The 57,671-nt window shown below is 66.9% G+C and carries 39 protein-coding genes and 1 pseudogene (1 of these 40 running past the window's edge); 11 read left to right on the forward strand and 29 right to left on the reverse strand.

All coding sequences use genetic code 11. The annotated features are described in order from the left end of the window. The 10 genes and pseudogenes from HW466_RS19055 to HW466_RS19100 all read right to left on the reverse strand — a co-directional run. Nucleotides 1-333 (reverse strand): annotated as a pseudogene (locus HW466_RS19055) (c-type cytochrome biogenesis protein CcsB); the annotation flags it as partial. Between the two features lie 246 nt (nt 334-579). Then, nucleotides 580-1,251, reverse strand: coding sequence for a c-type cytochrome (locus tag HW466_RS19060; RefSeq protein ID WP_060347132.1), 672 nt, complete (start codon nt 1,249-1,251; stop codon nt 580-582). A 52-nt stretch (nt 1,252-1,303) separates the two neighbouring features. Next, nucleotides 1,304-2,689, reverse strand: coding sequence for a cytochrome C (locus HW466_RS19065; protein WP_170296734.1), 1,386 nt, complete (start codon nt 2,687-2,689; stop codon nt 1,304-1,306). 153 nt (nt 2,690-2,842) lie between these two features. Continuing rightward, nucleotides 2,843-4,564: a c-type cytochrome gene (locus HW466_RS19070; protein ID WP_174905845.1), complete on the reverse strand. Its 1,722-nt coding sequence runs from the start codon at nt 4,562-4,564 to the stop codon at nt 2,843-2,845. Beyond that, entirely contained in the window at nt 4,561-5,373 is an 813-nt protein-coding gene (locus HW466_RS19075) for a LolA-like protein (protein WP_151006910.1), read from the reverse strand. The genes HW466_RS19070 and HW466_RS19075 overlap by 4 nt, the downstream gene beginning before the upstream one ends. A gap of 27 nt (nt 5,374-5,400) precedes the next feature. Then, nucleotides 5,401-6,225, reverse strand: a complete 825-nt coding sequence (locus tag HW466_RS19080; protein WP_174905846.1) for a LolA-like protein — start codon at nt 6,223-6,225, stop codon at nt 5,401-5,403. Nucleotides 6,226-6,267: 42 nt separating this feature from the next. Beyond that, entirely contained in the window at nt 6,268-6,594 is a 327-nt protein-coding gene (locus HW466_RS32305) for a hypothetical protein (RefSeq protein ID WP_414125472.1), read from the reverse strand. A gap of 187 nt (nt 6,595-6,781) precedes the next feature. Continuing rightward, on the reverse strand, nt 6,782-15,016 hold the full coding sequence (locus HW466_RS19090; protein WP_170296671.1) for an Ig-like domain-containing protein: 8,235 nt from the start codon (nt 15,014-15,016) through the stop codon (nt 6,782-6,784). A 17-nt stretch (nt 15,017-15,033) separates the two neighbouring features. Further along, complete coding sequence (locus HW466_RS19095) at nt 15,034-16,566, reverse strand: multicopper oxidase family protein (protein ID WP_230944435.1); 1,533 nt, start codon at nt 16,564-16,566, stop codon at nt 15,034-15,036. A gap of 85 nt (nt 16,567-16,651) precedes the next feature. After that, the gene (locus HW466_RS19100; protein WP_151004827.1) at nt 16,652-18,220 is read right to left on the reverse strand and encodes a multicopper oxidase domain-containing protein; all 1,569 of its coding nucleotides are present in this window, start codon (nt 18,218-18,220) and stop codon (nt 16,652-16,654) included. Nucleotides 18,221-18,974: 754 nt separating this feature from the next. On the opposite strand from HW466_RS19100, the gene HW466_RS19105 reads away from it, so the two are divergent. The 5 genes from HW466_RS19105 (at nt 18,975) to HW466_RS19125 (ending at nt 28,397) form a co-directional block, all read left to right on the forward strand. Then, nucleotides 18,975-19,799 carry an IclR family transcriptional regulator gene (locus HW466_RS19105; protein WP_059451645.1) on the forward strand — a complete coding sequence of 275 codons (825 nt, stop codon included), beginning with the start codon at nt 18,975-18,977 and terminating at the stop codon, nt 19,797-19,799. Between the two features lie 251 nt (nt 19,800-20,050). After that, on the forward strand, nt 20,051-21,427 hold the full coding sequence (locus HW466_RS19110; protein WP_174905847.1) for an MdtA/MuxA family multidrug efflux RND transporter periplasmic adaptor subunit: 1,377 nt from the start codon (nt 20,051-20,053) through the stop codon (nt 21,425-21,427). 15 nt (nt 21,428-21,442) lie between these two features. After that, complete coding sequence (locus HW466_RS19115) at nt 21,443-24,562, forward strand: MdtB/MuxB family multidrug efflux RND transporter permease subunit (RefSeq protein ID WP_059451643.1); 3,120 nt, start codon at nt 21,443-21,445, stop codon at nt 24,560-24,562. A gap of 3 nt (nt 24,563-24,565) precedes the next feature. After that, on the forward strand, nt 24,566-27,874 hold the full coding sequence (locus HW466_RS19120) for an efflux RND transporter permease subunit (RefSeq protein ID WP_059794290.1): 3,309 nt from the start codon (nt 24,566-24,568) through the stop codon (nt 27,872-27,874). A gap of 139 nt (nt 27,875-28,013) precedes the next feature. After that, nucleotides 28,014-28,397, forward strand: coding sequence for a VOC family protein (locus HW466_RS19125; RefSeq protein ID WP_060347126.1), 384 nt, complete (start codon nt 28,014-28,016; stop codon nt 28,395-28,397). 92 nt (nt 28,398-28,489) lie between these two features. On the opposite strand, the gene HW466_RS19130 is transcribed toward HW466_RS19125, so the two are convergent. Continuing rightward, nucleotides 28,490-29,962 carry an NYN domain-containing protein gene (locus HW466_RS19130; protein WP_174905848.1) on the reverse strand — a complete coding sequence of 491 codons (1,473 nt, stop codon included), beginning with the start codon at nt 29,960-29,962 and terminating at the stop codon, nt 28,490-28,492. 253 nt (nt 29,963-30,215) lie between these two features. Between HW466_RS19130 and HW466_RS19135 the strand changes: the two genes are divergently transcribed. After that, nucleotides 30,216-30,845, forward strand: coding sequence for an NAD(P)H-binding protein (locus HW466_RS19135; RefSeq protein WP_059451635.1), 630 nt, complete (start codon nt 30,216-30,218; stop codon nt 30,843-30,845). A 98-nt stretch (nt 30,846-30,943) separates the two neighbouring features. Here HW466_RS19135 and HW466_RS19140 read toward each other — a convergent pair whose 3' ends face one another. Next, entirely contained in the window at nt 30,944-31,495 is a 552-nt protein-coding gene (locus HW466_RS19140) for a peroxiredoxin (RefSeq protein ID WP_059502800.1), read from the reverse strand. Nucleotides 31,496-31,774: 279 nt separating this feature from the next. Between HW466_RS19140 and cdpA the strand changes: the two genes are divergently transcribed. Together cdpA and HW466_RS19150 are read left to right on the forward strand one after the other, a co-directional pair. Continuing rightward, complete coding sequence (gene cdpA / locus HW466_RS19145) at nt 31,775-33,514, forward strand: cyclic di-GMP phosphodiesterase CdpA (RefSeq protein WP_196483266.1); 1,740 nt, start codon at nt 31,775-31,777, stop codon at nt 33,512-33,514. A 27-nt stretch (nt 33,515-33,541) separates the two neighbouring features. Beyond that, nucleotides 33,542-35,053 carry an HDOD domain-containing protein gene (locus tag HW466_RS19150; protein WP_174905849.1) on the forward strand — a complete coding sequence of 504 codons (1,512 nt, stop codon included), beginning with the start codon at nt 33,542-33,544 and terminating at the stop codon, nt 35,051-35,053. A 70-nt stretch (nt 35,054-35,123) separates the two neighbouring features. Here the strand turns inward: HW466_RS19150 and HW466_RS19155 are convergent, their stop codons facing one another. From HW466_RS19155 to hpnI, 16 genes are all read right to left on the reverse strand, one after another. Next, on the reverse strand, nt 35,124-35,918 hold the full coding sequence (locus HW466_RS19155) for an ABC transporter substrate-binding protein (RefSeq protein WP_059771462.1): 795 nt from the start codon (nt 35,916-35,918) through the stop codon (nt 35,124-35,126). Nucleotides 35,919-36,270: 352 nt separating this feature from the next. Beyond that, complete coding sequence (gene astE, locus HW466_RS19160) at nt 36,271-37,302, reverse strand: succinylglutamate desuccinylase (protein WP_174905856.1); 1,032 nt, start codon at nt 37,300-37,302, stop codon at nt 36,271-36,273. A 7-nt stretch (nt 37,303-37,309) separates the two neighbouring features. Then, nucleotides 37,310-38,650, reverse strand: a complete 1,341-nt coding sequence (gene astB / locus HW466_RS19165; RefSeq protein WP_059451629.1) for an N-succinylarginine dihydrolase — start codon at nt 38,648-38,650, stop codon at nt 37,310-37,312. A 14-nt stretch (nt 38,651-38,664) separates the two neighbouring features. Further along, nucleotides 38,665-40,128 (reverse strand): succinylglutamate-semialdehyde dehydrogenase, encoded by a 1,464-nt coding sequence (astD, locus tag HW466_RS19170; RefSeq protein WP_151004744.1) that lies wholly within the window; start codon nt 40,126-40,128, stop codon nt 38,665-38,667. A 7-nt stretch (nt 40,129-40,135) separates the two neighbouring features. Next, nucleotides 40,136-41,167, reverse strand: coding sequence for an arginine N-succinyltransferase (gene astA, locus HW466_RS19175; protein WP_059502810.1), 1,032 nt, complete (start codon nt 41,165-41,167; stop codon nt 40,136-40,138). Then, nucleotides 41,164-42,231, reverse strand: a complete 1,068-nt coding sequence (aruF, locus tag HW466_RS19180; RefSeq protein ID WP_151004746.1) for an arginine/ornithine succinyltransferase subunit alpha — start codon at nt 42,229-42,231, stop codon at nt 41,164-41,166. The genes astA and aruF overlap by 4 nt, the downstream gene beginning before the upstream one ends. A 30-nt stretch (nt 42,232-42,261) precedes the next feature. Continuing rightward, entirely contained in the window at nt 42,262-43,494 is a 1,233-nt protein-coding gene (locus HW466_RS19185) for an aspartate aminotransferase family protein (protein WP_059451625.1), read from the reverse strand. 950 nt (nt 43,495-44,444) lie between these two features. Then, a complete protein-coding gene (locus HW466_RS19190) occupies nt 44,445-45,485 on the reverse strand; it encodes a GlxA family transcriptional regulator (protein ID WP_059447649.1) in 1,041 nt (346 codons plus the stop codon). 21 nt (nt 45,486-45,506) lie between these two features. Beyond that, nucleotides 45,507-46,307, reverse strand: coding sequence for an ABC transporter ATP-binding protein (locus tag HW466_RS19195; protein ID WP_006488736.1), 801 nt, complete (start codon nt 46,305-46,307; stop codon nt 45,507-45,509). Between the two features lie 21 nt (nt 46,308-46,328). Further along, entirely contained in the window at nt 46,329-47,042 is a 714-nt protein-coding gene (locus tag HW466_RS19200; RefSeq protein ID WP_059447650.1) for an ABC transporter permease, read from the reverse strand. Continuing rightward, nucleotides 47,039-47,728: an ABC transporter permease gene (locus tag HW466_RS19205; protein ID WP_009690868.1), complete on the reverse strand. Its 690-nt coding sequence runs from the start codon at nt 47,726-47,728 to the stop codon at nt 47,039-47,041. Before HW466_RS19205 ends, HW466_RS19200 begins: the two co-directional genes overlap by 4 nt. Before the next feature lie 265 nt (nt 47,729-47,993). Then, nucleotides 47,994-48,551 (reverse strand): hypothetical protein, encoded by a 558-nt coding sequence (locus HW466_RS19210; RefSeq protein ID WP_059545250.1) that lies wholly within the window; start codon nt 48,549-48,551, stop codon nt 47,994-47,996. An 87-nt stretch (nt 48,552-48,638) separates the two neighbouring features. Beyond that, nucleotides 48,639-49,682 (reverse strand): lysylphosphatidylglycerol synthase domain-containing protein, encoded by a 1,044-nt coding sequence (locus HW466_RS19215; protein WP_059502818.1) that lies wholly within the window; start codon nt 49,680-49,682, stop codon nt 48,639-48,641. Then, nucleotides 49,679-50,563, reverse strand: a complete 885-nt coding sequence (hpnK, locus tag HW466_RS19220; RefSeq protein ID WP_174905850.1) for a hopanoid biosynthesis-associated protein HpnK — start codon at nt 50,561-50,563, stop codon at nt 49,679-49,681. Before hpnK ends, HW466_RS19215 begins: the two co-directional genes overlap by 4 nt. A gap of 3 nt (nt 50,564-50,566) precedes the next feature. Next, nucleotides 50,567-52,009, reverse strand: a complete 1,443-nt coding sequence (hpnJ, locus tag HW466_RS19225; protein ID WP_315970400.1) for a hopanoid biosynthesis associated radical SAM protein HpnJ — start codon at nt 52,007-52,009, stop codon at nt 50,567-50,569. A gap of 165 nt (nt 52,010-52,174) precedes the next feature. Then, on the reverse strand, nt 52,175-53,350 hold the full coding sequence (gene hpnI / locus HW466_RS19230; protein WP_174905851.1) for a bacteriohopanetetrol glucosamine biosynthesis glycosyltransferase HpnI: 1,176 nt from the start codon (nt 53,348-53,350) through the stop codon (nt 52,175-52,177). A gap of 641 nt (nt 53,351-53,991) precedes the next feature. Here hpnI and HW466_RS19235 point away from each other — a divergent pair. Then, complete coding sequence (locus tag HW466_RS19235; protein WP_059447678.1) at nt 53,992-54,990, forward strand: LLM class flavin-dependent oxidoreductase; 999 nt, start codon at nt 53,992-53,994, stop codon at nt 54,988-54,990. 25 nt (nt 54,991-55,015) lie between these two features. On the opposite strand, the gene HW466_RS19240 is transcribed toward HW466_RS19235, so the two are convergent. Then, nucleotides 55,016-56,077 (reverse strand): alpha/beta fold hydrolase, encoded by a 1,062-nt coding sequence (locus HW466_RS19240; protein ID WP_059447656.1) that lies wholly within the window; start codon nt 56,075-56,077, stop codon nt 55,016-55,018. Nucleotides 56,078-56,251: 174 nt separating this feature from the next. On the opposite strand from HW466_RS19240, the gene pdxY reads away from it, so the two are divergent. Then, nucleotides 56,252-57,112, forward strand: a complete 861-nt coding sequence (pdxY, locus tag HW466_RS19245) for a pyridoxal kinase PdxY (protein ID WP_059447657.1) — start codon at nt 56,252-56,254, stop codon at nt 57,110-57,112. A gap of 274 nt (nt 57,113-57,386) precedes the next feature. Beyond that, a protein-coding gene (locus tag HW466_RS19250; RefSeq protein WP_059771660.1) for a phosphocholine-specific phospholipase C crosses the window boundary here: on the forward strand, nt 57,387-57,671 show its 5' end (the start). The gene runs 1,860 nt beyond the window's last position; only the first 285 of its 2,145 coding nucleotides appear in the window; its start codon is at nt 57,387-57,389; the stop codon falls past the right edge of the window.

A 57,671-nucleotide genomic window follows, 5' to 3' on the forward strand; every position in this document is an offset into this window, starting at 1 on the left:
CGCGAGCACGAACAGCGCGCTCATCCACAGGATCGCGGACTGGCTCGACAGGAAATACTTGAGGAAGAACGCCGAATCGGCGCGCGCGAGATCGCCCTGGTAGATCTGGATCGACAGCAGCGACAGCACCGCGATCGACGCCATCATCAGCCGCGCGGGCTTCCAGCGCCAGCCCAGTGCGACAAGCGCCGGCACGGTGCCGATCATCACCGCCTTGTCGTAGTCATTCATGTGTTCGTTGTCATGCACGAACGCATAGCCCGCGCCGACCACGAGTGCCAGGGCGAAGATCCAGTCGATGATCGACAGGCCGGCCGCGAATGCAACGCGCATGCGTCGCACGTTGACGCGCGACCCGCGTCGATGCAGGTCCGGCCGGCTTGCAATCGGCACCGTGCCGTTGCGCGTGAATCGGATGGCTTTCATGGTGCTCGGGCACGAACCCGCCTCTCGAATAAAAAGCGGCGCCCCGCCACGAGGGAGACGGTGCACCGAAACGATGCCGGCCGGTCCATCGCGCACGGCTGCGGCCAGTGCGGCTCGGCTGTCCGCACGCGCGGCAACTCGACCGGCGTCAGCTCATTCACGCGCCGACGTATTCGCCGGTGCGTCATGCGCGTCCGGAAACGCTTCGACGAAAGCCGCGACCGCGCGCATGTCCTGCTCGGTCATGTTCGCGCACACCGCCTTCATGACGGCTCCGCGCGGCCGCGTATCGGTCTCGCGGAACACCCGCAGTTGCTTGATCACGTAGTCCGCGTGCTGGCCGGCAAGACGCGGAAACCGGTCCAGCCCCTCGCCATGCTGCCCATGGCATCCGATGCACGCGGCGACGCCCTTGTCCGGCAGTCCCGACATGAAGATCGCCCGGCCCGCGTCGACGAGCGCAGGATCGCCGGCCGCGCCCAGCGTCGGCGGCTGGCTCGAGAAATAAGCCGCCAGCTCGTCGATCTGCGCGTCGGTCAAATGCGTGAAGCCCCACATGAACCGCTTCGCGTTCGGATCGGCGCGCGCGTGATGCTTGAAATCCGTCAGCTGGTCGACGAGGTATTCCTTGCCCTGTCCGGCAAGCTTGGGAAACATCGGAGAAACCGACACGCCGGTCGCGCCGTGACAGTTCGAGCACACCTGCAGCGCAATGGTCTTGCCCGACACGGCCGGATTGTCGACTTCCCTCGACCGCTCGAGGTCGTGACAACCCGATGCCGCGAGCACCAGCGCAAGCAAAGCGAAATGGGTCACCTTGATCATTTCAATGCTCTCCCTGCCGCGACGTCCGCAACGCCAGTCGCCCCGCCGGACGTCAGAACGACGCGATCCATAGATAGATGAACAGCGTGTCGTTGTCCCTCGCATTGCGTCCGTTGCCGTCGTAATTGGTCGTCGCGCCGAGGTATTTGGTGAAGTGCGTGTACTGGATGCCGACGCGAACATGTTGATCCGGTATCCAGAATATTTCCGGCGTCCAGCCCTGCGTATTCGGATGGAAGTTCGCGCTCGCCGCATAGGCCGAGCTGTCGGCGGTGCCGGTCGTATTGAAGAACGACAGGCTGATGCCGTACTTGGCCTGGTAGACGTACGACGCCTTGAGCCGCAGCGAATTCAGGTTCGCGGCCGTGTTGTCGCTCACGACGAAGTTGTTCGGGTCGTGAATGTTTTCGCGCACGTAGCGCGCCTGGGCGGTGATCGTATGCGGCTCGAGCAGGTACTGATACTGCGTGTCGAAACCGTAATCCCGATAGCGCGTCACACCCGTGCCGAAGATCGGGAAGCTGTTCGGGTCGTTCGGATAGATGTCGACGCTCAACCCGAATGCGCCGACCATCAGGCTGTGCGGCCCCCAGTCGCGCGTCAACGCGATGCGCGCATACGGGTTGTAGCCGCGCAGGTATACCTGCGGGTGATCCGGGTTGCCGGCGTGGTTGCCCTTGCTCAGGAACGACCAGATACCGTCGGCCGTGCTGTAGGCGGTCAACTCCGCATAGACCGTCTTGTTCCAGTACAGATACCCGCCCATGCCGACGACCTGCATCGCGAGCCCGCCCTCGATCATCGGCGTGACCGGCACGCCGCCGACCGGGCTGATCGCCGAGCCGATGTAGGGATAGCTCCACGCCGGCGCCGTATTGAAGACGTCCTGCACGGTCGGGTTGTTGTGCAAGGTCAGCCCGAGAATCAGGTCGTTGGTGGGCGACATGATCCGGTCGACGAAGCGGAAGTCGGTGTTGTCCGATGCCCACCACCCTTTCCATTTCGCGTTGGCATCCTGATGATCGTAGTTCGCGTAGGTGAACTGCGCGAAGCCGCCGAGATGGTCGGTGATCTTCCCGGCGAGGAACACGCTCGCGAAGTCGAAGATCGGCAGGCCGTCCTTCGGACTGACCGGATTGCCGCTTGCGTCGCTGTTGAAGCGCGTCTTGGTCAGGTCGCCTACGGCCATCGCGGCAAGCGGAATCGTGCGCTCGCCGAACGTATAACCGTTCAGCTTGAACATGCGTCCGTACGGCGTCAGTTCGGGAAACTGACCGCCGGCATGGCATGCGACGCAGCTCTGCCCGGTCTGCCGGGCAAAGATCGGCAACGCGCGCGCGACGGACGCCTGAAACAGGACGAGCGCCGCGCACAGGGCCATCCAGGTGAAGCGCACCCGGCGATGATGTGCGTCATGGCCGGCCAGAGAGGTGCTCATGGCTATTTCCCCCACACCGAGTGTCGTCGCGCGCCGATGCAAACGCCGAACGGCGGGTGACGACTTCATTGTGCGATCCCGCGCTGCAAGCCGACATGGGGCACCCTCCTCCTTGCACGGTCAGACATCTACTCAATTCGTGCGCGGCCCGGCTCAGGGAACGATCCAGCCGCCGTCCGCGCGAACCGTCGTCCGATCCGCGCCGGCGAACCGCACGATATACCCGCCCTTCGACGCGAAGCGCTGCCCGGGCGCCAGTGTCAGGCGCGGGTAGTAGCCGGTCAGGATGCGGCGTTCGAGCATGTCCTCGATGCGCTCGACGAGATACTCGCGCACGAACGCATCCACCAGATGGCTCAGCGTCTCGGCGAGCAGCCCGCACGCGAGATACGTATCGGCCTGCACCTGCGGTGCGACGATCGGAATCTGCCGGATGGTGAACCAGCCGAACGCGTAGTCGACGCGCACGCGGCGCCCTTCGGGCAAGTCGAACGGATAGGCGACGCGCGTCACGCCGCGCCAGCGGGTCGGCAGCGGCGTGCTGTCGAGCCCGCCGAGCAGCCCCGACATGAAGACCGTGTCCGACGCGGGCGGCACATGCTCGAGCGCCGCGAGGTCGGGCGGCCGCAGCCACAGCACGAGCACGTCGTCGCGCGATATTCCGTGCAGCGCCTGCGCGACGCCGTCGCGAGGCGCGAGCACGCGGTTCGACACCGCGATGCCGTGCGCCTTCAGCGCAGCCGCCAGCGCCTGCGCGCCGCGCTCGCCGTTGTCGCCCGCGCGATAGACCTGCCATACGGAACTCATCGTCTTCAACGCCGGCCGCGCGCCGCGCTCATCCTCGATCCGCTTCGCGATCAGGTCCGATTCGAGCAACACGCCGCGCGAGAAGTACACCGAGTAGAAATCGCGATCGGTTCCTGCCGGGACTTCGACATTCGGAAACAGGCAGGGCACGGCCTCCTCTTCGCAGAAGTCGTGAACGGGCGCCCAGTTCCTGCCGCCGAGCCCCGACACGACGGCCAGCACCGGCTGCCGTGCGAGAAATTGCGCGAGCTGCGCCCGCCAGGTGTCGGGCGAGCCCGTGAGCTGCCAGACGTGCAGTTCCCAACGGCGATTGACCATGAACATCATCTTGCGCGTCGAGCGCAGCGGCGGCGTCGCGCCGATCGGAAACGCGTTCTTGTCCGCGAAGTAGTGCTGCAGTACGTCGAGCATGCCCGCCCGCTTAACCGGATCCGCGTCGGGGGTGATGATCGTCGCGAAATGCAGCACCGTATCCGTGACGCCGGACGGCTTGCGCGCGTCGAGCCGTTTCAGGTACCCGCTCAGCGCCGCCATGTCCGCATCGCTCAGCGCATACTGCGGCATCAGCCTGCCGAGCGGCTTGCCGTCGGGGTCGATGCCGTCGCGCACGACGCGCGCCAGCGTCGCCTCCGTGTACGGTTCGCGATCGACGCGCATGCCGGAAACGTACGGGATGTCGAGATCCTCGCCGGTTCGCGCGCGAGGATGCGCCAGATAGCGCCACGTGATCGGCGGCACCGTGTTGTTGCCTTCCTTCGAACCGAGGCCGCTGCGCCGGTGGCAATTGATGCAGGCGGCTGCCGCGCCACGCAGGCGCACGCCGTCCTGATGCACGGCTTCGAGCGGCGCGCCCGAGCCGAGGATGCCGCGCTGGAAGATTGCCTCGCCCGCGTCCGCCGGCGCGACGGGCGCGGACGCGACGGACTCGGCAGCCGCCACTTCGTCGCAGCGTGCGTAACCGGCGGGCGCGCACAGCGCGACGAGCAACAACCAGCGCGCCAGCCCGCGGTTCACGGCAAGCGTGCGCACCGCCGCGAGGGCACGCAGCAGCAGCCCGATGCCGCTCATGGCCGCGCCGTCGGCAGGCCGGCAGGCGGCGGCGACACGCTCGCGTCGATCGCGACCGAACGGCGTCCACCCGGCGACGTCGGCCGAGTGAAAATTGCATCGTCGAGCGGCGGATTCAGCGTCACCTTGTCGATGACCAGCGTGTCCTTGTTCGTGGAAGTCGCCGTATGGCTTTCGATCCTGAGCGGGATCTGCAGCCCGTCGATACGCTTGAAATCGCCGTAGGTCACTTCGACGGTGACCGGCCCGCGCGGGCCATGCAACTGACGGTCGAACTTCACGTCCAGGAACGTGCGGCCATCGATCCACACATGGCGAACCGCGCCGGAAGGCAGCGTCACCGCGAGGCGGTATGCATCGTGCCCGCCGATCTGGTCGATCCCTTCCAGCCTCACGCCGACGCCCTTCGCTTCGTGATCGATCAATGGCCCGTCGATCACCTGCTCGTCACGCGCCGACCTGATCTCGTCGATCGAATACGGCCGCGGACTCGCGCCGAGCTTCCAGCCTTCCCTGCCGTCGAACACGCGCACGCTCTTCTCGTTCAATACCGTCAGCTCGAAGCGCGTCTTGTTCGGGCGCTTCATCGCGAGGACGAACGGCAAGTCCCGCACCGGAGCGTTGGCACTGTCGACATGGCCGAGCCAGACCATCGTCCGGACCTTGCGCCATGCGTCGAGCCCGCCGCGCGCGGCGACATTCCTCTCGACGATCTGTTCCGCGGTGAGATCCTGCCCCGCGACCTGCTTGCACGCGCACAAGGCAAGCGCCATGCAGCCGGCGAGCACCCACGATTCGATTCGCTTCATGGCCTCGGTCCTCGCGCGATCGTGCGGCTAGCGGCTCGTGATCCTGGTCGCACCGAGCTGCGGCTTGCCGAACGACGCATCGTCCACCGGCTGATTCACGGCCACGTGATCGATCGTCAACTTGTGCGTTCCCTTCACGCCGGCGACGGCCGTCTCGAGCGTATGCGGCACGACGATTCCTCCCTCCTTGCGGAAGTCGCGAAAGAACACGGAGACGCCGTGCATCCTGCCGTCGAGCACGCGCGGGTCGCCGTCGATCTTCAGCTCGAGGAACGTGGCCGCATCGATCCACACGCGACGCTCCGCATGCTCTTTGGTCGTCACTTTCAGCACGTAGGCGCGATGCCCTTCCACCATCTCCGAGCCGATCAGCTGGACCGTGCTGCCCTTGCTCGCGTAATCGACGAGCGGCCCGTCCAGTTCCGCGGCCTGCGCCGCGGATTTCGCCTCGGCCGGCGTATAGGGCTCGACTTCGTCACGGCCGAGAAATGGTCGGACTTTCCAGCCCTGCACACCGTCATAGACCTGGAACGCCGTCTGCCCGTTGAAGCGGACTTCGACGCGGCTCTTGTGCGGACGCTTCATCGTCATCACGAATGGCAGCGCGGTGTTCTTCTTGCCGCCGGCCTCCATCAGCCCCGACATCGTCAGCGTATTGACCGTACGCCAGGCCTGCAGCCCGCCGCGCGCCGCCACGTTGCGCTCGACGATCTGCGCGGCGCTCGCGCGTCCCGCCGATGCGCCCCCGGCCTGGGCGGTGCCTGCCGCCGAGGCCGCCATCGAATCGGGCGCCGACGCGAGCAAACCGGCCAGCGAGGCCGCCCCAATCACTACCGAAAGAAACCGGGTCATGAGTCTTCTCCTGTCCCTGTGCCGTGAATCGCGGCCGCATCGTCATTCGACCAGCAGCCCGTCGATATGCAACGATCCGATGATCACGTTCACGCGTTCGCCGACCTTCACGACGTTGCCCTTGTTCGAAAACACCATCCAGTACTCGCGGCCGGCCTCGAGGCGGCCGCTTTGCCGCAACTGGCCTACCTTGTCCATCACCGGCACTTCAAGCAGCGCGTGACTCGTCTGCCCGTACAGATACGGCGTCGCGCTTCTGTCCGCGAGCCGCTTCGCGGCGTCGGGATCGGTCACGCGGTAACTGAAGCGGATCAGGTTGTCCGATGTGATGCGGTGCACCTTCAGGTTGTCGATCCCCCGCGTCATCATGTAGTAGGTCCTCGCGCGCTGCGGGAGGCCCGGCCGGTATGGCGAATGCCTCGCGCCCGCGCCGGGCGCAGCAGGCGCGCCCTGCTGCGCCGCGGCCGGCTCCGCGACGGCCGCGGCGAGAAGACAGGCGGCGGCGTAACACGCCGCTCGCCTGCGCAGCAAAGTTGAACGGTTCATGGCCCCCCCTTCAACGTTGATTCGGCACCGTGCCGAGCCCGAGCGGAGCGATCGGCAGGCCACCCACCGCGCCGGTCGGCAGGGTCGGCACCGCCAGCGGCGGAATCGGCAGCCCGCCCAAGGCATCGGCCAGCGCCGTGCCGAGCGCCAGCGGATCGATCGGAAGGCCGCCCAAGATGCCGGCCGGCAGGAATTCGACCGCACCGATGTCGTACTTCCCCTGTTGCGGACGCGTCGTGCCGAAGAAGTCATGGTTCGGCGCACCCGTCGGCGTTCCTGCGTTGATCGCGGGCGAACCTGCGCGCGGCGAGTAGTTGCCGAGCAATACACCGTAACCGGTGCTGCCGGGCACGATCGACATGTTGAACAGCGACAACGGGCCGTACGACATGTTGATCCACTGATTGCCCTCATCCGGCACGGCCGACGGCAGCAGCGAGAACAGCGGGTTCGGCAAGACCGTGTCCGAGATGCCGGGCGGCACCGCGAACCCGTTTCCGCCTCCTTCCGGCGGCACGCGCGCGCCATTGCAATACTGGCTCACGACGGCCGGGTTGGCCCCGCTGTTGTTCGCGCCCGGGTAGTCACCCGCATCCGTCAGGATCGAATACCGCGGGCTCAGCGTAAGGCCCGACTGATGGTTGCCGGGGCCGGTGTCGCCATACGCGCCGATATCCCAATACACCGCGTGCGGATCGCAATAGCCTGTCGCATGCCCCGCCTGGTTCAACGTCGGGTTCAACGTCACCGTGTTCTGCATCCCGGGGATGTTCGGGTTCTTCCCGGACACCGTGATGAAGAACGTGCGGTTCTGCCAGAACACGTTGTTGGTCAGCACCGGGTTCGAGAACGTCGTGCAGTTCGACAGGCCCCCCGGACACGCCACCCCGGCGGCGGTGAACGCCGTCACGAAGTTCGCCGTATGCCGCGCGGTCTCGAGCCCGGCCGGCTGGTATGTCGACGTCGTGATCGGGTTGCACGTCGTTTGTGCGCCGACCGTGGTGCAGTTCGGCGGCCCGACGTTCGCCTGGGTCGCCGCGTCCGTGTTGAACAGCACGCCGGCGGACGCCGTCGCGTCGTTCGACATCACGGTGTTGTTGACGAAGCTCACGCGCACCGCATCCTGCAGCGACACGCCGCCGCCACCCCAGCCCGCGACGTTGTTGGCGATGATGTTGTTGATCACGCGGACCGCGTACCAGTTCGCCGCATTGCCCGGGCTGCGCTGCACGTCCGTGCCGTTCACCGCCTGCAGCCGCAGCCCGCCGCCCTTGCCGCTCTCGGCCGTGTTGCCCATGATCAGGTTGCCGTCGATCACCAGTTGCGGCCCGATGCCGTCGGACAGTTGCGGCGCGCAGTCCATGTCGACCGTCGAGTTCTCGCAGAAGGTGCCGTCCGGCGGCACGCCCTGCGCGATGATGCCGCCGCCATAGGTCGGCAGTGTCGGGTTGTTGCTCTGGTTGAACAGCACCCAGTTGTGCGAAATGTCGCCGGCATAGCTGAAGCCGAAGTGCGCGACGCCTCCGCCGTCGCCGCTGCTGATGTTGCCGCACACCCAGTTGTAGTTGAAGTGGTAGTTGTCGGCGCCCGAGCAGAACACGACGCCGCCGGCCGATGACGGTGTGCTCGAATTGATTTCATCGCCGTACGACGCGTTCGACGTCACCGAATTGTGGTGCACGTTCACGGACTTGTTGAAGCCGAACGGAAGCTCGGTGATGCCGTCGGCCGCGATCGTGCCGTCGGGCACTTCGACCTGGCCGACCGAGATGCCGCCTGACAGCGTGCCGGCGTTCGAATACACGCGGTTGTTCGACACCTCCATCAGGTGGTTCCAGCCATGCAGGAAAATCCCGCCGCCGCCTTGCGAGCTGTTCGTGACCGTGATGCCGTCGATGCGCGATGGATTGCACAGGAAGTTGCTCGGATAATTCGCGCAGTCCGGCGGATTCGGCCGCAATGCACTCGGGCCCGTGAGCGGCACGCAGATGCCGTTCGCGACGCAGTTCGGGTCGGGCTGCGGCACGCCGCCCACCAGCACGTCGCGCACGCCCTTGCCGAGCACCGTAATGCCGGCACCTTCGTAGGCGCCCATCAGCGACGGCTCGAGCAGCATTTCGCCGAGATTGCCGTTCAGGGTCGAGTCCCACCCCACGGTCGGCTCGAGCGGGATCGGGTCGACCTTGCGCTGCATCGCCGTCGGGCACGTGTACGTGCCGCTCGGGTCGTACGGGTTCGACGACGAAATCATCGCGCCGTTGATCGCGACGCCGAACAGGCAGTCGACCTTCCTGCGCCACGCGTCCATCTTGCCCGACGGATGCGTGTTCGCATTGATCACCACCGACGGCGCGCCGACGCCTTGCAGCCGCACCGGCTTCCACATCACGGTCATTTCGTTGTAGGTGCCCGGACCGACGATGATCAGGTCGCCCGGGGTCGCCTTGTCGATCGCGGTCTGGATCGCGTCGTTGGTCGCGTTCTCGCCGTTCACGTAAGTCGGCGCCTTGCCGCCCACCGTCACGGTGACCGTGTCGATCGAGTTCTTGCCGCTGGCGGTCGTGACGACCAGTTCGCCGCAGGACGTCGGCGTCAGCACGCCGCGCTGCTGAACCGTGCAGCTCGAGCCGATGAGCGGCGGCACGACGACGCGGATCTCCGAATCGGTCCATGACTGCACCGCGGCCGTCCTGCCGCCGATCGTGACCTTGCCTTGCGCCGCCCCGAAGCCGTAATGGCGCTTGACGAACTTCTGGTTGAACGGCGTGGCGGTCGCGGCCGGCCCGTTGTACGCGTTGTTCGCAACGGTCTGATCGCCGAGCGCCTTGATCGTCAGCGGGTGACCGACCGCGCTGACCCACGGGCCCGCGCCGCCGCCGCTCGCGTCGCCGGTCACGCTGGCAATCGCGGGCGTGCCGTCCGGGTACGCGCAGTCAGGCGGGTTGTAGCCGGACGCGAAGGCCTGGACCGGCACCACCGGCGTGTCCATGTACTGCGTCTGTCCGGGCATGAACGGAATCTCGTAGCAGAACTGGCTGTATGCCGGGTTGAACAACGGATCGCGGATCGTCTTGCCCGGATGCGCCGGATCGGGCATGTCGGGATCGTTCATGCACGCGACCATCATCGTCGGCGCGTAGCCGGTCGGATTCGGCGGATTGACCTGCCACGTCGAATAGTTCAGCCCGTTGAAGATGCCCCAGGAGTCCGAATAGATGCGCGCGACTTCATTGCCGCCGAAATCCTTCATCGAGATCGGCACGTTGGGCACCGCGAACTTCTCGCCGAACTGCGGCGAGTACGGATCGAACTCGGACGAGAAGTCGTCGAGCATGAAGCCGGTGAAGTGCGCGGCAACATGGGTCGAGCTGAACAGCCAGAACTTCGCGAGCACCGACATTTCGTTCGTGAGCGTGACCTCCTTGCGGTCGCAGAGATGCCGCGATGCGCCCGCGAACGGCGCGACCTCCTTCGAGCCCGGGAACAGGCTGATGTAGTCCGGCACGATGCGCAATGCGCCGACGCACGGCCAGAACGTCTCGACGCTGCCCGTATCGCCTTCGTGCCGCGGCGTCGAACCGAGGTCGGTCGTCGGGTTCTGCGCGTTGTTCGGGTTGAAGGTCGAATTCATCGCCGCCTGGTCGGGCAGGATGAAGATGTTGCCGAGGCCGCCGAACTGCTGCGTCACCGGGGCGATGTAGTTGTCGCCGATCAGGATGTTCTTGTCCTCCTCCTTCACGAGCTCGTAGCCCGGCGGCACCACCACCTCGACGACGTATTTCCCGGTCGGCAGCATCCGCGTGCCGTCGCCCGACGGATTCGCCACGCAGATCTTGCAGTTCGTGCCGGTCGGCAGGCCCGTCGACGGATCGCGCGTCGTCACGCTCGGGAACTGGTACATCCCGTCGTACGGCGCGGGCTGCACCTGGTTGAACGCATGCATGCCGTCATAGCACTTGAATTGCGAATGCGCGGGCAACGCGCGATGCGTCGGATCCAGCCACTGCGGGCTGTCCTTCAGCGTGAAGAAGAACGGGTCGCTCGTCTCCTGCCCCGGGCAGTTCATGTTCGGAATGCCGTCGGTGCGGAAGCCCTGCGCCCAGTCGTCCCAGCTGCTCGTCTTCGTCGTATCGACGAGCGCGAGTGTCGTCGTGCCGTCCGGCGCCGTGTCTTCCCGGTACAGGTTGACCGTCACGTTCGGAATGTTCGGCGTCCAGCTCGTGTGAATGAGCAACGCCGGGTCGTCGAACGGCCGCGTCGACGCGTAGATCACCTCGCCCTTGATGCCGCCGTTCTCGGTCGGGCCGTACGGCTTCTTGCCGAATTCGATGAACGAATTCTGGCCGGAGAAGCCCTGCCAGCCTTCGGTCGTCACCCACGGCGGGTCGATCCGCGCGGTCGACGGGTTCGTGCCCGATTGGTCGGTACAGTCCGCATCGTTGCAGTAGCGGGCGCCCGGCACGCGCAGGTTCGTCGGCAGATGCGCCGTCGGCGATTCGACCGTGTTGGCGAAATTCGCCGCGATGTTCGAGGTGCCTCCGCCGGGCGTGCCGTCGACCGGCCCGCCCGCGTCATACACCACGTGCACGCCCGTCTGCTTGTAGCGCGTCGTGTCGGCTTCGGCCACATACCAGTTGAACAGCGGGAACACTTCGTTGAATCCGGCGAAGCCGTTCAGGTCCGTGTTGTTGAAGTTCGAATAGCTGCCGTCGCGGAACCGTATGTTGGTGGGCACGAGCGTGAGCCCGGGCTCGTTGTCCTGCGAGACGCCGTCGCCGTTCTGGTCGAAGAAGGTCCGCGTATACAGATTCGTATGCCATTGCAGCACGGGGATGTCGCCGAGATCCTTTGACTGTCCGCCCTTCAATTGCGTCGCCGTCGCCAGCCCGTCGACGATCTGGTCGTTCCATTGATCGAAGACCGTGATGCGGAACGTGCCGTCCGGCAGGCCGCTGATCTTGAACGTGCCGTCCGGATTGCACTTGGTGAAGGCGATGTCCTCCCCGTCGGTGTCGCCGACGCTCACGTAGCACTGCGTGAAGCCGAGCGAATCGCGCGAGCCCGAGCCGTACAGGTTCTCGTTCGGCGGACGGCTGTAGTGCAGATTCGTGATCCGGCCCGCGAGCGAGTTGTTGCACGTCGCGCCGGCGCACACCAGCGGCAGCCGGTCGTTGATGATCTTCGGATTCGCGAAACCGATCGACACGTGGAAACCGGCGGGCCCGAACTCCTGGAAGTACGAAGGACCGCCGACCTTGATGAATGCGTCGTGCGCCTTCTGTCCGTCCAGCGTGTTGGTCTGCAGCCATTCCTCGCCGCGGCCGGTGCGATCCGCGCCCGGCGTCGCGACGACGCCATAGCGTCCCGGCATCAGGTTCGCGATGACTGCCTGGCCGACCAGCGGCGACAACGTCTTGCCGTCGGACTCGTACTTCGGGCAGGTCGGGATCATGCCGACGAGACCGTCGGTCGACGTCGTCGAAATCGGGCAGGCGTTCAGGCCCGTGGCGGGATCGACGGTGCCCTGCAGCGAATTCGACAGCGGCATGTTGAACATGTCGTAGGTCATCTGCCCGGTGGCGTCGCCGGTGCCGCCGGCGTCGTCGAACAGCTTGATCTCGAACCCGCCGAGGCCCGGCTCATGCGCGGTGCCGAAGCTGTCGGTGCCGCCGCTCACGTCCACTTCGCCATTGACGGGTGCATCGTCCTCGAACACGAATACCGATATCTTCGCGGTCTGCAACGGCGTCTCCTGCACGAGCACGTTGACGCTCTTCTGTCCCGGCGCGATCGGCGCGCCGCCCATCGTGTGACCGCAGGTGCCCGTGCCCGGCGCGAAATCCGCGCCGCCGGGGCCCGACGGGCAATCCTTCGAAATGTCGAACTGCCGCTTCGCCCCGGTGGGGTTGTTCGGGTCGACGGGCTGCGGAGCGCCCGCTCCGTTCGAGAAACTGTTGCCCGCGTCGCCCGGCAGAATCGAGATGTAGTAATGCTTGGTCGGATCGAGCGATACCTGGCTCGGGTCGACCGGCACCTGCTGCGCGGCATTCGTACGGCACGCGCCGTCGCCGACGTCGCATACCGCGGGCACATGCGTGTTGGTGGCAGGATCGAACACCGTCTGCCCCGACTCGCACGCCACCGTGCCGACACAACCCGCAGCGACCACCGGCATGTAGCTCGAATGGAAGCTGGTGCCCAGACTCGGCACCGGCAACGGCGGGCAGTTCGCGGGGCGCGGCGTCGTGTTCACCTGGCAGGCCGGGTCGATCTGGAACGTGCGGTCTTCCTCGATGATCCAGCGGTAGTCGGTGAGCTGCACGGGCGTCTTGCCCGGGGCCGCGCTCGGCGCGTCCAGGACCTTGACGGCGAGTCCGCTGCCGCCGTTGAACCTGACGGTAACGGTCGCGGGCGCGCTCGCCGTGTTCTGCGAGTTGACGGCCGTGTACTTGAAGGTCACGCCGGCGGTCGCGCCGCCGACAGGAGGCACGGCCGGCGTCACGCTGAATGAGCCGTCCGCGTTCAGCGTGACCGTGCCGCCGCTGGCGCTGTTCGGCACGACGACCGCGGCGAGCGGCAGGCCGCTCGGGTCCGTGTCGTTGACGAGCACGCCGGGTGCGCCGATCTGCAGCCGCGACGCGATGTTGCTGGTGTAGCTGTCGTCGTGTGCGACGGGTGGACCGGACAGGCAGCCGGCGGCTTGCGTGCAGGGGGCCAGCGTCACCGTCGCGGTGACCGCGGGATTGCCGTTCGCCTGATACACGAAGCTGTCGGAAGTCGTACCGGGTTTGGGCACGTAGCTGAACGTGCCGTCGGGGTTCAGCGTCACCGTGCCGTTGGCCGGCTTGGTCAGCAGCTGCACGCCATAGACGCCGACGTCGTTGGCGATCACGCCCTTGCCGGGGTCCGCCACGGTCAGCGTGTTGCCTGCCACGAGGAAGTACTTGTCGGGATTGGCGACCACGTTCTGGCCGGCCGCGCCGACGGACGGAAGCGCGCCGTTGTTGATGCTGAGATACGCCTGCATGCCGCCGTCGCGCTGGTTGTTGGTCGACAGGCTCAGTTGCCGGTCGAACACCGGCAGCGCGGGCGCATTCACGCCCGGCGCGTTCATCATCACGTCGTAAGTCTTGCCGGCCGCCATGAACACGGACGATTGCACGCGCGGATTGCCGGGCAACGGATTGCCGTCCTCGGCGACGAGCGTGAAGCCGGAGACCGCCGGGTTGCCGCTTTGCGCGCCGACCACGGACGGCACGTGCATGCGCAGGCCCGCGTTGACGAAGCGCAGGAGAACCTGGCCGGTCGACACGGGCGCCGTTGCGAGGAACGACGACCGGTCAGGATGCGTACGATCGAACGCGACGCCGTTGATCAGGTAATAGCGCGGATCGTAGTTCACGGCCGGCGGATAGCAGGTGCCGAACGATGAGGAATGCGAATCGCCACAGCCACCAGAAAGGCCGGACCACACCTTGGTTTCGCTGAAGCCGGCAGTGGCGACGGCCGCGGCGACTGCCGCGTTCTGCAGCGGATCGATCTCGCTCAGTACGAGCGGGATGTCGGCGTCGTACTGCACGCCCGGATAGGCAACCGGTCGCGACGTCACGCTCGCCGGCGGCGTGCGCACCACGAGCACGCCATAGAGACCCATCGGCCCCTGGATCGACGGATGCGAGCCCGATTCGATCAGGTAGGTGCCGGGCCGCAGGTTGTTCCACTTCAGCGCTGTTGTCGCGCCGTGAGGCACTTCGGTCGAGAACGACTGAACCCGTGGCCCTTGCGCAGGCGGCGTAAACGTCGCACCGCTGCCGGTACCGGCAATCGGCCAGGTCGTCGAGGTCTGTGTCGGATGCACCGGGCTCGGGGTCGACGTCGCCGTCTTGCCGAGACCGCCGCCCAACTGCCCGACGATCACGAGCGACGTCGGCACGGAAGCGGGCAGACTGTTCGTGAGGTTGATCGTCAGCGTCGCGCCGGACGGCACGGTGATCACCACCGGCGACCAGCCCGCGCCGGCGCCGGGATTGGCCGCCGCACAGGTGGCCGGCGCCACGGCTGCCGCCGAGCACGTGTAGCCCCACATCGGCACGATCTCGCCGTCGGGCATCGTGGCCGACACGGCCTTCGCCGTCAGGTTCACGGTTTGGGCGAGCGATGCCTCGCTCGCTGCCTGCAGAATGAACGCGGCGAGGCTCGCCTTCGCCACGCGGAGGAACATCGCCTTGAACTGGATGAATGGCATTTCCGTTCTCCCCGCCTCTAGTTGCCTTCGTTGATCACGAAGACTTGTGGATCGACGAGCATCATCATCATCATTCCGCCGGGGAAGATGTTGTTCGTGGTGATCTCGCGTTCATTGTGCGAATGCCACATGAATGCAAAGCCCGCTTCGCTTCCCGGCGGATTCGCGATCGTGCCGCTCGGCGGCGTTGTGCCGGTCGGCGAAGTCGCGCGAATCGTCGCATCCGGGCCGAGATAGGGGCTGCCGCCATACCACGCACCGTTCGTCAGGATGTGCGAGTCGGGCAGCGTGACCGGTCCGCCGCTGCCGACGTTTCCGAACGGATGCGCTTCGAGCGCCTTGTTGTGGTCCGCGCACCATTCGTAATAGTTCGGCGCCTTCGGGTCGGCGGTGTAGTAGCCGTTCGCATCGGGAATGCAGACGCTGCCGTCGCCAGGCTTGTGCCCGTAGATGTCCCAGTTGAGTCCCTTGCCGGTCCAGTAGAAGATGCCGTCCAGGGTTTCGCCGGGCGTCGTGGTCGTGGTGAACAGCAACGGGCCCGCGACCTTGGTCGCGTCCGACTTGGAAAGCAGCAGGTTCCCGTCGCGTGCGAGCACGCGAACGTGATTGCCGTGCTCGTGGAACGGATGCTGCCAGCGGCCCGTGCCGATGATTCGCAACAGCACCAGCTCGCCGGGGTGCATGTGCGGATTGCCGTTGTAGGGCTGATGCGGATACTGCATCGCATAGTTCGGATCCATGTCGTCGGGCATCGAGCGGCCGTTGATCATGAAGTACGCGGGGTGATAAGGCTCCGTCTCGACGGTCATGCAGCCCGTCGGCAACGCGCACGTCTTCGCGGCCTCCTGCTCGGCCTGCGCATGGATGCGCGGGTCCATTTCGGAGAACTGAAAGAGATACTCGCGGTCGTAGCACGCCGAGCCATGGTTGTACGCCGCCGCCGCGTTGCGGTAGTCCGGCTGGCCGTCGGGCAGCGTCGCGGCGACGGCGCGGCACCCTGCCGGCACGGCAAGCACGCCCGGCGCCGACGTCGGCAACACGATGATCGCGCCGTAGAGGCCCATCTCGATCTGAAGGTCGCCCCGTGTGCCGCTGTAGTAGGCATGCGTGCCGGGTGTGGCCGCGACGAAACTGTAGGTGACCGTGTTGCCATGCGTCGCCTCGCGCGTGAGCAGTCCGGGCACGCCGGTGAGCGCGGCCGGACACGAGCCGTCGGGATTGAGCGCCGCCGCGCACACCTGGAATCCCTGAAACAGGATCGACGTGTTGCCCGCCGCTGCGGGCAGGTTGTTCGTGAGCGTCACCGTGATCACGTCGCCCTGCCGCACGATCAATGTCGGGCCGGGAATCTGCATGCTGGGGCAACTCGCGCCCGTGATGCCCGCCGGCGAGAATCCCGCCGGTGCCGTGCGGCAGCCGTAGCCCCACGAATAGACGCTCGATCCGTCGGGCTGACTGATCCGGCTCGCTTCCGCGCTCAGGTCGAAATGCGTGCCGGTGATGCCCGGCGCGGCGGCCAGAACCGGCCCGCAGAGCAATACGGCAAGCATTGCGACGGCGAGACGTACGAGCAATCCGGCACCCGTACGCATTGCGGTCCGGATGTCATGAGTGAAGTGGCCCACGATATTTCTCCTAGATGCAGGACTTCGTAGCCGGGTCGAGCGCGGCGGGACAGATGCGGACCTCCGTCATCAGTCCCCCGAAGTTCTCGGCGTCGTTCGACAGGTGATCGAGATTCGGCGTGTAGAGGTAGTAGACCGACCCGGGCGCGTACATCGTCGTGTCGCTCGCATCCAGAATCACGTCGATGGATTCGCCGCCGCCGAGCGTGATCGAATTCGTGTAGTAAGTCATGTCGTTGCCGGCCATGTCGCGCAACAGCCGTGCGTTGACGCCGATCACATGCATCCTCACGCCCAGCGACGCGAGCGTCTGGAATTCGGTGACGTCGAGATCGGAAATCCTGAGCAACGCCCTGCCCCCGGCCGGGATGTTGATGATGGTCGGCAGCGGTTGCGAAACGTGCGCCGTGCCGTCGGCCACCGGCGTCTGCATCGGCCCAGGGGTCACCGTGTCCGGATAGCTGCGCCCGTTGAGCATGAAGTACTTGTCCTTCATGTCGGTGAACGGTTCCGGATTGAACGTCATCCCCACGAAATGGAAGTTCGGATCGAAGCCGTGTATCTGCACCGGATACTCGACGTCGTACGCGGTCGACCCGTCGCCGTCGTTGTATGCGTAGAGCGTCGGCTTGCCGCTCTTGTCGTTGGCGTGCAGCACGCCGTTCGAAGGCGGCAGGGGCGTCGAGCACAGAATGTCGTTGCCGCACCGGGTGCGAAGATCGCCTTGCTGCGCCACCAGCGCGGCGTATAGCGACTTGCCGAACGGCACCCGGTTCTGGCGCGGCCGCACGAAGACCTGGCCGACCATCCCCATCTGGAGGTGCTCCGGCGGCGTGATGTGGCAGTGCCAGAAGTAGGTGCCCGCATCGGGCGCGAGATAGTAATAGGTGAAGCTGGCACCGATGTTGATCGCCACCGACGCATCCGGCACGCCGTCATAGAACGACGACGCATTCGGATAACCGTGGAAGTGCACCGTGTGCTGCTCGAACAAGTCGGGGCGCATGATCATGCCGACGTTCGTGAGCGTCAGGAAGAACTCGTCGTCCTCGTCGATCGCCATCTCGGGCGCCGGCATGTTGCCGTTCATCACGCCGATATCCATGATCGCCCGCGGATCAACATGGCCGGTCAACTGGCCAGGCGGCGACGATTCCGGGTCGGGCACGAGGCCGACCGCTCCGTTGTAGGTCGGATCCGTTCTCGGATCGCCGACCGTGTTGAACACCGCCGCGAACTCCGTACCGGCGCGGCCGGCCTGGATGTCGGCAATGCCGGACAACGGGCCGAAGGCAAACAGATACGTCTGCGTGCCGTCGGCCATGGTGGCGTACCCGTCGCCGCCGGAGATCTGTTGACACTTGATGGCGCCGTTGACGATACCGGTCGGCACGGAAGTCTGGCCGGTGAAGGACGGTCCGGTGTAGGCGGGTTCCACGCTGCCGGCCGGCAGCGCCGTCGGATGGGACGGCGTGGTGAACGGACATTGAACGCGAAACGTTTGTGCAAACGATGGAACGGCGCACATCAGGAGCAACAGTGCCGCCGCACTGCTGCAACACGCGCGGGTACTGAACATATGACCTCCATCCAAGGGGTCCGCCAGCGACACGCGCTGGCCGTCATGCTCTGCTGCAGACGCGAGCCGCGAAGCTTTCACGGCCCGTACCGGCATTCTGCAGACACGCAGGACGGGCCGGGATGGGTCACCCTCCTACTTTTGCATAGGGGGTCCCCGGCGAATGGCACGCATCGTTTTCCGTATGACCGGCGCGCATTCGCGCTGAATGACGGGCGTGCGGCAGCCGCACGGCGATGGCGCGCGAAGCGGATCGAAACGACGGAATCGCCGGCTGGCGCCGAACGACGCAGCGGGGCTGCAAGGGGCGGGATAACGGGTGACGCGGTAGACTTCGCAGTGGCGCAACGACGGCGTTGGCGCCGGGGTGGCGGGCTCGCCGGCCCGCGAAGGAAAGGCAACGGGCAAAAAAAAGCGCCACGGAGACCGTGGCGCTAAAAAAGTTCTAGCCATTCCGAGGGCCGTGCTAGAACCTGAGAGACTGCGCGAAACACCGTCGCCGGTTAAACTCCTGAAACGATGTTTCGAAAACGTGAGACATTCTTTCCGTTTCCGCCCGACAAGTCAAGCGGTATTTGCACCGGTCTGTTCACTTTCCGGCGATGCTCATTTGAATACTTTCCTAATAAACCAAGGGTGAACCCGTAAAATCTCATCCGATGAACGATTCACCCATGGAACATGCATCTTTTGACAATCATCCTACAATACCAACAAAATTGAAATCGAGTTTCGGAAATAGAGAGAATCCCTCGTGTCGACACCTGTAACGCCTCCCGCGCCCCGAGATCGCGAATCGTCGCCGGACGAGATCACCGCGCTCGCGCGCGGCCTCGCCGTGCTGCGGCGCATCGCGGCCGCCGACGCCCCGGTCAGCAACCGCGAGCTCACCGAATTGACGGGCATCCCGAAGCCGACCGTGTCGCGCATCACGGCAACGCTCGTGAGCGCCGGTTTCCTGTTCCAGTTGCCGGACAGCGAGCGCTTCGTGCTGACCGCATCGGTGCTGGAGCTGAGCCACGGCTTCCTGCGCAACTTCGACATCCGCGCGCGCTCGCGGCCGTTCATGATCGAACTCGCCGAGCGCACGTCGCTGTCGGTGCACCTCGCGGTGCGCGATCGCCTCGACATGGTCGCGATCGACGTGATCCGGCCGCGCTCGGCCGTGCTCGTCACGCGCCTGGAGATCGGCTCGCGGATGGACATCGCGCGCACCGCGGTCGGCCGCGCGTATCTCGCGGCACTGGAGGACGACGAGCGCCGCGCGCTGCTCGACGCGCTGCGCGCGACGGCCGGCGACGACTGGCCGCACATATCGGCACGCCTGACCCCGGGCGTCGAGGACGCGATGCGCGCCGGCCATGCAATCGCGATCGGCGAATGGCGCGAAGGGCTGAACGCGGTCGCCGCCGGTTTCGTCGGCCCGTCCGGCCAGCGCTATTCGGTGAACTGCGGCGGCGCATCCAGTCAGTGCCCGCCCGAATGGCTGCAGGAACACGTCGTGCCCGCGCTGCACGAATGCATCGCCAAAATCACCCGCGAGATCGGCGGCGCACCGGCCCGGCGCAGTGGCGCGTAATCGATTCGTCATCGTGCTGTCGCGTTCTGTAACGACCGTAACCCGTTGAAAGATAGGCCACTGGACTGTAACGGGGACGGGACGTAGGATCATGCCCATCGTCGCGCCGCATTCGCGGCGCGCACCGCTCTTTTCAATTCCCGCGCGGATCGCCAGGGCCCGGACCGAGCCGGCGCACCGGCACCGCATGCCCACGCGCCGCCCCAGGGCCCGACTCCCGGCCCGCCGCGCCGTCTTCCTGACAGAACACGATGGACAACCAACAAAAGCCCACGCCCCCTTCGAAGGATCCCGCCTCCCCTGCCGCGCGCCGCCCGCGCCGCGCGCTGGCGATCGGGACGCTCGCGGTCGTCGTCATCGGCGGCCTGCTGTGGTGGCACCCGTGGAACCGCACGCCGGCCGACGCGTCCGCCAAGGGCGGCGCGGCCTCCGGCGCGAGTGCCGCCGGCGGCCATCGCGGCCGCGGCGGCCCCGCCGCCATGGCGAACGTTCCGCAACCCGTCTCGGTCGCGACCGCGACGCAGGGCGAGATGCCGATCGTGCTGTCCGCGCTCGGCACCGTGACGCCGCTCGCAAACGTGACGGTCAAGACCCAGTTGTCGGGTTATCTGCAGTCGGTCGCATTCCAGGAAGGCCAGATCGTCAAGAAAGGCGACCTGCTCGCGCAGATCGACCCGCGCCCGTACCAGGTCGCGCTCGAGAATGCCGAAGGCACGCATGCGCGCGATTCCGCGCTGCTCGCGACGGCCCGCCTCGACCTGAAGCGCTATCAGACCCTGCTGTCGCAGGATTCGATCGCGTCGCAGACGGTCGACACCCAGGCGTCGCTCGTCAAGCAATACGAAGGGACGGTCAAGACCGACCAGGCGGCGATCGACTCCGCGAAACTGAACCTCGCGTACGCGCGCATCACGGCGCCGGTGTCGGGCCGCGTCGGCCTGCGTCAGGTCGACCCCGGCAACTACGTGACGCCGGGCGACACGAACGGCATCGTCGTGATCACGCAACTGCAGCCGATGAGCGTGATCTTCACGACCTCGGAGGACAACCTGCCGCAAATCCTCAAGCAGGTGAACGCGGGCCGGAAACTGTCGGTCACCGCGTACAACCGCAACAACACGGTGCCGCTCGAGACGGGTTCGCTCGAAACGCTCGACAACCAGATCGACACGAGCACCGGCACCGTCAAGCTGCGCGCGACCTTCGACAACAAGGAAGGCCTGCTGTTTCCGAATCAGTTCGTGAACACGCGGCTGCTGGTCGACGTGATGCGCAATGCGACGATCGTGCCGACCGCCGCCGTGCTGACGGGCTCGATCGGCCAGTTCGTATACATCGTGAAACCCGACAACACGGTGACGGTGCGCAAGGTCACGACCGGCCCGGTCGACGGCGAGCGCACGAGCATCGTCAGCGGCGTCGCGATCGGCGAGCGCGTGGTCACCGACGGCTCCGACCGGTTGCGCGAAGGCGCGAAGATCACCATCCCGGCCGACAAGCCGAAAGGCGCATCCGGTGCGCATGGCGCCGGCGCGGCGTCCGGCGCACCGGGTGCATCGGGCACTGCCGCCCACCGCGGCGGTCACAAGCACGGCGCGTCGCAGGCAGCGGCCCCCGCGGCCCAGTAACGCGCGGGCCGCTCGATGAATCCATCCCGCCTCTTCATTCTCCGTCCGGTCGGCACCGCCCTCCTGATGGCGGCGATCATGCTGGCCGGCCTCGTCGCGCTGCGCTTCCTGCCGCTCGCCGCGCTGCCCGAAGTCGACTACCCGACGATCCAGGTCCAGACCTTCTATCCGGGCGCGAGCCCGGAGGTGATGACGTCGTCGGTCACCGCGCCGCTCGAGCGGCAGTTTGGCCAGATGCCGTCGCTCAACCAGATGTCGTCGCAAAGCTCGGCCGGCGCGTCGGTGATCACGCTGCAGTTCTCGCTCGACCTGCCGCTCGACGTCGCCGAACAGGAAGTGCAGGCCGCGATCAACGCGGCCGGCAACCTGTTGCCGTCCGATCTGCCGGCCCCGCCGATCTATGCGAAGGTCAACCCGGCCGACGCGCCGGTGCTGACGCTCGCCATCACGTCGAAGACCTTGCCGCTCACGCAGGTGCAGGACCTGACCGACACGCGCCTCGCGATGAAGATCTCGCAGATCGCCGGTGTCGGCCTCGTCAGCCTGTCGGGCGGCAACCGGCCGGCCGTGCGGATCCAGGCAAACCCGACCGCGCTCGCGAAATACGGAATGAACCTCGACGATCTGCGCACGACGATCTCGAACCTGAACGTGAACACGCCGAAGGGCAATTTCGACGGCCCGACGCGCGCGTACACGATCAACGCGAACGACCAGCTCACCAGCGCGGACCAATACAACGACGCGGTCGTCGCGTACAAGAGCGGCCGTCCGGTGATGCTGACCGACGTCGCGAAGGTCGTCGCCGGCTCGGAGAACACCAAGCTCGGCGCGTGGGTGAACTCGGAGCCCGCGATCATCCTGAACGTGCAGCGCCAGCCGGGCGCGAACGTGATCGCGACCGTCGACGCGATCAAGGCGCAGTTGCCGAAGTTGCAGGAAACGCTGCCCGCCGCGCTCGACGTGCAGATCGTCACCGATCGCACGACGATGATCCGCGCGGCCGTGCGCGACGTGCAGTTCGAGCTGCTGCTCGCGGTCGCGCTGGTCGTGCTGGTGATGTACCTGTTCCTCGCGAACGTCTACGCGACGATCATCCCGAGCCTGTCGGTGCCGCTGTCGCTGATCGGCACGCTCGCGGTGATGTACATGGCCGGTTTTTCGCTGAACAACCTGTCGTTGATGGCGCTCACCATCGCGACCGGCTTCGTCGTCGACGATGCGATCGTGATGATCGAGAACATCGCGCGCTACGTCGAGGAAGGCGATTCCGGTCTCGAGGCGGCGTTGAAGGGCTCGCGGCAGATCGGCTTCACGATCATCTCGCTGACGGTGTCGCTGATCGCGGTGCTGATTCCGCTGCTGTTCATGGGCGACGTGGTCGGCCGGCTGTTCCACGAATTCGCGATCACGCTCGCGGTGACGATCGTGATCTCGGCGATCGTGTCGCTCACGCTCGTGCCGATGATGTGCGCGAAGCTGCTGCGCCATTCGCCGCCGCCCGAAAGCCACCGCTTCGAGGCGCGCGTGCACCGCGCGATCGACTGGGTGATCGCGCGCTACGCGGTCGCGCTCGAATGGGTGCTGAACCGCCAGCGCTCAACGCTCGTCGTCGCGCTGCTGACGCTCGCGCTCACCGCCCTGCTCTACGTATTCGTGCCGAAAGGCTTCTTCCCCGCGCAGGATACCGGCGTGATCCAGGCGATCACGCAGGCGCCGCAGTCGATTTCGTACGGCGCGATGGCCGAACGCCAGCAGGCGCTCGCGGCCGAGATCCTGAAGGATCCGAACGTCGAGAGCCTCACGTCGTTCATCGGCGTCGACGGCAGCAACATCACGCTGAACAGCGGCCGGATGCTGATCAACCTGAAGGCACGCGACGAGCGCTCCGAGTCGGCCGCGCAGATCATCCGCGACCTGCAGCAGCGCGTCGCGAACGTGACCGGCATCACGCTGTTCATGCAGTCGGTGCAGGACCTGACGATCGACTCGACCGTGAGCCCGACGCAGTATCAGTTCATGCTGACGAGCCCGAACCCCGACGAGTTCGCGACCTGGGTGCCGAAGCTCGTCACGCGGCTGCAGAAGGAGCCGTCGCTCGCCGACGTCGCGACCGACCTGCAGAGCAACGGCCAGTCGGTCTACATCGAGATCGACCGCGCGAGCGCCGCGCGCTTCGGCATCACGCCCGCGACCGTCGACAATGCGCTGTACGACGCGTTCGGCCAGCGCATCGTGTCGACCATCTTCACGCAGTCGAACCAGTACCGCGTGATTCTCGAGTCGGAGCCGAAGGAGCAGCATTACGCCGAATCGCTGAACGACATCTACCTGCCGTCGGCGGGCGGCGGCCAGGTGCCGCTGTCGTCGATCGCGTCGTTCCACGAGCGGCCGTCGCCGCTGCTGGTCGCGCATCTGTCGCAGTTCCCGTCGACGACGGTCTCGTTCAACCTCGCACCGGGCGCGTCGCTCGGCGAGGCCGTGAAGGCGATCGCCGCCGCCGAGAAGGACATCGGCCTGCCCGGCTCGTTCCAGACGCGCTTCCAGGGCGCGGCGCTCGCGTTCCAGGCGTCGCTGTCGAACCAGCTGTTCCTGATCCTCGCGGCGGTCGTCACGATGTACATCGTGCTCGGCGTGCTGTACGAGAGCTACATCCATCCGATCACGATCCTGTCGACGCTGCCGTCGGCCGGCGTCGGCGCGCTGCTCGCGCTGATGATCACCGGGCACGACCTCGACATCATCGGGATCATCGGGATCGTGCTGCTGATCGGCATCGTGAAGAAGAACGCGATCATGATGATCGACTTCGCGCTCGAGGCCGAGCGCGTCGAAGGCAAGCCGCCGCGCGAGGCGATCTATCAGGCGTGCCTGCTGCGCTTCCGGCCGATCCTGATGACGACGCTCGCCGCGCTGCTCGGCGCGGTGCCGCTGATCGTCGGCGCGGGCGCGGGCTCCGAGCTGCGCCAGCCGCTCGGGATCGCGATTGCGGGCGGGCTGATCGTGTCGCAGGTGCTCACGCTGTTTACGACGCCGGTGATCTATCTCGGCTTCGACAGCCTCGCGCGCCGCGTACGCGGCTGGTTCGAGCGGCACGGCCCCGGCCGCGACGCAGGCAAGCAAACGGGCGCGTAAGCGATGAACCTGTCGCGCCCCTTCATCACCCGCCCCGTCGCGACGACGCTGCTCGCGCTCGGTGTCGCGCTCGCCGGCCTGTTCGCGTTCATCAAGCTGCCGGTGTCGCCGCTGCCGCAGGTCGACTTCCCGACCATTTCGGTGCAGGCGTCGCTGCCCGGCGCGAGCCCCGAGACGGTCGCGACCAGCGTGACGAGCCCGCTCGAGCGGCACCTCGGCTCGATCGCCGACGTCAGCGAAATGACGTCGACCAGCACCGTCGGCAACGCGCGGATCATCCTGCAGTTCGGGCTGAACCGCGACATCGACGGCGCCGCGCGCGACGTGCAGGCCGCAATCAATGCGGCGCGCGCCGACCTGCCCGCGTCGCTCAAGAGCAACCCGACGTACCGCAAGGTCAACCCGGCCGATTCGCCGATCATGGTCGTGTCGCTCACGTCGGAAACGTCATCGCCCGCGAAGCTGTACGACGCCGCGTCGACGGTGCTGCAGCAGTCGCTGTCGCAGATCGACGGCGTCGGCCAGGTCTCGGTGAGCGGCTCCGCGAACCCGGCCGTGCGTGTCGAGCTCGAGCCTCATGCGCTGTTCCACTACGGGATCGGCCTCGAGGACGTGCGCGCCGCGCTCGCGTCCGCGAACGCGAACAGCCCGAAGGGCGCGATCGAATTCGGCCCGAAGCGCTACCAGCTCTACACGAACGACCAGGCCTCGCAGGCGTCGCAGTACAGCGACCTGGTCGTCGCGTACCGCAACGGCGCGGCCGTGCGGCTGTCCGACCTGTCCGAGGTCGTCGACGGCGTCGAGGACCTCCGCAACCTGGGCCTGTCGAACGGCAAGCGCGCGGTGCTCGTGATCCTCTACCGCTCGCCCGGCGCGAACATCATCGAGACGATCGACCGCGTGCGCGCGGCGCTGCCGCAGCTCACCGCGTCGCTGCCGGCCGACATCACGGTGACGCCGGTGCTCGATCGTTCGACGACGATCCGCGCGTCGCTGAAGGACACCGAGCACACGCTGCTGATCGCGGTGAGCCTGGTCGTGATGGTCGTGTTCCTGTTCCTGCGCAACTGGCGCGCGACGCTGATCCCGAGCGTCGCCGTGCCGATCTCGATCGTCGGCACGTTCGGCGCGATGTACCTGCTCGGCTTCTCGATCGACAACCTGTCGCTGATGGCGCTGATCGTCGCGACCGGCTTCGTCGTCGACGATGCGATCGTCGTGCTCGAGAACATCACGCGCCACATCGAGAACGGCAAGCCGCGGCTGCAGGCCGCCTTCGACGGTGCGCGCGAGGTCGGCTTCACCGTGCTGTCGATGAGCATTTCGCTCGTCGCGGTGTTCCTGCCGATCCTGCTGATGGGCGGCATCGTCGGGCGCCTGTTCCGCGAATTCGCACTGACGCTGTCGCTCGCGATCGGCGTGTCGCTGGCCGTTTCGCTGACGGTCACGCCGATGATGTGCGCGCGGCTGCTGCGCGAGCCGCACGAGGTGCGCGAGGAAGGCCGCCTCGGCCGGTTCCTCGAGCGCTTCTTCACGCGGATGCAGCGCGGCTACGAGCGCACGCTGTCGTGGGCGCTGCGCCGCCCGCTGCTGGTCCTGCTGATCCTGTTCGCGACGATCGGCCTGAACGTCTATCTGTATATCGTCGTGCCGAAGGGCTTCTTCCCGCAGCAGGACACCGGGTTGATGATCGGCGGCATCCAGGCCGACCAGTCGACGTCGTTCCAGGCGATGAAGCTGAAGTTCTCCGAAATGATGCGGATCGTGCAGTCGAATCCGAACGTGAAGAGCGTAGCCGGCTTCACCGGCGGCACGCAGACCAACTCGGGCTTCATGTTCGTCACGCTGAAGGACCGCACCGAGCGCAAGCTGTCGGCCGACCAGGTGATCCAGCAACTGCGCAAGCCGCTGTCGGACGTCGCGGGTGCGCGCACGTTCCTGCAGGCCGCGCAGGACATTCGCGTCGGCGGCCGGCAGAGCAGCGCGCAGTATCAGTTCACGCTGCTCGGCGATTCGAGCGCCGAGCTGTACAAGTGGGGGCCGCTGTTGACCGAGGCGCTGCAAAAGCGCGCCGAGCTGACCGACGTGAACTCCGACCAGCAGCAAGGCGGCCTCGAGGCGATGGTCACGATCGATCGCGCGACCGCCGCGCGGCTCGGCATCAAGCCGGCGCAGATCGACAACACGCTGTACGACGCGTTCGGCCAGCGCCAGGTCTCGACGATCTACAACCCGCTGAACCAGTATCACGTGGTGATGGAGGTCGCGCCGAAATACTGGCAGAGCCCCGAGATGCTGAACCAGGTATGGATCAGCACGTCGGGCGGCAGCGCGAACGGCTCGCAGACGACCAACGCCGCGGCCGGCACCTTCGTCGCGACCTCGGCCGGCACGTCGAGCGCCGGCACGGCCGCCACCAGCGCTGCGGCGATCGCGTCCGATTCCGCGCGCAACCAGGCGCTGAACTCGATCGCGTCGAGCGGCAAGTCGAGCGCGTCGTCGGGCGCGGCGGTGTCGACGTCGAAGTCGACGATGATCCCGCTGTCCGCGATCGCGACCTTCGGCCCGAGCACGACGCCGCTGTCGGTCAACCACCAGGGGTTGTTCGTCGCGACGACGATCTCGTTCAACCTGCCGCCGGGCGTGTCGCTGTCGCAGGCGACCCAGGTGATCTACCAGACGATGGCGCAGATCGGCGTGCCGCCGACGATCGTCGGCAGCTTCCAGGGCACCGCGCAGGCGTTCCAGCAGTCGCTGAACAACCAGCCGATCCTGATCCTCGCGGCGCTGCTGGCCGTCTACATCGTGCTCGGGATCCTGTACGAGAGCTACATCCATCCGATCACGATCCTGTCGACACTGCCGTCGGCGGGCGTCGGCGCGCTGCTCGCGCTGCTGCTGTTCAAGACCGAGTTCAGCATCATTGCGCTGATCGGCGTGATCCTGCTGATCGGTATCGTGAAGAAGAACGCGATCATGATGGTCGACTTCGCGATCGACCAGACGCGCAACGGCAACAAGTCGTCGCTCGATGCGATCCACGAGGCGTGCCTGCTGCGCTTCCGGCCGATCATGATGACGACGATGGCGGCACTGCTCGGCGCGCTGCCGCTCGCGTTCGGCAACGGCGACGGCGCCGAGCTGCGTGCGCCGCTCGGGATCGCGATCGCCGGCGGCCTGATCATGTCGCAGGTGCTGACGCTCTATACGACACCGGTCGTCTATCTGTACATGGACCGGTTGCGCGTGTGGGGCGAGAAGCGCCGCAACCGTCGCGGGAATTCGGGCGGGCCGGCGGTGGCGGGCGAATAAGCGAATCAGCGGGTAAACCAATCAGCGGATAACGGCACGCGGCCGCATCGGGCGGCCGCGTCGCCGAGGCTTGCGCGCCCGCCGCGATCGGCTATCGTGTGTCCATGCCCACCCTCGCGCCGATCTCCGGGGACCCGCCATGAACGTCCAGTTGAACCACACGATCGTCTGGTGCCGCGACAAGCACGCGTCGAGCCGCTTCCTCACCGAGCTGCTGGAGTTGCCGGCGCCGACGCCGTTCGGCGCGATGCTGGTCGTGCAGCTCGACAACGGCGTGTCGCTCGATTTTTATGAAAAAGAGGGAGAGATCACGGCCCAGCACTACGCTTTCCTGACCGACGAGGCCGGCTTCGATCGCGTGTTCGCACGCATTCGTGCACGCGGGCTGCCGCACTGGGCCGACCCTGCGAAGCGGCAGCCCGGCGACATCTACCGCCACAACGGCGGGCGCGGCGTGTATTTCGAGGATCCGGACGGTCACTTCCTCGAAGTGATGACACAGCCTTACGTGCTGAACGGATAACGGAGCGCGTCGGCCGGCATTGCGCCGACCCACGTGGCGACATGGGCGGCGCCCTGGGTCGGACACCGCCCTGCCGTGACGCGGTGACGCCGTTACTCGGCGGCAGCGGCCGTCTTGCGCGGGCGGCGCGCGCGGGTCGCCGTCTTGCGGGCCGGTTTCTTCGGCTTGGCACCGGTTGCCGCTTCGACAGCCGCTTCACCGGCCGATTCCGCGACCGATGCTGCTTCGTGCGACGGCTGCGCGGCAGCGGTCGCGCCACCGTGCTCGCCGGCCGTCGGCGCGTGTTGCGCCGCGACGTGCTGGTCCTCAGCGTGTTCCGCGTCACGATCGCGCGCTTCGGCATGCTTGGCACCGTCGTGCCCGGCGTCGTCCGGCTTCGCTGCCGCGTGACGGCCGGCGGCCTTCGCGTCGCCCCCCTTCTTCGCACCGGCCTTCTTCGCCGCGCTCTTGCGCGCGCGCTTGCGGCCGTCCTTCGCGTCGCCGTGCGTCGCGTCGCCGTGCGTCTCGGCTGCTTCGTTCGCGTCGGCCGTCGCTGCCGGCACGGGCGCCGCGTCGTTCACGACGTCGACGATGTCCGCCTCGTCGGCCTCGATCTGCACACTCTCTTGAACGGCCGCTTCCCTACGCTGCCCGCGATGCCGCGACTCGCGCCCGGCAGCGGCACTTTCCCCATGGCGCCCGCCGTGACCTTGCTGCGCGCCGCCCGCTTCACGCACCGCCACCACCGGCTCGGCCACAACGGCGGACTGGCGCGGCCGCGACACGAACGCGCCCGACTTGTCGTCGCGGCCCACTTCGAGCAGGCCGCGCGCCTGCGCTTCGTCGAGCAGGTTGCCGAACGCACGGAAACCGTAATACGACTCGTTGAAGTCCGGTTTGCGCCGCTTGATCGCGCTCTTGAGCACCGACGCCCAGATCTTGCCGACGTCGTCGCGCTCCGATGCCAGCGCATCGAACGTCTCGACCGCGAGCGCAATCGCCTCGCTCCGGCGCACTTCCAGTTCCGGCTTGCGCGACGGCTCGTCGGCGCGCTTCGCGCCGCCGTTGCCCGTGCGCTGCTGTTCGCGCTTGGCCAGCGCGCGCTGCTGCTCGCGTACGAGGTCGTCGTAGAAAATGAACTCGTCGCAGTTCGCGACCAGCAGGTCCGACGTCGACTTCTTCACGCCGACCCCGATCACCTTCTTCGCGTTCTCGCGCAGCTTCGACACGAGCGGCGAGAAATCCGAGTCGCCGCTGATGATCACGAACGTATCGACGTGCGATTTGGTGTAGCAGAGGTCGAGCGCGTCCACGACGAGCCGGATGTCGGCCGAATTCTTGCCCGACTGGCGCACGTGCGGAATCTCGATCAGTTCGAAGCTGGCCTCGTGCATCGACGCCTTGAAGCCCTTGTAGCGCTCCCAGTCGCAATACGCCTTCTTCACGACGATGCTGCCTTTCAGCAGCAGCCGCTCCAGCACGGGCTTGATGTCGAATTTCTCGTACTTCGCGTCGCGCACGCCGAGCGCGACGTTCTCGAAGTCGCAGAACACGGCCATGCTGACGTTGTCCAGGGGTAATGCCATGTGTACTCCAACCGGTTGGTCGCCGCGTTGTATTGCTTGGCGGCGAAAAATGCATCGCGCACATGATAGCCGGTCGGCGGGTCGATTCCGCCATCCATGCGCGCGAGCGCGCGGAAAACGGGCGCCGCGCCGGCCGTCACGGAGCGGTACCGCCCCAATTACCCGCGCGCCGCCTCCCCAAATCGACATACACTTGAGTATCGGTCGTCCGTCCCTATCTGGAAGGATGACGCATCGCGCAAGGAGCGGTTTCATGACGACGAAGGTATTGCTGATTGGCGCCACCGGCCGGACGGGCCGGGCCTGCGCGGATCTGCTGCTCGAGCAGCCGGAATTCGAGGTGACTGCGCTGGTGCGCCGGCACGGCTATGCGCTGCCGGGCGCGAAGGTCGTCGAGGCCGATCTGGCGGGCGATTTCTCGCACGCGTTCCAGGGCATCACGCACGTGATCTATGCGGCCGGCTCGGCGGAATCGGAAGGTGCCGCCGAGGAAGAGCAGATCGACCGCGACGCGGTCGCGCGCGCGGCCGAGCATGCGCTCGCGTACAACGTGCAGAAGCTGGTCGTGATCAGTTCGCTGAGCGCGTACTCGCCGGAGCGCAGCGGCGACGCGCTGCGCCATTATTCACAGATGAAGCGCGAGGGCGACGAGCGCGTGATCGCGTCGGGCATCGACTACGTGATCCTGCGCCCCGGCCCGCTCGCGGACGGCCCGGGCGTCGGCAAGATCGCGCTGACCGAGGAACTGCTCGATCCGGCGCCCCCGGTGTCGCGCCAGGATGTCGCCTGGGCCGCGATCGAGGCGATCAAGCTCGGCATTTCGCGCAAGGTCATCGGTTTCGTCGGCGGCAGCGTGCCGATCGAACAGGCATTGCGCGCGTAACGCGCGCCCGGGCCGTGCCATGGCCCGGGCCGGCGCGATTCATCATCATGCCGGCGGCCCGCCGCGGGCCGCCCGACTGCACGCTTGCTGCCGGCGGCCTACTGCTTCGGATGCGCGTCGGCCCACGCCTTCACCGCGCCGAGCGTGTTCTCGACATGCTTGTCGGGCGACAGGCTCGTGTATTCGTACAGCACCTTCCCTTCCGGCGAAATCACGTAGGACACGCGATTCGCGCGATCGAGCGCGGGCAGCTTCGCGTCGTATTCGCGGATGATCTTCGCGTCCGGGTCGGCCGCGACCGGGAACTTGCTGCGGCACTCGCTCACCGAGAACTTCGTCAGCGTGTCGATGTTGTCCGCGGATACGCCGATCACCGTCGCGCCGTAAGCCTTGTAACGATCGACCGCATCCGCGAACGCATGCGCCTCGATCGTGCAACCCTTCGTGAACGCCGCCGGGTAGAAGTACAGCACGACCGGCCCGTGCTTCAGCGCATCGGCCAGCGAGTACGTGTAAGTCTTGCCGCCCAGCGACGCCTGCGTCGTGAAGTCGGGCGCCGTGGCGCCCGGCTTCAGCTGCGCGTGCGCCACCAGCGCATGACCGGCCACCAGCAGCGCCGCCGCGGCGCCCACCAACAGTTTTCGCTTCATCTGCGTCCTCATTTCTTATAAAGTCAGCCTCGATGTAGGCCACACCGGCGTTCGCCTGCCGAACACCGGTGTGTACGATCCGGTCAGGCGGCAGCGCCAGCCGCGACCGACCGGTTAAAGATTCCGCGCAGTCTGCCGTTATTCCTTCCGGACAGCCGGTTCCAGCCCTTCACGTCAGCGAGATACATGGAAGCCAACAGGAAACAGACGCCACGCAAGGGCTCCTGGCGCAATGCCTTGCATACGCTGCGCCGCTTCGCCTGGTCGGGCGGCGCGCTGATGCCTGCGCGCGCCGGCGCGCCGCGCCGCGACGACACCGTGCGCAACTGGCTGGAACAGACAGTCGGCACGGTCGATTTCCTCGCTCATGTCGACCGCGAGCTGCGCTTTCTCTACGTGTCCGACGCGAGCCTGCGCTTCATCGGTTATCACCGCGATTACCTGCACACGCTGACGCTGCGCGACCTGATCGCGGAACAGGATACCGCGGCGCTCGAAGGCCTGCTTGCGCGCGCCGCGCGTTCCGGCCAGGTCGAGAAGGCGACGATGTGCATCGTCAAGTCGCTCACCTATCCGCTCGACGTCGAGATCCGCGCGTTCAAGAGCCGCCACCACGGCGTCGACGGCTTCGCGATCGCGGCGTTCGACGTGTCGGCCTGGCGTGCGCTCGAGGCGCGCCTGACGTACGAAATGCACCACGACCCGATGACCGGGCTCGACAACCTGTCCGCGCTCGTGCCCGCGCTGATGCGCGCGCAACAGGCCGCCGACGAAACCGGCACCTGCGCGGCGCTGCTGCTGCTCGACCTCGACGACTATCAGCGCATCAACCGCGCGCTCGGCTACGACGCCGGCGACACGCTGCTGCGTGACACCGCGCAGCGGCTGCAGGCGCTCGTCGCGCCCGACGAGCAGCTCGCGCGCGTCGCGAGCGACAAGTTCGCGGTCGTGCTGACCGCGCCGGACCGCGCGCGCGCGAGCAACGCCGCGGACGCGCTCGCGCGCCGGCTGCAGGCCGCGGTGCGCGAACCTTACGTATACCAGGGGCAGACCGTCCACCTGTCCGCGAGCATCGGTATCGCGCTGTACCCGGACGAACGCGCCGCGCCGCATCGCGCGCAGCATCACAGCCCGCTGCTGCGCCGCGCCGACCATGCGCTCGCGCAGGCCAAGGCGTCGGGCGGCAATGCGCTCGCGTTCCATGAGCCGGTCGACGATCCGGCCGACGCGGAACGACTCAAGCTCGAGGCCGACCTGTACGACGGCGTGCGCAACGGCGAGTTCTCGCTGCACTTCCAGCCGATCACGCGCAGCCAGTCGGGCGCGGTGGACGGCGTCGAGGCGCTGATCCGCTGGCGCCATCCGGTGCATGGCCTCGTGCCGCCGGCGACCTTCATTCCGCTCGCCGAATCGATCGGCCTCATCAACTACCTCGGCAACTGGGTGCTCAAGGCCGCGTGCATGCAGCTCGTCGCGTGGGATCGCCAGGGGCTCGCGCTGCAGTACGTGGCGGTCAACGTGTCGCCGCAGCAGTTCCGCGACCCGCGCTTCACGCAAAGCGTGCGCGAGGCGATCGCGCTGACGGGCATCGACCCGCGCCGAATCGTGCTGGAAATCACCGAAAGCCTGCTGATGCACGATCCGGTGCAGGCGAAGGGGCTGCTCGAGGAGCTGACCGCGCTGGGCATCCGTTTCGCGATCGACGATTTCGGTACCGGCTATTCGAGCCTCGCCTACCTGCAGCGCTTTCCGCTCGCGAAGCTGAAGATCGACCGCAGCTTCGTCGAGAACCTGCTGACGTCGCGCAACGATCGCGCGATCGTGTCGGCGGTGGTCGGCCTCGCGCAGACGCTCGATCTCGAGCTCGTCGCGGAAGGCGTCGAGACCGAGGCGCAGCGCGAACTGCTGACCGAGATGGGCTGCAACCACATCCAGGGCTGGCTCGTCTGTCAGGCGCTGCCGTCCGAGGAGCTCGCGCGGCGCTTCGAGGCGCAGCAGCTGCGCCTGCACGCCGCCTGACGCGCGCGGCGAACCGGATAGATCCGTATGTCAATCACCGCACACCTGCCCCGCACCGCGCTGCTCGACAAGCTGTGGGCCCGGATGAACGAACGGGGCGACTTCCCGCTGCTGTCGGAATCGCTGCGCGCGACGATGGCTGCGATGAAGAACGACGACCTCGATTTCACCGCGCTCGTGCGTGTCGTGCTGTCGGATTTCGCACTCACGCAGAAAGTCCTGCGGCTCGCCAACTCCGCGATGTACATGGCGTTCGGCGGCAACATCACGACCGTCACGCGCGCGTTGATGGTGCTCGGCATGGACACCGTCGGCCATCTCGTCGTCGGGCTCAAGCTCGTCGACCATTTCCATCACAGCACGCCGCGCCGCATCGATGCGAAGCTCGAGCTGAACCGCGCGCTGCTGTCCGGCTGCGTCGCCCGCAAGCTGACCGAGCACGCCGAATTGCGCGGCGGCGAGGAAGCCGTCGTCTGCACGCTGATGCGCCAGGTCGGCAAGCTGCTGGTGGTCTGCTATCTCGACAGCGAATGGGATCGCATCCGCCGCCGCGCGGCCGAGCTGAACGGCGACGAAGCAGCCGCGTGCGTCGACGTGCTGGGCGTCGGCTTCGACGAAATCGGTCTCGAGGCCGCCGCGAGCTGGCGGCTGCCGGATGTGATCCGCGCCGGCATGGCCGACGGCGACGGCGGCAACGCACACGCCGCCGGCGGCGACGAGGACGACATCGACGCGGACCGCCCGCGGCCGCGCGATGCCTGCGCCGACGACAGCGCCGAGCGCGTGCGCTGGCTGCGCGCGGTGAGCCGCTGCTCGACCGACGTCGCCGGTGCGCTCGCGATGCCCGCGGGCCCGCAGCGCGATGCGCGTATCGCGGTGCTCGCGCAGCACTACGGGCAGGAGCTGGACATCGACGCCGACGCGCTGGTGGAAATCGCCGAGCGGCTCGCCCGCGAGGAAGCGAGCGACACCGTGATGCGCGAGATCGTCGAGCTGCGCGCGAACGCCGACGCGATCGCGCGGGCGCAGCCCGAACCCGAGGCATGCCTCGAAGCCGGCCTCGCGGACCTGCGCGCGCTGCCGTCCGAGCACGTGCTGACACCGGTGCTCGCGCTCGCGTCCGAGAGCCTGCTGGCGGGCCTCGCGTTCACGCGCACCGTGATGTTCGTGCGTCGTGAAGACGGTGCGTTCGCCGCGCGGCTCGGCTTCGGCCCGGACGTCGATGCGGCGCTCGAGCGGCTCAGCTTCGACGAGCGCTTCGAGCCGGACGTGTTCCATCTCGCGATCACGAACTCGGTCGGCATCTTCATCGAGCAGGCGCAGGACCCGAAGATGCTGAAGCGCCTGCCCGCGTGGTATCTCGAGGCGCTCCCCGACACGCGCGCGTTCGTGCTGCTGCCGGTACGCGTCGGCACGAAGACGGTCGGCCTGCTGTACGGCGACTGGGCCGGTGCGCAGCCGGCACGCAAGATCACGCAGCAGGAGATGAGCGTGCTCAACGAGCTTGCGCGCGAACTCGGGCGGTTCTTCCCCGCATAACGCACGCGGCGCCCCAAAAGCAAACCGGCCGCAAAAGCGGCCGGCTGCATCGTGCGACGGATCGAAACGCTTACTTGAGCGTGACCGGCACGCTGAAGTACTTCTTCGCGAGGTTGTCGATCGTGCCGTCGGCCTTCAGTTCCTTCAGCGCCTGATCGAGCGCCGTCTTCAGCGCCGCATCGTTCTTGCGCAGGCCGAAACCGACGCCCGAGCCGAGGATTTCCGCATCGCTGACCGTGCCGCCCGCGAAGCCGAAGCCCTGGCCTTGCGGCTTCGTCAGGAAGCCCTTCGAGCCCGCTTCCGAATCCTGGAACGTCGCGTCCAGGCGGCCCGACTTCAGGTCGGCGTAGGCGAGGTCCTGCGTCTGATACGGCACGACGTCGACGCCGGCCGGCGCCCACTTCTTCTTCGCGTACGCTTCCTGGATCGTGCCCTGCAGCACGCCGACGCGCTTGCCTTTCAGCGCTTGCGGAGTCGGCAGCAGGCCGCTGCCCTGCTTCGCGATCAGCTGGTTCGGGATCGTGTAGATCGGATCGGTGAACGCGATCGCGTGCTTGCGCTGCTCGGTGATCGTCATGTCCGAGTTGATCGCGTCGAACTTGCGCGCCTGCAGCGCGGGGATCAGGCCGTCGAAGTCGTTCTCGACCCACACGCACTTCGTCTTCAGCTTCGCGCACACCGCGTTGCCGATATCGATGTCGAAGCCGGTCAGCTTGCCGTCGGGCGTCTTGTATTCGAACGGCGCGTACGAGGCCTCGACGCCGAACCGGATCTCCTTCAGATCCGCAGCCATCGCGCTGCCTGCCGCCACGGCCGATGCCGCCACTACCGCATGCGCGGCCACTTTACGCCAATCCAACTTCATCAGGTGTTCTCCTCGATACTCGAATGTTCCGGAACTACGGGCGCATGCATCATTGCAGGGTCGGATGACATCCACAACGGCGATGCCGCGCCTTGATGCGGCGCAACAGCCGCAAGGCCGCGATTGTACCAACCTGCGCAGCCCGATACGGCAAAGCGGCCGCCGGCACGCGATGCTGCGCTGCGTGCGCGATGACGCCCGAATGCGCCGTCGAACTTGCAAGACGGTGTCGCAAATGCGCAAGGCGCGACACGCGGGCCGTCCGTGCGGCATGCGGGCGCCGACGCAATTCGGGGATGCTGCGGGACGACACGCGCGCGACGGCTCCGTCGCCGCGCGCATCCGTCTTTCGTCAGACGAGTGCGGCGAGCGACTCGCGCGTCGTGTCGACGACGAGCAGCCCCGCGCGCAAACCCGGCTTCACGGTCGGATTCGGAAAGACGATGCGCTCCTCGTCGTGCTTCACCGTGTAGCGGTAGTCGCCGTCCTGCGCGAGCACGGTGCCGCGCGCGAACGCGGTGAAGTTGGCGACGTCGGCCGCGACGAACAGCTCGAGCGCGTCGCTCTGCTTCGTGATCTGGTCGATCACGGTGAACACGCGCGGCAGCGGCGCGTCGGCGTCGCGCGGCGCCCCCGCGACGAGCTTGCGCACCGCACGATCGGCCGGCGCGAAGCGCGACAGGTCGTTCTGGCCGAACGGCCGCACCTTGCCGAGCTCGAGCGTGCACGCGAGCGCGCCGCAATGCTCGGCCGTGTAATGCGAATACGTATTGCCCTTCGCGGTATGCAGCAGCACGGCCGCGATGCGCGCGTCGCCGAGCCATTCGACCATCGCGCGGGCAGGCGGCGTGCCCGTGTGCGGCAGCAGCGCGAACTGTTCGAACACCGATGCGCGAATGGCCGTGTGCATGTCGATGTGCCAGCGCGCGCCGCCGGCCGGCGCGGCCGCGAAGAACGCGGCGGCCGCCGCTTCGAGTTGCGCCGCGCGCGGCGCTTCGCGGCTCGCGCTCATCTGCGCGTGACGGCCGCTGAACAGGCGGTTCAGGTCGTCGTCGAGATAGCGTTCGCCCGCGCGCATCGCCGGCACGTTGCCGAGCACGACGAGCAATCGGCACGCGAGCGGCAGCGTGCCCGCCGCGAGATCGCGCACGAGCGTCGACAGCAGCTCGATCGGCGCGGTCTCGTCGCCATGCACGCCGGCCGACACGAGCACGCTCGCGGCGTCGCCGCCGCGCTCGGCCAGGGCCGGCTCGAGCTGGAGCAGCCCGTCGCCGAGCCATTGCCAGTGCACCGCACCGCCTGCGCACGCACCGTCCGTCACGGCCGGTGCGTCGCCCGCGAGCGTGAACGCGAGGAAATCGTCGAGCAGCGCGGCAGCCGGCATGCGGAACTCAGCGCTGGAAGTCATACAGCGACCCGACACGCAGGATCTGCGTGAGCTCGTCGAGCGCCGTGCGCGATTCGTCGAGCAGCGTCGGATCGGCGAGATCTTCCGGAGCGAGACGATCGCGGTAGTGCTTTTCGATCCACGCGTCGAGCGACGCGAACAGCGTGTCGTTGATCCACACGTTCGACGTGACGGCCGCACGCTCGGCTTCGTTCAGCACGACGCGCAGGCGCAGGCACGCCGGGCCGCCGCCGTTCTTCATGCTTTCGCGCAGGTCGAACACGAGCACGTCGCGGATCGGGCCATTGCCGCCCGCGAGCTGATCCAGGTACGCGGCGACGTTCGCGTTCTCGCGGCACTCCTGCGGCACGACGAGCACCTGCGAGCCGTCGGCGCGCGACAGCAGCTGGCTGTTGAACAGATACGACGTCACCGCGTCGTTCACGCTCACTGCCGCGTCAGGCACCTCGATCACGTTCAGCCGCGCGCCGCGCGCGTCGAGTGCGGCCGTCAGCGTGTCGTAGATCGCCTGCTTGTTGACGAACGCGCGCTCGTGCGTGAACAGCGTGTCGCGGTTGCCGACCGAGATCACGTCGTTGTGGAACACGCCTGCGTCGATCACGTCCGGATCCTGCTGCGCATAGACCGTCGCCGTTTCGGCGAGACCGTGGCGATGCGCGACCGCGCGGCTCGCCTCGAAGGTCTGGCGTGCCGGGAAGCGCTTCGGCTCCGGGCCGCGGCGGTATTCCGCGCGGCCGTACACGAAGAACTCCACGCCCGGCTTGCCGTATTCGGCACAAAAGCGCGTGTGGTTCGCGGCGCCTTCGTCGCCGAGTGCGGGCGTGCCCGTCAGTGCCTCGTGCACCGCGAAGTGCGCGGGATCGGCGAACAGCGTCGACAGCGTGCGGCGCGTCGCCTCGTGCTCGATCGCGCGATGCAGCTTGCTGCACAGGTTGGCCGGCGTGAAGTGCACGCGGCCGTCGCTCGTGTCGGCCGACGGGCTGACGGTCGCCGCGTTCGCGGTCCACATCGCCGACGCCGAGCTCGCCGCGGCGAGGAGTTCAGGCGCCTGCTTCGCGGCCTTCGCGATCACGTCCGCATCCTTGCCGGTGAAGCCGAGCTCGCGCAGCAGGCGCAGCGACGGGCGCTCCTGCGGCGGCAGCACGCCTTGCGCGAAACCGAGGTCCGCGAGCTGCTTCATCTTGCGCAGCCCCTGCTTCGCGGCGGCCTTCGGATTCGCGGCCGACTTCTCGTTGTTGAGCGACGCCACGTTGCCGAACGACAGCCCGGCGTAGTTGTGGGTCGGGCCGACGAGTCCGTCGAAATTGGCTTCTTGTGCGTTCATCGTCGTTCCCTCGATCAGAAATGCAGGCCCGGCGACAGGCTCGCGGGCAAGGTCAATTCGGTGCTCTCCACCGACGCCATCGGATACGCGCAATAGTCGGCCGCGTAGTACGCGCTCGGCCGATGGTTGCCCGAGCGGCCCGTGCCGCCGAACGGTGCGGCGGACGACGCGCCGTTGGTCGGGCGGTTCCAGTTGACGATCCCCGCACGGATCGTGCGGCGGAAGTGGTCCCACGCCTTCGCGTCGTCGGCCAGCAGCCCGGCGGACAAGCCGAACGCCGTGTCGTTCGCGCGCTCGATCGCTTCGTCGAACGTCGCGTAGCGGACGATCTGCGCGAGCGGGCCGAAATGCTCTTCGTCGGGCAGGTTCGCCACGCCGGTCACGTCGATGATCGACGCATTCACGAAACCAAGGCGCGGATCGCGCTGCGTCATCGCGATGATCGGCTTCGCGCCCTGCTCGATCAGGCGCGACTGCGCGTCGACGAGCCTGGCGGCCGCGCGTGCCGAGATCACCGCGCCCATGAACGGCTGCGGATCGGCGTCGAACACGTCGGCCGTGATCTTCGACGTGACGTCGGCGAAACGTGCGAGGAAGCGGTCGCCGAACGCGCCCTGCGGCACGAAGATGCGGCGTGCGCACGTGCAACGCTGGCCGGCCGACAGGAACGCCGACTGGATCGTGTGATGCACGGCCGCGTCGATGTCCTCGACTTCGCCGATCACGAGCGGATTGTTGCCGCCCATCTCGAGCGCCAGCACGATTTCCGGACGCCCGCCGAACTGCTTGTGCAGCAGCGTGCCGGTGTCCGAGCTGCCGGTGAAGAACAGCCCGTCGATCTGCCGATGATTCGCGAGCGCGATGCCCGTCTCCTTTTCACCCTGCACGAGGTTCAGCACGCCGGCCGGCAGCCCGGCTTCCTGCCACACCTCGACCGTCGCGCGTGCGACGCCCGGCGCGAGCTCCGACGGCTTGAACACGACCGTGTTGCCCGCGATCAGCGCCGGCACGATATGGCCGTTCGGCAAGTGGCCGGGGAAGTTGTACGGGCCGAACACCGCGACGACGCCGTGCGGACGATGGCGCAGCACCGCGATGCCGTCGGCCATCTCCTGGCGCTTCTCACCGGTGCGTTCCTGGTACGCCTGGATCGAGATGCCGACCTTCGCGGCCATCGCCGCGACTTCGGTGCGCGCTTCCCACAGCGGCTTGCCCGTCTCGCGGCCGATCGCGGTGGCGATCGCTTCCTTGCGCTCGGTGAGCAGCGCCGCGAAGCGCTTGACGATCGCGCAGCGCGATTCGAAGTCGAGTGCCGACCAGCCGGCGAATGCGCGACGCGCGCTCGCGACCGCGCGATCGACGTCGGCCGCCGATGCACTGCCGCCCTGCCAGGCGACCGCATCGGTGCCCGGGTTGCGCGAAACGAAGACGGGGCCCGAGCCTGCGACCCAGGCGCCGTCGATGAAGAGTTCCGTCATGATTCGTTTATCCCTGTTTGACTTTGAGCGGCAGCACGCGGACCGGGTCGCCGGCCTTCACGTCGAGCGCGGCGGCATCGTCGGCCGACAGCACGAACGCGCCGTTCGCGACCACGCCCGGCGCGACGCCGACGCGGAAATCGCCGAGCGACGTATTCGACACGAGCGACTTCGGTGCGTTTTCGCTGGCGTCGGGCACGCCGATCGCAACGGGCACGACGACGCTCTCGCGCACCGTGCGCAGGTCGTTGACGTGGCATTCGAGCACCGGGCCCGCGTCGAAGATGTCGACGTGGTTCTGATAACGCAGCCCTTCCGCCTCGAGCATCTTGCGGGCCGGCAGCGTGTCGCGGTGCGTGAGGCCGACCGCGTCCTGCGCGTCCTGCGGCAGCAGGTCGACGTACACCGGATAGCGCGGCATCAGTTCCGCAAGGAACGACTTGCGGCCGTGCGAGCTCAGGTAGTCCGCCGCGTTGAAGTCGATCTGATAGAAGTGCGAACCGACCGCGCGCCAGAACGGCGACGTGCCGTCCTCGTCGAAGTGGCCGCGCAGCTCCGCGCAGATACGTTCCGGAAAGCGCTCGCGGAACTGCGCGATGAACATGAAGCGCGAACGCGACAGCAGGCCGCCGACGCCGCCCGTGCGATAGCGCGGGCTCAGGAACAGCGAGCACACTTCCGCGTAGCCCGTCAGGTCGTGCGAGATGTTCAGCGCGTGCATCCGCGTCCACACGCCGAGCTCCTGGCTCGCATGCACGACCGTGCTCACGCGGTAGTTGTAAAACGGCTGCTCGAGGCCGACCTGCGACTCGATCCCGCACACGCCCGCGATGTCGCCCGTCTTCGATTCTTCCATCACGAAGAAGTAGCCGGCTTCGCCCGGCGCGGCCTCGCCGGCGAGCGTGCGGCGCGTGCGTTCGATACGGGCGGCGAGCGCGTCGCGATCGGGCTTGAACGTAGTCAGGCCCGGCCCGGTTTCCTTCGCGAGCGACACGAGCGCGTCGACGTCGCCCGTTTGTACGACCCGAACGACGATCATGCTGCGTCTCCCTTCATGTCTTCATCGTCGCGACGGTGCAGCGGCACGCAGCGCACGACGTCACCTTCCTTCACATCGAGTGCCGCGCGCACGTCACCGGCGAGCGGCGCATGGGCGCCCCGCGCGTCGGCCGTGCCGCCCGGCAGGTCGGCCAGCACGCAGCGGAACGACTCGCCGCTGCCCGTCGACACCATGTATGCGACATCGCCCTGCTGCCGCGCCGCTTCGCGCACGGTGCGCTCCGCGCCGTGCTTCACGCATGCGGTGCGGTCGACCTGCGCGGTCAGCACCGGGCCCGCGTCGAAGATGTCGACAAAGCGGTCCGGCTCGAAGCCTTCCTCGAGATGAATGTCGTACGCGAGCAGTGCCGATTCGTTCGGCTCGCCGAGCACGCGCTGCGCGGCTTCCGGCAGCAGCGGCACGTAGAGCGGATACGCGGGCATCACTTCCGCGATGAACGTGCGGCTGCGGCCGCCCGACGCGATATCGACGTCGGTGAAGTCGCGGCCGAAGAACTTGCGGCCCACCGCTTCCCAGAACGGCGATGCGCCCGTGGCGTCGCTCACGCCGAGCAGCAGCGTGAACACTTCCGGCGTGAAGCGGCGGCGGTTCGCGGCGATGTACATCATCCGCGCGCGCGAGATCAGGTGCGCGGCCGCGTCGCCGCGCAGCGACGGATCGACGTAGAAGCCGGCCAGCCGGCTCTTGCCGGTCAGCTCGTGCGACATCGTGAGCGCGTGGATCTTGCGGTTCACGTGCAGTTCGCGCGACGCGTGGATCAGTGCGTCGTTGCGGAATGCGTAGAACGGCTCCGAGTAGCCGGCCGCGGCCACGATGCTCGCCGTGCCGAGCAGCTTGCCCGTCGACGAATCCTCGAGCACGAACAGGTAGAACTCCTCGCCGGCGAAGTCGACGTCCGCGCGAAACGAATCCTCGGAGAGCGCCACGCGCGCTTCGAGCGCCGCGCGGTCGTGCGGCAGCGAGTGCAGGACCGGCTGCGCGGTGCGCGCCATGTGCGCGAGCGCATCGAGATCCGTGAGTTTGCCGGGGCGAACAAATAGCATCGTCGTTCCTGTCTGCGGTGGGGGCGCCGATCAGCGCGCGGTGGCTTCCTGGGCCGCGAGCACCTGCTCGACCGCCTTCTCGAAGCGCTTCACGCCTTCGTCGAGCAGGTCGAACGGAATCACGAGCGACGGAACGAAGCGCAGCACGTTCGGGCCCGCGATCAGCATGATCAGGCCGTTCTCGGCGGCGGCGGTGACGAAGTCCTTCGCACGGCCGTCGAATGCGGCGGTGAGTTCCGCGCCGACCAGCAGGCCCTTGCCGCGGACGTCCTTGAAGATGCCGAAGCGTGCGTTGATGCGTTCCAGTGCGCCCTTCAGTCGCACGCTGCGTTCGCGCACGCCTTCGAGCAGGGCCGGGTCGGCGATCAGTTCGACGACCTTGTCCGCGATCGCCGACGCGAGCGGGTTGCCGCCGTACGTCGTGCCGTGCACGCCGACCTTGAAGTGCGCGGCCAGTTCGTTCGTCGTCAGCATCGCGCCGATCGGGAAACCGTTGCCGAGTGCCTTCGCGGTCGTGAGGATGTCCGGCGTGACGCCCGTGTCCATGTACGCGTAGAACTGGCCCGTGCGGCCGACGCCCGTTTGCACTTCGTCGAAGATCAGCAGTGCGTCGTTCGCGTCGCAGGCTTCGCGCAGTGCTTTCAGGAACGCCGGATCGGCCGGGATCACGCCGCCTTCGCCCTGCACCGGCTCGACGATCACCGCGCACGTTTGCGGGCCGATCGCGGCCTTCGCGGCTTCGATGTCGTTGAACGGCAGGTGCTTGATGCCGGCCGGCACCGGGCCGAAGCCTTCCGAATATTTCGGCTGGCCGCCGACGCTGACCGTGAAGAACGTGCGGCCGTGGAATGACTGGACGAACGAGACGATTTCGTATTTGTCGGCGCCGTGGCGGTCGAATGCGACGCGGCGGGCCAGTTTCAGCGCGGCTTCGTTCGCTTCGGCGCCCGAGTTCGCGAAGAATGCGCGGTCGGCGAAGGTCAGCGATTCGAGGCGCTTCGCGAGGCGCAGCACCGGCTCGTTCGTATAGCCGTTGCCGATGTGCCAGAGCTTGCGGCCCTGTTCGTCCAGGACCTTCAGCAGTTCCGGATGGCCGTGGCCCAGCGACGTCACCGCGATGCCGCAGGCGAAATCCACGTATTCGCGGCCGGCCGTGTCCCATACGCGCGAGCCCTCTGCACGGTCCGGCACGAACGGCGCGGGAGAAAATACCGGCACCATCACTTCGTCGAATGTCTGGCGGGTCACGGTCGAGGTCGTCATGGTCGTTCCTTTCGGTTTCGTAAGAGGGTTCAACAGGATCAAGTTTAGGTAAGGGTGACGCAAGCGTCTTGCGGATTTGCGACGGGTTCTATCGGAAGCGGTGGGTTCGGGTTTGTTTGATCTTTTTTGGTCGGGGTTTTTGGTGTCGCTTTATTTTGGGGTCGGTTGGGGGGGCGCATTCGGTGGCGTGAAGCACCTGGGATCGTGTCGGTCTATTAGCGTTGCCCCTGCGCGGGGCGGCGGTTACTTTTCTTTGTCTTGCCAAAGAAAAGTAACCAAAAGAAAGGCGCTCGGACAACGCATGACTTCCCGGTGCCATAGTTATCCAAGTGGCCCTCGCCTAAGTGTCCGCGCTAGTCAGGAACCCGGAGTGGTTCGAGCAATGGTTCTGACATCACTCACTGCCACACGGAGCGGTATACCGCCCGCTAGCTCCGTCCTCGCTTCGCTCGGCTGCAAGGTTCTTCGGCCGCAATTCATGCGCCCGTGCCACTTCTGCGAACGTCCACTGATCGGTTTCCTCGATCCAGTCAGGCGCCCGGTGCAGGCAACGGCAAATTCGATTTACTGAATTGATGTGCTTCCACCGCGAGTCGGAAAGATATTCGTCCGATCGCGTTGAGAAAGTTGGGGGGGGGGCGGGTGGACCGGTCGGCCGAGCGAAGCGAGGACGGAGCTAGCGGGCGGTATACCGCTCCGTGGGGTAGTGAGTGATGTCAGAACCATTGCTCGAACCACTCCGGGTTCCTGACTGGCGCCGACACTTAGGCGAGGGCCACTTGGATGGCCATGGCACCGGGAAGTCATGCGTTGTCCGAGCGCCTTTCTTTTGGTTACTTTTCTTTGGCAAGACAAAGAAAAGTAACCGCCGCCCCGCGCAGGGGCAACGCTAATAGACCGACACGATCACAGGTCTTTCACGCCAACAAAAAGCGGCAAGACAAAAAACCTCAATCCTTCCCCCTCTCAACGAGCGCCCCCCCTCTCGGCTCGCCCCCACCGCCGGTCTGCTTCTCGAGCCACGCCCGACGATCTTCCCGAGGCGTAACCCCAAACCGCTCGCGATAAGCATTCGAAAAATGCGCAGCAGAAGAAAACCCGCAAGCGAGACTGACCTGAACCACCGACTTGCTGGTCCGCTGCAACTGGGTCCTTGCCTTGAGCAACCGGAGATTGAGGTAATACTTCGAGGGCATCGCCCCGAGATACTGTCGAAAGAGCCGCTCCAACTGCCGCCGTGAAACGCCCACGAGCCCGGCGATCTCGTCGGTCGTCAACGGATCCTCGACATTGGCCTCCATCAACAGCAACGCATCGTTCAGCCGAGGATGCCGCTCGCCCGGCGCGGTCACGAAAGGAATCCGTTGCCGCTCCTCGCCGCTGCGCAGCGTGCCGGCCCCGAGCGCATCGGCAATGCGCTCGCCCAGATCCGCGCCGTGCTCCCGGCCGATCATGGCCAGCATGAAATCGACGGTCGCCTGGCCGCCCGCGCACGTCGCCCGATCGCGATCGATCTCGAAGATCTGCTGCGTGACGATCGACCGCTCGAACTGCTCGGCGAACTGTTGATACGTCTCCCAGTTCACGCTCACGCGATAGCCGGAAAGCTGCCCGGCCATCGCGAGCCACCACACGCCGTGGTGAATCCCGGTCACCACCGGCGTGCGCTGCCCGACCCGCGCGAGACTCGCGAGAAACAGCCGATAGTCCGCAAACTGCTGAAACCGCTCCGATACGACGATCAGCCAGTCGCACGCGATCGCATCGTTGAACGCCGCATCGGCATGCCACTGCGCACCGCCGGCGAGCGGCACCGGCCGCCCGTCCCACGAACACACCTGCCAGCGATACAGCAAGCGACCGTCGATCTCGTTCGCGAGATGCAACGCATCGACGATCGGACCCACGCCCGACATCGACACGGGCGGCAATGCAACGATCGCCACCTGCGTCGTGCGGGTGGCGCCTGCGGGACGAGACACCGGTACCACGTATGAAACCCGCCCTTCGCGTTACTTGAGACTGCCCGACAGGAACTGCTTCAGACGCTCGCTCTGCGGACGCACCAGCACCTCCTTCGGATCGCCCTCTTCCTCGGTCCGCCCCTGATGCAGGAACATCACGTGGTTCGACACGTTGCGCGCAAAGCCCATCTCGTGCGTGACGACGATCATCGTGCGCCCTTCCTCGGCCAGCTTCTGCATCACCTTCAGCACTTCACCGACCAGTTCCGGATCCAGCGCGGAAGTCGGCTCGTCGAACAGCATCACGTCGGGATGCATCGCCAGCGCCCGCGCGATCGCCACACGTTGCTGCTGCCCGCCCGACAGATGCGACGGATACTGCTTCTCGACGCGCGGCGGCAAACCGACCTTCTCCAGGTACTCCCGCGCACGCTCCTCGGCTTCCTTCTTCGAAATGCCGAGCACGTGCACCGGCGCTTCCATCACGTTCTCGAGCACGTTCATGTGCGCCCACAGATTGAAGTGCTGGAACACCATCGCGAGCTTCGTGCGGATGCGCTGCAACTGCTTGTGATCGGCAACCTCGAGCGCGCCGGCACGGTCAGTCTTCGTGCGCACGGCCTCGCCGTCGACCACGATCTGCCCCGCATTCGGCCGCTCGAGAAAATTGATGCAGCGCAGGAACGTACTCTTGCCCGACCCGCTCGCGCCGATGATGCTGATGACGTCGCCCGCCTTCGCGTTCAGCGACACGCCCTTGAGCACCTCGTTGTCGCCGTAGCGCTTGTGAATGTCGACCGCGGCAAGCTTGACGGAAGCGGACGCGCTCGTTTGAGTGATCTCGGCCAACTGGCTCTCCTCGAAGTGAAATCAATGACGGCCGGCCGCGAGATACGCGAGCCAGTGGCGCTCCGCCCGGCGAAATGCCGCGACGAGTGCGAACGATACCGCAAGATAGATCAGCGCGGCGATTCCGAACGACTGGAACGCCATGTAGGTCGCGGAATTGGCGTCGCGCGCGACCTTCAGGATGTCGGGCACGGTCGCCGTGAACGCGACGGTGGTCGCGTGCAGCATCAGGATCACCTCGTTGCTGTACAGCGGCAGCGCGCGGCGCAGCGCCGACGGCAGGATCACCCGGCGGTACATCGTGAACGGCGACATCCCGTAAGCGCGCGCCGCCTCGACCTCGCCGTGCGGAATCGCGCGAATCGCGCCGGCGAAGATCTCGGTCGTGTACGCACAGGTGTTCAGCGCGAACGCGAGGATCGCGCAATTGAAGCCGCTGCGGAAAAACGCGTCGAGCAACGAATGCGACCGCACGAACTCGAGGCTGTACATGCCCGTGTACATCAGCAGCAGCTGCACGTAGAGCGGCGTGCCGCGGAATACATACGTGTAGAACCGCACCGGCATCGACAGCCATTTCTTCTTCGACACGCGCGCGACCGCGAGCGGCACCGCGCACACGAAGCCGAGCGAGATCGACGCGACGAGCAGCCACAGCGTCACCGCAAGGCCGGAGAGGCGCTGGCCGTCCCAGTAAAGGAACGCCTGGCCGAATTCCTGGAGGATCTCGATCATAGTTCTGCGTGCCGCACGCCCATGGAATAACGCTTCTCGAGCTGGATCAGCACGAGGTTGGAAACGGTCGTGATCGCAAGGTAGATCAGCGCCGCGACGAGGATGAAGAAGAACATGTTGAACGTGCTCTTGCCGGCGTCCTGCGCGGCCTTCACGACGTCCGCGAGACCGATGATCGACACCAGCGCGGTCGCCTTGACGAGCACCTGCCAGTTGTTGCCGATGCCCGGCAGCGCAAAACGCATCATCTGCGGAAACATGATCCGCACGAACACGCGCATCCCGCTCATCCCGTACGCCGCGCCCGCCTCGAGCTGGCCGCGCGGCACCGACAGGAAGGCTCCGCGAAACGTCTCGGTGAAGTACGCACCGTAGATGAAGCCGAGCGTCAGCACGCCGGCGACGAACGGATCGATGTCGATCTGGTCCCAGCCGACGAGGTCGGTGAACTGGTTCAGCCAGATCTGGATGCTGTAGAACAGCAGCAGCATCAGGACGAGATCGGGCACCGAGCGGATCAGCGTCGTATAACCGGTCGCGATCGCTCGCAACACCCGGTTGTGCGACAGCTTCGCCACCGCGCCGATCAGCCCCAGCGCCACCGCGGTGGCAAGGGACAGCACCGACAGCTCGATGGTCTGCACGGTGCCGGCCCAGAGGACGGGACCAAAGCCGTAAAGGAACACGCGCGTCTCCAGTGTTGATATGAACACCGGCGCGCATGCCTTCCCGCGCCGGGCTGACGCGGATAGTCGCAAGCGAAATTGATTGCCTCAAATCACCGTGCGCGCGATTGCTGCGTCGCAGCAATTCGTCCCACCATTTGCCGGCACGGCCTACGCCACTGTTTCAAAAGGAAAAAAGCCGCTTCCTGACAGTCGGATGACACGCAGGGAAGCGGACTTTTTGCAATTTTCCGGTCGCTTTTTCGATATAGCGCCGCGGGCGTTCTCACCGCCCCTTCAGGATGTCGGAGCGCGAAGTCGTATAGACAAGCCCGTCCGGGCCGAAATGAACGTTGAAGAACGCGTCGGTGTTCACGCCGTCCTCGAGCCAGCGCCAGCTCCACACCGTCTCCGGTTTCAGCGGGTACTGCGCGATGTCGCCCGGCTTGCCGAGCAGGCGCCGCACCTCGTCCTCGTTCATCCCGGGACGCACCTTCGCGAAATTCTCGGCGGTCAGCACCTGCGTCGCGCCCGTGTAGTGCCCGCTCGCGTCGAGGTCGACGAACCAGGTCTGGTTGCCCATCGGGCCGCGCGGATATTCGAGGCGCTTCGAGCCGTCGGTGAACGTGCGCTCGGTCTCGGGCTTGCCCATCGTGGCGCGCACGTCGGCTTCGGTCGATACGCCGGCCTTCAGCCCCTTGAGCAGCAGCGGCGCCGGCTTGATCGCGTTGAAAAAGTCCCTGATACGTTGCACGTCGAGATTGCCTTGCTTGTCGTCGCAGCCGGTCAGTGCCAGCGCGGCGGCCAGCAGCGTCACGGGAAGCAGCCGGAAACGAAAAATCATCGGAAGAAATGCGCGTCGAGAAAACACGCGGCAAGGATACCCGCGCAACGCCAAAAGCGCGAGACGGGCGCGTGGCCCGTCTCGTGTTCAATGCATGGTTTCGGTGTGCGTCTCGGCTTCGCGGCGCACCGCTTGCGGCGCCTGCGCCACCGCCCGTGCGCCGCCGATCCGGCGCCGCGTGCGCACGAGTTCGGCAAGCTGCCACGAACCGAGCGCGACGCAGCCGAACAGCACCTCGCGGCCGCGCTTGACCAGCGCCAGCGACAGCGCCGTCTCGCGATCGACGCCGAACATCTGCGCGAGCAGCACGACGGTCGCTTCCTGCACGCCGAGGCCGCCCGGCACCATGAACGCCGCATGACGCACGGCCTGCGTCATCGCCTCGATCGCGATCGCGCCGCCGATCGACACCGGATGGCCGAGCAGCGCGAGCGCCCAGTAGATCTCGAGCGCGCCGAGCACATAACCGGCCAGTTGCCAGAAGAATGCGCTGAACAGCAGCGTCGTGCGCGACATCAGCGCGTCGATGTCGCCATCGAGGCGGCGGCCGTCGACGCCCTGCAGCAACCGGTGCGAATCGCCGAGCAGACGCCCCGCGAACCGCTCGATCGCATGGAAGATTCCGCCGCGCCGCATCAGCACGACGCCGAGTACCGGCAACGGCAGCGTCAGCAGCAGCGCAAGGCCGATCGTGCCGCCGCCCATGTCGTGCGTCGTCGCGAGCAGCAGCACGAGACCGAGCGCCGCGAACGCATACTGGACGACGATCGTCACCAGCACCTCGACGATCACCGACGCGGTCACGCGGCTGGCGTCGGGCACCTGCCAGCGCGCCATCCGGATCCCGACCAGCTCGCCGCCGATGCCGACCACGGGCAGCAGCCGGTTCACCGCTTCGCGCACGGTCGCGATCCACCACAGAAACGGCAGCGACGCACGCCGGTCGAGCAGCTGGTGCCACGCATACGCGTCGAGCAGCAGCGGCAGCGCGTGAAACGGCACGAGCCAGAGCAGCGCGAAACCGGCACGCTCGAGCATCTGCGTCACGTCGCCGATGCCTTCGTGCAGCCCCAGCGCAAGCAGGATGCCGATGCCGATCGGCCAGCCGAGCCATTTGATCCATCGGGTCATGACGGCTGCACCCCCGCTGCGCGCGACGCGTGCGTACCGCGCCGCGCCGAGGGCTGGCCGAATACGTCCGCAAAACCGCCGGTCGCGACGCCCGTGGCCTTCAGCGCGGCCGCAACGCGCGGCGACAGCAGCGCGTCCAGCTCGTCGACCGGACGGTAATCGGCCATCGTCGGCGTGATCGGGCCGTCGCCCGCTTCCGCCGGATGACAGTAGATCTCGCCGACGCCGGGCGGCAGCGCCGCGAGCGCGTCGAGCAGCACGGCCTCGTCCATCGCGCCCGTATGCTCGATCCCGACCACATAGTCGTTGTGCGCGAGCCCGGCGCGGTCGAGCCGCGCGCGCACCAGCGCGATCCACGGTTTGAGCAGCGCGGGCGCGCTCGTTTCGTACGGCAGCCGCACCGCGCGCAATCCGTAGTCGCGGCCGATCTCGATGATCATCGACAGCACGGTCGGATGCAGGTGGAAATGCTTGTGCGCGTTCACGTGGTCGAGCGGCAGGCCGCTCGCCGCGAACGCGTCGAACTGCGCGCGGATCTCGCGGCGCAACTGCGCCCGCACGTGCGGCAGGAAGAAGAAGCGGCAGCCGTCCTTCGCCATCGCGTCGCCGAATCGCCCGTCGGGGCCGACGAGCGCGGGTATTTCATGCGCGGGCAGCGTGGCCGGCCCGTCCGCGAGAACGAGATGCAGGCCGACCGCGAGCGACGGCAGCCGCCGCGCGCGCTCGATCGCATCCTGCGCCGCGGGCGCGCCGACCATCAGGCTCGCGGCGTTGAGCACGCCGTCGCGATGCGCGCGCTCGACCGCCGCGTTGACGCGCGGGTGCAGCCCGAAGTCGTCCGCGGTGAAGATCAGCGCCCGCGCCGCCCGCTGTGTCGTCACGAATCAGGCCTCGTGCGCGCGCAGGAAGCGGAAGAACTCGACGCCTTCGCGCAGACGGCGCTTCATCATGTCCCAGCTCGTCAGCATCTCGCGGACGATCTCCCAGATCTTCGACGGACGGAAGTAGAACTCGCGATAGAACTGCTCGAGGTGGTGATAGATCTCGTCGCGCGACAGGTGCGCGTAGCCGATCGCCGCGAGCTGCACGCCTTCCTTGCTCACCAGGTTGATGGTCTTGTTCTCTTCCATCCAGCCGTTTTCGACGGCCTGCTTGTAGAGCGTCGTGCCCGGATACGGCGCGGCGAGCGACACCTGGATCGTGTGCGGATTGATTTCCTTCGCGTACTCGATCGTCTTCTTGATCGTTTCCTGCGTCTCGCCCGGCAGGCCGAGAATGAAGGTGCCGTGGATCTTGATGCCGAGCTTCTTGCAGTCCGCGCTGAAGCGGCGCGCGAAATCGGTGCGCACGCCCTTCTTGATGTTCACGAGGATCTGGTCGTCGCCGGATTCGAAGCCGACCAGCAGCAGGCGCAGGCCGTTTTCCTTCATGACCTTCAGCGTCTTGTACGGCACGTTCGCCTTCGCGTTGCACGACCACGTCATGCCGAGCTTGCCCAGACCGATGGCGATCGCTTCGGCGCGCGGCAGGTCGTCGGTGAAGGTGTCGTCGTCGAACATCAGCTCCTTCACTTCCGGCATGTTGTCGCGGATCCACTTCGCTTCCGCGAGCACGTTCTCGACCGAGCGCGTGCGATAGCGATGGCCGCTGACCGTCTGCGGCCACAGGCAGAACGTGCAGCGCGACTTGCAGCCGCGGCCCGTGTAGATCGACACGTACGGATAGTTCAGGTAGCCGATGAAGTAGTTGTCGATCTTCAGGTCGCGCTTGTAGACGGGCGCGACGAACGGCAACTCGTCCATGTTCTCGAGGATCGGGCGCGCTTCGTTGTGCTCGATCGAGCCGTCCTTCGCGCGCCAGCTCAAGCCCTTGATCTCGGCGAACGGCTTGCCTTCCGCGAGTTCCTTGCAGGTGTAGTCGAATTCCTCGCGGCACACGAAGTCGATGGCCTCGCTCGCCGTGAGCGAGTTGTGCGGATCGACCATCACCTTCGCGCCGACCATGCCGACCAGCATCGACGGCTTCATCTTCTTCAGATCCTGCGCGAACATCGCGTCGGTCGGGAACGACGGCGTGCTCGTGTGGATGATCACGAGGTCGTAGTCGTTGGCGATCTTCAGCGTCTCTTCGACCGACAGGCCGTCGGCCGGCGCGTCGACGACGCGGCTGCCCGGCACGAGCGCGGCCGGCTGCGCGAGCCACGTCGGGTACCAGAAGGAACGGATTTCGCGCTTCGCCTGATAGCGCGAGCCGGCTCCGCCGTCGAAGCCGTCATACGAAGGGGCCTGCAAGAACAGCGTTTTCATGAATGCTCCGGTAGCCTGCATAGTTCGATTCGTTTCAACGATTCAGTCAATCAACCGCGGGCCGCCCTGCCGGCGCCCGCCTCTCTGTCATGTCGCGTCGCCCGGCGTGGCCGCGCGGCGCGTCTCGGCCTTCGGGCCGGATTCGATCGGAACCGTGCGCGTGGCCGGTTCCGTGGGGAACGCACGTCAGCGGCCGTCCCCGCCTTCCACGGCCGCAGCGGCGCGCTCGCCGCCGACGACCGTCATCCTCGCGCCGCGCCACACGACGTGCGTACCGAACACGGCCGCGAGCCATTCGAGCGCGAGCAGCGTGTCGCGCACCGCGACGAGCGGCAGGTCGCGCCAGAATGCACGCCAGCCGTCCTCGCCGCGCGCGTGCAGCACGAGCCGCCCGAACGCGCCGACGACGGCCGCGCCACCCGCCAGCGTGCCGGCGACCGTGCCGTCGAGGCGCAGCGCCAGTGCCGCGCCGATCGCGAGCCACGGTGCGGTAAACGTAATGAACAGGAACGCGAAGCCGGCCGGATTCAGCGAACGGATCGTGCGCAGCCAGCGCGTTTCGCGGTGCCAGAGCGGCCCGAACGACGGCTCGATCACGTCGGTCGCGACCTCGACCTCCGACAGCACGGTGCGCCGCCCGAGGCGGCGCGGCAGCTCGGCGAGCCAGAAATCGTCGGCCAGCTCGTCCTTCAGCGCGGCGAAGCCGCCAATCCGGTCGAGCGTGTCGCGCGTGAGGGCGAGCGTCGCGCCGAAGCCGAAGCGGCTCGAGCGGCCGAGGTGCGTAATCCGCACCGACGGCGCGAACCACGCATCGACGAACTGCGCGCCGATCCGCGTCCAGAATCCGCCGACGCTGCGCGCATGATACAGGCACGTGACGACCCCGACCGATGCATCGGCAAGCGGCGCCGTCACGCGCTCCAGGTAATCCGGCTCCACGGCGATGTCGCTGTCCGCGATCACGATGCGGCCGTACTTCGCGCGCGCGGCCAGATTGATCAGGTTGCTGACCTTCAGGTTCTTGCCGTGCACGCGCGCATCGACCACGAGCGTGATGTCGCATTCCGGATAATCGGCGCGCAGCCGCTCGACCACGGCGATCGCCGGATCGGCCGCCGACGCGACGCCGAACAGCACTTCATGGCGCGGGTGGCGCTGCTCGCAGAACGTCGCGAGGTTTTCGTACAGGTGCGGCTCCGCGCCGCACAGCGGCTTGAGCACGCTGACGGGCTCGAAGCCGTCGCGCGCGGCGGTGCGCGGCGTGCGCGGACGCGGCGCGAACGCCGCCACGAGCGCATAGCCGGCCGCGGCCAGCGTAAACACGGTCAGGAGCCAGTCCAGCAACGTGACGGCCGGCGTCATGCGCGACGCCCTCCGGCCACGCGCGCGCGCTGCCGATCGATCGAACCGGGTTGAACGTGATTGGGTATTCCGACAGCAACGAACGCGGGCACGACCCGACTCCTTGTTCCAGCAGCGTCTGTGTAATGGGGAGGCACGGCCCATTCCCTGAAGGCGGCCATGCCCGGCTTCGCGTCGCACATCCTCGCGCGATGCCCGGACGGGATGCGGGAAGATTCGAATGGCTACCATCGGCACAACATGGACAGGCGCCGGATTTTAACAGCCCGCGCCCACCCGCGCTCGGATGCCTCGCGAAACGGACTGGTGCGATTTCGGCAAAGCTGCGCGGCCGGCGAACCATTCCGGTGCGACCTCGTTCACGCTAGCGTAAGCGCTTTGCAGGCATATTGCAGTCTTGAAAATCAAACGTTTCGTGGAATTTTGTACGTCGATGCAAAGACATGCCCAATCGCCGTAAAGATTGGTAATTATTCGGCGATTACATCGATTCTTGCAACGATCGTCGGGCCCGACCTTGCACCCCTGAAAGGCGCATGGGTATCGGCGCGTCGCCAGCGCGTTCCGGAACCCTTTGGCAAAATCGTCGGCATCTGTTGCGCATGCGCATCACCGCGCCCCTCCCCTTCGAAGGCCATCCGATGATTCCGTTTTCCGTACTCGACCTCGCCCCCATTCCCGCCGGCGCCGACGCCGCCCAGGCGTTCCGCAACACCGTCGATCTCGCGCAGCACGCGGAGCGCCTCGGCTACCGGCGCTACTGGCTCGCCGAGCATCACAACATGCCGGGCATCGCGAGCGCGGCGACCGCCGTCGTGATCGGTCATGTGGCGGGCGCGACGAAGACAATCCGCGTCGGCTCGGGCGGGATCATGCTGCCGAACCACGCGCCGCTCGTGATCGCCGAGCAGTTCGGCACGCTCGCGTCGCTGTATCCGGGGCGCATCGACCTCGGCCTCGGCCGCGCGCCCGGCACCGACCAGACCACGTCGCGCGCGCTGCGCCGCGACCTGATCGGCAGCGCCGACTCGTTTCCGGACGACGTCGCCGAGCTGCAGCGCTACTTCGCCGAACCGGTGCCCGGCCAGCGCGTGCGCGCGGTGCCCGGCGCGGGGCTGGACGTGCCCGTGTGGCTGCTGGGTTCGAGCCTCTTCAGCGCGCAGCTCGCCGCGATGCTGGGGCTGCCGTTCGCGTTCGCGTCGCACTTCGCGCCGGACTACCTGATGCGCGCGCTCGAGCTCTATCGCGCGCAGTACCGGCCGTCGGCCGCGTGGCCGAAGCCGCATGCGATGGTCGGGATCAACGTGTTCGCGGCCGATACCGACGACGAGGCCCGGCGCCTGTTCACGTCGCTGCAGCAGCAGTTCATCAACCTGCGCCGCGGCACGCCGGGCAAGCTGCCGCCGCCGGTCGACGTGCTCGAGGCGACCGAGTTCGAACTCGCGAACGTCGCGCACGCGCTGTCGTTCGCGGCGGTCGGCTCACGCGACACGGTGCGCGACAAGCTGCGCGACCGGATCGCGCAGACGGGCGCGGACGAAGTCATCATCACCGCGCAGATCTACGATCACGCCGCGCGGGTGCGCTCGTTCGAACTGGCCGCGCAGATTCGCGACGAACTCGCGAACGAAACCCGCTGACCGGCGCGGCCCGCCCGCGCAGGCGTCACTGCGGGTGCACCGCCGCCAGCCCGTCGAGCAGCGCCTTGTGGAACGCGTCCGGATCCTGGATCTGCGGCGCGTGCCCGAGCGCGGGAAATTCGACGAGTTGCGCGCCGGGGATCGCCGCCTGCGTGCGCTTGGCGAGTTCCGGATAACGACCGAGCTTCGCGTGCACGTCGGGCGGCGCCACGTCCTTGCCGATCGCGGTCGTGTCCTTGTCGCCGATCAGCAGCAGCGTCGGCACGCGGATCGCGCCGAGTTCGTACACCACCGGCTGCGTGAGGATCATGTCGTAGATCAGCGCGGAATTCCACGCGACCGCGTCGCGCCCCGGGCCGCGATACATGCCGGCGAGCATCTGCACCCAGCGCTCGTAGGACGGCGCCCACTTGCCCGCGTAGTAGGTCGCCTGCTCGTAGCGGCGGATGCCGTCGGCCGTCGTCTTCTGCTCGCGTGCATACCAGTAATCGACCGACAGCGGCGGCACGCCGAGCGCCTTCCAGTCCTCGAGACCGATCGGGTTCACCAGCACGAGTTGCTCGGTCGCCTTCGGGTACGTCAGCGCATAGCGCATCGCGAGCATCCCGCCCGTCGAATGGCCGACGATCGTCGCCGACTTCACGCCGATCGATTCGAGCAACGCATGCGTGTTGCGCGCGAGCTGCTGGAAGCTGAACTGGTAGCGCTCGGGCTTCGACGACTTGCAGAAGCCGATCTGGTCCGGCGCGATCACGCGATAGCCGGCGCGGCTCAGCACGCCGATCGTGTCCTCCCACGTCGCCGCGCAGAAGTTCTTCCCGTGCAGCAGCACGACGGTGCGCCCGTTCGGGTGCGCCGGCTGCACGTCCATGTACATCATCTCGAGGGTTTCGCGCTGGGACACGAACGCGTAGCGGTGCACCGGCTCGGGATACGCGAAGCCTTCCAGGCGCGGGCCGTACGCGGGCCCGTCGTTACCGGCCGGCGCCGGTGCGGCGGCCGCGGCCGCCGTCACGCATGCGGCGACGGCACCCGCGCCGAGCACGGCGGCGCGCGCGAGGGACAACATCTTGCAAATCGAAGGCATGGCGCTCACGGTAAGGGGAAATGCACGCGGGCAGCCAGACGGCTGCGCGCCCCGCGATTCTACGCGGTCAGGCTGACGACGGCGCGCAACAGTCGATCGCCGCGCGACTTTCGCGCATGCGACGATCTCGGGTATCTTGTGACGTGACCCTGAAACGCCTGCAGGCGAACGCACATGAAAAACGTCCTCAGCATTCAGTCGCACGTCATCTACGGGCACGCCGGCAACAGCGCGGCCGTGTTCCCGATGCAGCGCCTCGGCGTCAACGTCTGGCCGCTCAACACCGTCCAGCTGTCGAATCACATGCAGTACGGTCACTGGGCCGGCAGCGCGATCGACGCCGCGAAGATGGAGCAGCTCGTCGACGGCGTCGCGGCGATCGGCGCGCTCAAGCGCTGCGATGCGGTGCTGTCCGGCTTCGTCGGCTCGCCGGCGCAGGCGCGCGCAACCGTCGAGATCGTGCGCTCGGTGAAGGCGATGAACCCGAACGCGTGGTACTTCTGCGACCCGGCGCTCGGCCAGACGGGCGGCATCCGGCCCGAGCCGGGCGTCGAGGAATTCATCGTCCAGGAGATGCCGGCGCTCGCGGACGGCATGTCGCCGAACCACACCGAGCTGCAGAAGCTCGCCGGGCGGCGCATCGAGACCGTCGCCGAAGCCGTCGACGCGTGCCGCGCGCTGATCCGCCGCGGCCCGAAGATCATCCTCGTCAAGCATCTGCACGACCGCAACAGCCCGGCCGACCGCTTCAACATGCTCGCGGTCACCGAGACCGAAGCGTGGATCGGCCAGCGCCCGCTGTATGCGTTTCCGCGCCATCCGGTCGGCGTCGGCGACCTCACCAGCGCGATCTTCGTCGCGCGCCGGCTGCGCGGCGACTCGGTGCGCGCCGCGTTCGAGCACACGCTCGCGGCCGTGCACGCGGTCGTGAAGGCGACCTACGATGCGCGCCGCTACGAGCTCGAACTCGTCGCCGCGCAGGATGAAATCGCCCGCCCGAGCGAATGGTTCGGCGCGTGGGTCACGGACGCCTGACGCCCACGCATCGCCGCCGGCCCGCTTCTCGGGCCTTTCCCCCGCGCCGCCCCTGCCTCTCGCGTCGCTCCCCGCAACCCGATCGTCGGCGCCGCGCCGTGTGCGTTCCGTCCGATTGCCGTGCAAACGTTTTCGGACTTCACATGAATGACACCGAATCCCCGCTATGCTCGCGGCGGCACGACCGGCGCAGCCGCATCCTGCACCGTTGACGCGCCCGCTTTTTTCCGCATGTCCCGCCAACCGGCTCCCCCTTTAACGCACGATAACGACCATGACCCGATCGAACCGTCGTGACTTCCTGCGCGTTGCCGCCGGCACCGCCGGCGCCGCCGCGCTGAACCTGTTCCCGCCCGTGATCCGCGATGCACTCGCCATTCCCGCGAACCGCCGTACCGGCACGATCCGCGATATCGAACACATCGTGATCCTGATGCAGGAGAATCGTTCGTTCGACCATTACTTCGGCACGATGCGCGGTGTCCGCGGCTTCGGCGACCCGCGCCCGCTACGCCTCGCGAACGGCAAGTCGGTGTTCCATCAGCCGGTCGGCCCGGCC

It is taken from the genome of Burkholderia territorii (genome assembly GCF_902833055.1).
Classification (GTDB): Bacteria; Pseudomonadota; Gammaproteobacteria; order Burkholderiales; family Burkholderiaceae; genus Burkholderia; species Burkholderia territorii.

Bases quoted from the DNA above. Each gene is read 5' to 3' on its own strand.
- HW466_RS19060 (WP_060347132.1), bottom strand. From the start codon at position 1,251: ATGATCAAGGTGACCCATTTCGCTTTGCTTGCGCTGGTGCTCGCGGCA.
- HW466_RS19065 (WP_170296734.1), bottom strand. From the start codon at position 2,689: ATGAGCACCTCTCTGGCCGGCCATGACGCACATCATCGCCGGGTGCGC.
- HW466_RS19070 (WP_174905845.1), bottom strand. From the start codon at position 4,564: ATGAGCGGCATCGGGCTGCTGCTGCGTGCCCTCGCGGCGGTGCGCACG.
- HW466_RS19075 (WP_151006910.1), bottom strand. From the start codon at position 5,373: ATGAAGCGAATCGAATCGTGGGTGCTCGCCGGCTGCATGGCGCTTGCC.
- HW466_RS19080 (WP_174905846.1), bottom strand. From the start codon at position 6,225: ATGACCCGGTTTCTTTCGGTAGTGATTGGGGCGGCCTCGCTGGCCGGT.
- HW466_RS32305 (WP_414125472.1), bottom strand. From the start codon at position 6,594: ATGATGACGCGGGGGATCGACAACCTGAAGGTGCACCGCATCACATCG.
- HW466_RS19090 (WP_170296671.1), bottom strand. From the start codon at position 15,016: ATGCCATTCATCCAGTTCAAGGCGATGTTCCTCCGCGTGGCGAAGGCG.
- HW466_RS19095 (WP_230944435.1), bottom strand. From the start codon at position 16,566: ATGCTTGCCGTATTGCTCTGCGGGCCGGTTCTGGCCGCCGCGCCGGGC.
- HW466_RS19100 (WP_151004827.1), bottom strand. From the start codon at position 18,220: ATGTTCAGTACCCGCGCGTGTTGCAGCAGTGCGGCGGCACTGTTGCTC.
- HW466_RS19110 (WP_174905847.1), top strand. From the start codon at position 20,051: ATGGACAACCAACAAAAGCCCACGCCCCCTTCGAAGGATCCCGCCTCC.
- HW466_RS19115 (WP_059451643.1), top strand. From the start codon at position 21,443: ATGAATCCATCCCGCCTCTTCATTCTCCGTCCGGTCGGCACCGCCCTC.
- HW466_RS19120 (WP_059794290.1), top strand. From the start codon at position 24,566: ATGAACCTGTCGCGCCCCTTCATCACCCGCCCCGTCGCGACGACGCTG.
- HW466_RS19125 (WP_060347126.1), top strand. From the start codon at position 28,014: ATGAACGTCCAGTTGAACCACACGATCGTCTGGTGCCGCGACAAGCAC.
- HW466_RS19130 (WP_174905848.1), bottom strand. From the start codon at position 29,962: ATGGCATTACCCCTGGACAACGTCAGCATGGCCGTGTTCTGCGACTTC.
- HW466_RS19135 (WP_059451635.1), top strand. From the start codon at position 30,216: ATGACGACGAAGGTATTGCTGATTGGCGCCACCGGCCGGACGGGCCGG.
- HW466_RS19140 (WP_059502800.1), bottom strand. From the start codon at position 31,495: ATGAAGCGAAAACTGTTGGTGGGCGCCGCGGCGGCGCTGCTGGTGGCC.
- cdpA (WP_196483266.1), top strand. From the start codon at position 31,775: ATGCCTGCGCGCGCCGGCGCGCCGCGCCGCGACGACACCGTGCGCAAC.
- HW466_RS19150 (WP_174905849.1), top strand. From the start codon at position 33,542: ATGTCAATCACCGCACACCTGCCCCGCACCGCGCTGCTCGACAAGCTG.
- HW466_RS19155 (WP_059771462.1), bottom strand. From the start codon at position 35,918: ATGAAGTTGGATTGGCGTAAAGTGGCCGCGCATGCGGTAGTGGCGGCA.
- astE (WP_174905856.1), bottom strand. From the start codon at position 37,302: ATGCCGGCTGCCGCGCTGCTCGACGATTTCCTCGCGTTCACGCTCGCG.
- astB (WP_059451629.1), bottom strand. From the start codon at position 38,650: ATGAACGCACAAGAAGCCAATTTCGACGGACTCGTCGGCCCGACCCAC.
- astD (WP_151004744.1), bottom strand. From the start codon at position 40,128: ATGACGGAACTCTTCATCGACGGCGCCTGGGTCGCAGGCTCGGGCCCC.
- astA (WP_059502810.1), bottom strand. From the start codon at position 41,167: ATGATCGTCGTTCGGGTCGTACAAACGGGCGACGTCGACGCGCTCGTG.
- aruF (WP_151004746.1), bottom strand. From the start codon at position 42,231: ATGCTATTTGTTCGCCCCGGCAAACTCACGGATCTCGATGCGCTCGCG.
- HW466_RS19185 (WP_059451625.1), bottom strand. From the start codon at position 43,494: ATGACGACCTCGACCGTGACCCGCCAGACATTCGACGAAGTGATGGTG.
- HW466_RS19200 (WP_059447650.1), bottom strand. From the start codon at position 47,042: ATGATCGAGATCCTCCAGGAATTCGGCCAGGCGTTCCTTTACTGGGAC.
- HW466_RS19210 (WP_059545250.1), bottom strand. From the start codon at position 48,551: ATGATTTTTCGTTTCCGGCTGCTTCCCGTGACGCTGCTGGCCGCCGCG.
- HW466_RS19215 (WP_059502818.1), bottom strand. From the start codon at position 49,682: ATGACCCGATGGATCAAATGGCTCGGCTGGCCGATCGGCATCGGCATC.
- hpnJ (WP_315970400.1), bottom strand. From the start codon at position 52,009: ATGCAGGCTACCGGAGCATTCATGAAAACGCTGTTCTTGCAGGCCCCT.
- hpnI (WP_174905851.1), bottom strand. From the start codon at position 53,350: ATGACGCCGGCCGTCACGTTGCTGGACTGGCTCCTGACCGTGTTTACG.
- HW466_RS19235 (WP_059447678.1), top strand. From the start codon at position 53,992: ATGATTCCGTTTTCCGTACTCGACCTCGCCCCCATTCCCGCCGGCGCC.
- HW466_RS19240 (WP_059447656.1), bottom strand. From the start codon at position 56,077: ATGCCTTCGATTTGCAAGATGTTGTCCCTCGCGCGCGCCGCCGTGCTC.
- pdxY (WP_059447657.1), top strand. From the start codon at position 56,252: ATGAAAAACGTCCTCAGCATTCAGTCGCACGTCATCTACGGGCACGCC.